Raw genomic sequence first — 57,671 nt, forward strand, 5'->3', positions numbered from 1 at the left:
TTATGAATGCTATTCCTCTTACAGGTATAACACTGCCACTAGTAAGTTATGGAGGAAGCTCTATGCTTATAACTTTCTTTTCATTAGGTATAATTCAAAAGATATCAGAAGAGGGTAGATAGATATGAATGATATATCAAGTAATATAAAAAAAGTTCTTATGGTCTTTTTAATATTTTTTATAGGTATGATATCCTATATAACCTATTTTGAAATAATTACAGGACCTAAAATAGTTAATAATGCTTACAACAGAAGGTTATGGGTTAAAAGAAATGAAGTGTTAAGAGGAACTATCTATGATAGAAATGGCAATGCACTAACTAAAAGTGAAAGAATAGATCAGGAAACACAAAAAAGAGAATATACTGGCGGAGAGATTTTTGCTCATGTATTGGGTTATGTAGATATAAAATATGGTATCACAGGATTAGAGAGAAAATATGATGAGCAACTAATGGCTACAGATATTCAGGACAGTATTAGAAATCTTATAAAAAACAAAGGTAAGAATGAAGAGAAAGTAGGGAATAGTTTAAAAACATCATTAGATCTTGAGGTTCAGAGAAAAGCGTATGATCTACTAGGAGATAATAGAGGCGCAGTAGTTGCATTAAACCCTAAAACTGGAGAGATATTAGCTATGGTTTCTAAACCATCCTTTAATCCTAATAATCTGCAAGAAATTTGGAAGTCTATTAATCAAGATAAAAATACACCTTTAATAAATAGAGCATCAGCAGGATTATATCCTCCAGGATCTACATTTAAAACAGTAACTGCTGTAAGTGCTTTAGAAAATATGCCATCAGTGAAAAATAGAACTTTTAATGATAACGGGAGTCTATACATAAGTAATGACTATTCTCTTAATAATTTTTCCGGTGAAGTACTTGGTAGTATAAACTTCCAACAAGCTTATACACATTCAAGTAATGTAGTATTTGGAACATTAGGTTTAGAGCTTGGAAATGATAAGTTAAAAGCCACAGCAGAGAAGTTTTATTTCAACAAAGAAATCCCGGCGGATGGAATTCCAGTAGAACCAAGTAGATTCCCTATATTGAAGAAATATGAAAAAGGGAGTATTGCACAAAGTGCTATAGGCCAAAGTAGCGACCTTGCTAGTCCTCTACAGATGGCAATGGTTACAAGTACTATAGCAAATGATGGAGTTATGATGAAACCCCATCTAGTAAATGAGGTTTTAACTAGTAAAGGTAGTTCCGTAAAAAGTATAGTACCAGAATCTTTAGGTCAAGTTATTTCAGCAGATACTGCACAAACTATGAAGGATTTTATGAGATCTGTTGTTAGTGAGGGAACAGGTGTGAATGCTGCTATTGAAGGTATTGAAGTTGGTGGTAAAACGGGAACCGCAGATCATCAAGTAGATGGAAAAGATGCACCACCTCACTCATGGTTTATAGGATTTGCACCATATGATAATCCACAGGTTGCAGTAGCTATAATTGTAGAAGATGGAGGACAGGGTGGTAAGGCTGCAGCAAGAATAGCATCTGAAGTAATGAGAACAGCACTTAGAAAGTAGAAAGTGGGATTAAAATGAAGATAGAGGATATTAGTAAATTAACTAATGGAAAAATCATAGAAGTTTATGGAATGGTAAGTGATAAAAGAATAGGACGAAAAAAGGATGGGAATCCCTACATTATGGTAATAATGCAGGATAATACAGGATCTATAGCGTTTCCAGTATGGGATAACTATGACAACTTAATTGATATGATAAATGAAAACTCTATTATACATGTTAAAGGTATTGCTGGAACTTTTAATGGAAATATACAAATTAAAAATCCTGTTATAAATCTAGTTGAGGATACTATGGATTACTCAGAATTTGTACCTGCATATGATATTCCTACAAATCTTATAGATTATTTTAATAATACTATTAATAATTTAGAGGAAAAGTATAAGAAAATAGCTATTGCAGCAACGGGAGCAATGGGATATAACATGGATAGATGGCAGTCGTTTATCAACTGTGTTGCAGCAGAAAAATTTCATGGAAATAAGCGCGGGGGACTATTTCTTCATACTGTAGGTGTTATGAAAACTATGGAGTGTATTCTAAGCAACTATATAGATAATCCTTTTTATATGAATGCGGCACATGTAATTAACAAGGATAGACTTATTCTTAAAGCTATTATACATGATATCATGAAAATTAAAGAATATGATTATGAGGGAATAATAAGAAGAAAGTCTATTAAATTAGATCATATAATAATGGGAGCTTCCTATATAGAAAAAATAAACGCAGAGGTTGGAAACATACTTTCAGAAGAAGAACTAGATGATATATGCTATTCGATCCTTTCTCATCACGGAGAATTTGGTAAATTTGAGCCAAAGGGAGTGGAAGATATATTACTTAATACAGCAGATGTTATTGACAGTCAAATTGTAAATGCTGTAGAAAATAAAATTTAACCTGACTAACTTGGCGTAAGTCTCCCACTTTATAGGAAACTCCTCTTCCTAACGTCAGAGGAGTAAGCGATTCATACAAAATCATAGATTTTGATTCTCTGCTTAAGTGGGAGTTCAACGCCAAGTAAGCCATGCATTCGCAGCTCTAAAATTCAGATGGGGTAAAAGAATCCCCATCTGAATTAAGACCTTGCTTCAAAAAATTTATAGGGAAATTTCATAAAATAAAGCCATACATGAAGCAACTTAATATGTATGGTTTTGTTTGCATTTACAAACATTTCTATTTTAAGTCTAACATTATTTAATTCTTGTATATTTCACACTTTTCCCGGGAAATTTTGTTGTAAAAAGTAAAACTATTGAAGAATAAAGTGATATAATATACTCAACAATGGTATCATTTATAGTTAACATAGTAATAATATGTTTAAATTTAAAATTAAATGATAAAAAGAGGAAAAATATGAAAGGTAAAACACATGCTGGAGTTGGAATATTTACATTTTTATCAGTTTATAATAGTTTGCCGGGAAAGTTTAATTATATTGGCATAGTTATAGTGGTTTTAGCGTCAATATTACCTGATATTGATCATCCTAAGAGTGTTATAAATAAATATATACTTCCTTTTAAAAATAAGGCTACTAAGATTACTTTATATATATGCGTGGGCATAATAATTCTATGGTATGATTATTTATATGCTAAAGAACCTATATTTAAGGCTTTAGGCGTATCTTTTATAGTAATAGCTGTATCCTCCCATAGAAATGGGCTAACCCATAGCCTTTCTGGAATGATTATATTTTCTTTCATTGCTGGATATATAGGGAATATGTATAACATACATTACTTAATATACTATTTCATGATAGGTTATGGTATGCATCTATTGTGCGATATGGCAACTAATAGGGGTGTACCACTATTTTATCCCTTTAAAAATAAGAAGTTTAAGTTACCTATCACCTATAAAACTAATTCTAAAATTGGTGACACTATAGAAGAATTACTTATGATAGGTGGTCTTCTATTTACAATATACAAACTTCCAATTATCTTTTATAAATAAGTTTGAGGAGTGATTTTGTGTTTGATTTTGAATATCAACTAAAGGTTTTGCCTGACAAACCAGGGGTATATTTAATGAAAAACGCTTTAGGTGAAGTAATATATGTAGGAAAAGCTAAGGTGTTAAAAAATAGGGTAAGACAATATTTTCAAAACTCAAAAAATCATTCAGATAAAGTAAAGGCAATGGTAAAGCACATTGCTGAGTTTGAATATATAGTTACAGATTCTGAAATGGAGGCACTTATATTAGAGTGCAATTTAATAAAAAAGTATAGACCAAGATATAACATATTGCTTAAAGATGACAAGCATTATCCCTTTATAAAAGTAACCATCAATGAGGATTTTCCAAGGGTATTTATGACTAGGATTTTGGCGAAAGATGGCTCCAAGTATTTTGGGCCATATACAGATGTAAATGCTATATATGAGACTATAGAGCTTATAAAAAGTATATTTCCTATCAGAACATGTAAAAGACTTATCAAACAGAATGGAGAAAAGGTAAGACCTTGTCTGAACTATCATATAGGATTATGTAATGCTCCCTGTGGTGGCTATATAAGTAAGGAGGAATATGGAAACGTAATTAAAGATATAACTGATTTGTTGGCGGGAAAAGACAAAGATATACTAAAGAAATTAAAAGAACAAATGGAGGAAGCTGCAGAAAACTTAGAGTTTGAAAAAGCAGCAGCTTTAAGGGATAAGATTACAGCATTACAGAAAGTCACTGAAAAGCAAAAAATAGTAACAGGAAATTTTGCAGATGAAGATTTCATAAATACATATAGTGATGAAAAAGATACTTGTATTCAGGTATTCTTTCTAAGAGCTGGGAAGATAACAGGAAGGGAACATTTTACTGTAGAAAATACAGAAGACACGGATAAAAAAGAAATAGTAACAAATTTTGTAAAAGAGTTTTACGGTGGTACTGCATACGTACCTAAGACCATATATGTACCGGATATTGAAGATATTGAGCTCTTAGAGCAATGGCTTGGAATGAAGAGAGGATCAAAGGTAATAATTAGGATACCACAAAAAGGTGAGAAAAAGGAAACTCTAAGTCTTGTTGAAAAAAATGCTAAGATGACACTAGAGCATTTTAAATTGAAATTTATTCAGGATAAAAAAGTTTATAAGTCATCTTTACAAGAACTTTGTAATATACTTAATCTAGAGGATATTCCTCATAGAATAGAAGCATATGATATATCTAATATACAAGGAGTAGATTCTGTAGGTACTATGGTAGTTTTTGAAGAGGGAAGAGCTAAAAATAGTGATTATAGAAGATTTAAAATAAATACAGTAAAAGGTGCTAATGACTATGATAGCATGAAAGAAATCTTAACTAGGAGATTTCAACATGGTCTTGATGAATTAAAAGGAATACAAGAAAGAAAAATAGAACTAAGTGCAGGAAAATTTTCTGTTTTTCCAGATCTAATTCTTATGGATGGAGGAAAAGGTCAAGTTAATGTTGCACTTGGAGTACTTAAGGAACTTGATATAAATATACCTGTTTGTGGAATGGTTAAGGATGATAAACATAATACAAGAGGTTTGATATATAACAATGAAGAACTTTTCATAAATAAACATTCAGATGTTATGCGTTTAGTTACAAGGATACAAGATGAAGTACATAGGTTTGCTATAACTTATCACAGAACTCTAAGAAATAAGAGGGTACTTCATTCAATATTAGAGGATATACCGAGTATAGGAGATAAGAGAAGAAAAGAACTTTTAAAGAAATTTGGGAGCATAGAAAATATAAAAAAAGCAAGTTTTACAGAGCTTGTTGATACACCTTCTATTGACAAGAAGGCAGCGGAAAGCATTATAGAGTATTTTGGAAACAATAAAGATGAATAAATTCGCTCTTAATAGGGAGGTTTTTGCATGAAATATGTACTAGACACACATACACATACAATATATAGTGGTCACGCATACACAACTTGGCTTGAGAATATAAAGGAAGCAGCAAATATAGGAATAAAGGTTTTGGCAACTACAGATCATGGTCCTAGTATGCCTGGGGGGCCTCACTTATTTTACTTCAATAATTTAAGAGTATTACCAAGAAAGCTCTATGGAGTTTTACATCTTAAGGGATGTGAAGCAAATATTATTGATATCAATGGAAGACTAGATATACCAGAGATGACTCAAAAAAAGTTGGATATAATTATAGCAAGTTTACATGATGTATGTATGAAGTCTGGTAGTAGAGACGAGAATACACAGACATTATTAAATGTTATGGATAATAGAAATATTGATATCATTGGACATTCAGGTAATCCAGCATTCCCTATATGGGAAGAAGCGGTTGTAAAAAAGGCTAAAGAAGAGGATATACTTATAGAAATAAATAATGGATCTTTTGGATCTAGAAGTGGAAGCGAAGAAAACTGTACTAAAATAGCAGAGTTATGTAAAAAGTATGAGGTGAATATTGTACTTGGCAGTGATGCGCATACATGTTTCCAAATAGGGAGATTTCCTAAAGCTGAAGAAATACTTAAGGCTGTAAATATACCCGATGAACTTATAATGAATACAGATGAATTTAAAATTGTAAAATATTTAAAAAAGAAAGGAAAGTTAAGTGATATAAATCTTGATTAAGAATTGTACATACATTATACTAGATTATAACACATAATTTTAATTTCAAGGAGAATTGGCCATGAATAAATTTAGAGAGTTCAGTACAAAATTGACTGAGATATTAGATTCGAAAGATATAGAAATAGATGAACCAATGAAAAACCATACGTCCTTTAAAGTTGGAGGACCTGTAGATATACTAGTAAATCCAGAAAATCACAAACAAGTATTAGATATAATAAATTTATGTAAGAAAGATAATGTGCCATATTATATAATAGGCAACGGCACTAACTTACTAGTTAAAGATGGAGGAATAAGAGGGGTAGTAATTAAGCTATGTAAGCTTAATGAAATAACTTTAGATCAAGATAAACTAATTGCTAAGAGTGGAGCATTACTAAAGGATGTATCAGATATTGCATTGAAACAAGGTTTAGCAGGATTTGAGTTTGCCTGTGGTATCCCAGGATCCATTGGTGGAGCAGTTGCTATGAATGCAGGAGCTTATAATGGAGAAATTTCTAATGTAATAGAGAGTGCTAAAGTAATAGATAATGAGGGAAATATAAAAACACTTAACAAAGATGAACTAGAATTGGGATATAGAATGAGTTCTATATTAAAGCATGGGTATACAGTAATTGAAGTTACCTTTAAACTTCACAAAGGTGAACAGGAAAAAATAAAAGACAGAATAGAAGATTTAAGCAAGAGAAGAAGTGATAAACAACCATTGGAATACCCTTCGGCAGGAAGTACTTTTAAAAGACCAGAAGGCTATTTTGCTGCGAAGCTTATAGAAGACAGCGGCTTAAAGGGTATGAGAGTTGGGGATGCTCAAGTATCAGAAAAACACTCAGGATTTATAATAAACAAGGGGAATGCTACAGCAAAGGATATTTTAGGTTTGATAAAACTTGTGCAAAATACAGTGAAAGATAAATTTAATGTAGATTTGTTTACTGAAGTTAGAATTATAGGTGAAGATTAAATAAATTTCGTCATAGAGACATAAAATAAAATGGAGAATTTAACACTTAAATTGTGTTAAATTCTCCATTTTATCTTGTATTCCTTCTTATAAATTGTTGTGTTATAATTATGAAGTGGAAACTTGAATCAGATGAGGGTATTAGAACGAGGATTCATAGGATAAAAGTAAATCTACATAATAGTATATATAGATTTCATGAAAAATTTTTAGGTAAATAGTTAACAATATAACTATAATTACTAACAGGAGGGTTGGCTATGAGATTTGTTATAGTAACAGGTCTGTCCGGTGCAGGTAAAACTCAAGCTATAAGAAACTTAGAGGACTTAGGATATTTTTGTGTGGATAACCTTCCTCCAACATTAATACCTAAGTTTGCAGAGGCTTGTTACAATACTGATGGCAGAATAGATAAAATTGCTTTGGTGATAGATATAAGAGGCGGAAAGTTTTTTGATGATTTATTTGTAAGCTTGAAACATTTGAAAGAAACAGGATATAAATACGAAATTCTATTTCTTGAGGCATCTGATGAAGTGCTAATAAAAAGATTTAAAGAGTCTAGAAGGAAACATCCCTTAGCTCCAGATGGAAGATTGTTGAATGGAATACTAATGGAGAGAAATAGGTTAAGAGAAGTAAAAGATAGAGCAGATAACATAATAGATACATCAAAACTTGCAACTAGAGAATTAAGAGAAGAAATAACTAAAATATATTCAGAGGAAGGTCAGGTAGAGACTCAGTTAATTATAACTGTACTTTCTTTTGGTTTTAAATATGGGATACCTGTAGATTCTGATTTGGCATTTGATGTAAGATTTTTGCCTAATCCTTACTATATTCCAGAGTTGAAAAAGTATTCAGGTAATGATAAGCCCGTAAGTGATTATGTTATGAGTTTTAAAGAAACTCAAGATTTTATAGATAAATTGGAAGATATGTTGCAATTCTTAATTCCAAATTACTTAAAGGAAGGTAAAAGACAATTAATTGTATCAATAGGATGTACAGGAGGAAGACATCGCTCTGTTACTATTGCAAATGCCATTTATAACAAACTTAAAGATTCTGGGCATAAAATTAACATAGATCATAGAGATATTGAAGAAGATGTTAATAAAGGTGGTAAGAAGCTATGAAAATAGTTGATTGGCTTAGGCCTGGTATAAAGGTTAAGAGATGGCTTATGATGGGTGCTATGGGTATATTGTTTATATTGTTTGGTGTATTAGAATTTGTAAGAAATAGGCTTTATAGTACGTATTATATTGCTTTTTATGTATTTCTTGTTACTTCAGGTATTTTTGTTTTATATGTATCTATAACTCAAGGTATGAGATCCATAATATCCTTAATAAATAAAGGATATTTAAACGTATCTCTAGACTCTAGAAAACTTGAAAACCTTATATATGAAAAAAGATTGCTTGTAAAGGGACCTAAGATAGTAGTAATTGGTGGGGGAACAGGTCTGTCTACAATGCTTAGAGGTTTAAAGTACTATACATCTAATATAACAGCTATTGTAACAGTGGCAGATGACGGAGGAGGCTCTGGTGACTTAAGAGAAGATTTAGGAATGCTGCCGCCAGGAGATATAAGAAATTGTATTCTTGCTTTAGCAGATACTGAGCCTCTTATGGAGGAACTCCTCCAATATAGATTCAAAGATGGAAGACTTAAAAACCAAAGCTTTGGAAATTTATTTTTAGCAGCTATGGATGGTATATCAAATAATTTCGAAGAAGCAGTTCATAAAATGAGCTCGGTTCTTGCTGTAACAGGCAAAGTTATGCCTGTTACTTTAGATAATGTAATTTTAAAAGCCAAGCTAAAAAACGGAGCAATTGTAGAAGGTGAGTCTAATATTCCAGAAGAAGCACTTAAACAAAATAGCTGTATTGATAAGGTATTTATTGAGCCTAAAAATGCAAGAGCACTTAAGGAAGCTGTAGAAGCTATAATGGAGGCTGAAGCGATAATTTTAGGACCTGGAAGTCTTTATACCAGTGTTATACCTAATCTTTTAGTTAAGGACATAGCTAATGCTTTGCAACAGACACAGGCTGTAAAATTGTATGTATCCAACATAATGACACAACCGGGAGAGACAGATGGTTTTGCTGTGGAAGATCATATTAAAACAATTTTTAAACACGCTGGTAACAATATAATTGATTATGTTATTATAAACGTGGGTAAAATTGATGGAGAGCTAGAGGGAAAATACAAAGAAGAAGAGGCACATTTGGTTACTATAGATGAAGAAGAAGTAAGAAATCTTAATGTGAATGTAATAGAAGGGGATTTCATAAAGATTAAGAATGGTTTAATAAGACATAATTCTGAAAAATTAGCATCGATTTTAATAGAGACTATCATGGATAAAAAATTGCTATATGATAGAAAGAAAATTATTGAATACTTCTACTTATCAGAAAGGTTAAAACAAAATAAGAACAAGTAGGGAGCGAGCATATGTCATTTTCGTTGAAGGTTAAGAATGAAGTTTGCAGATATACTGAAATAAGTAAAGATGAGGCAATAGCAGAATTGTCTGCTATAATGAAAGTTAGTGGCACATTGTCACTTGGGGGGAATAAGCAATTTAGTTTCAAGGTTACAACGGAAAACCCTGCTATTGCTAGATTTATATTTAAAATATTAAAAGAAATATTTAATATTCATACAAAGATAATGGTAAAAAAGAGCAATTCCCTCAAGAAGAATAATGTGTATATGATTTTAATTACAGATGAAATGGGTGTTAGGGGATTACTTAAAGAGGTTGGGTTGCTAAAGGCAAACGAAAATGTATTTGCGCTAGACTATAGTATACCCAGAAATATAGTAAAAACAGAGGAATGTAAAAGAGCTTATATTAAAGGGGCGTTTTTAGGAGGGGGAAGTGTCAGTAATCCTGAAAAGACATATCACCTTGAATTTGTAACTCATGATAATGAGTATGCGGAGGATTTAAGTAAGCTTATAAATGAGTATGGTCTAAATTCAAAGGTTATACAAAGGAAAAGTAGTTTTATAGTTTATATTAAAGAAGGCGAACAAATAGTTGACTTACTCAATATAATAGGGGCTCACGCCTCCCTATTAGAGCTAGAAAACGTAAGAATAATGAAAGAAATGAGAAACAATGTAAACAGACTTGTCAACTGTGAAACTGCTAATTTAAGTAAAACTGTTAATGCTGCAGTTAGACAAGTGGAAAGCATAAAGCTTATTCAAAATGAAATTGGTCTTGCTAGACTTCCTAAAAATTTAAGGGAAATTGCAGAGCTTAGGTTGAACTATCCTGACGAATCTTTGAAGGAATTAGGGGAAATGCTTAGTCCACCAGTAGGAAAATCTGGAGTTAATCATAGATTAAGAAGGATAGAAAAGATAGCGGATGAACTTAGAAAAGAAGGAAGGTAGAAGAAGCTATGTCAAAGCATGAGGATATAATAAAATATATACTCTCACTTGAAGTTGGAACAAAGATCTCTGTTAGAAGCATAGCCAGTGCATTAGGTGTTAGTGATGGAACAGCTTATAGAGCAATAAAAGATTCAGATGCTCTAGGCATTGTTACAACTATACCTAGGGTTGGCACTGTAAGAATTGAAAAAGTTGAGAAAAAAAATATAGAGGCTTTAACATATGGTGAAGTAATAAATATTGTAGATGGAACATTACTTGGGGGAAAAGATGGAATACACAAAACCTTACATAGGTTTGCTATAGGTGCAATGACAATTGATGCTATGGAAAAATATATTACACCAGATTGTCTTTTAATAGTAGGAAATAGAGAAGAGGCGCAAAGACTTGCTCTTTTAAAAGACTCAGGAGTTCTTATAACTGGTGGTTTTGGATGTAGTGACGAAGTGAAGAAGATCGCTAATGAAAAATGTCTTCCTATAATATCTACGACCTATGATAGTTTTACTGTTGCAAGCATGATAAATAAGGCTATTTCGGAAAATCTTATAAAGAAAGATATAGTTTTAGTTGAAGACATTATGGAGACTAATCCATATTTTTTAGAAATTACAGATACGGTAGCTAAATGGAAAGAAGTGATGATTAGAACTAATCATCAAAGATATCCTGTAGTCGATGAGGAACATAAAGTTGTTGGAATTGTTACTTTAAAAGATTTGTCGGATAAAGAAAAAGATGATGAGACTATAGGCAAAGTAATGCATAAAGAACCTATAACGGTAACTCCCAAAACTACAGTAGCCTATGCGGCTCATATAATGGGTTGGGAAGGTATTGAGATGTTTCCTGTAGTTAAGGGAAAAAAGTTAGTTGGAGTTATAACTAGACGTGACGTGATTAAGGCACTACAACATATGGCAAGACAGCCTCAGGCAGCAGAAACCCTAGAAGATGCAGTTTTGAAAAACTTTGAATTTGAGACAAATGGAGATAAAGTTCACTTTTTTGGGAAAATAACTCCTGAAATGTTAGATTCTATAGGAACAGCGTCTTGGAGCTCTTTGAATATGCTTTTATCTACTATGGGAGTCATGACGTTAAGACAAAAAAATAATATTAATGTACTTGTAGATAGTATTAATACTTACTTTATGAAACCAGTACAAATAGATAGCTTAATAGAGATATATGCAACTATAATAGATATGGGGAGAAATTTCTGTAAAGTAGAAATAGAGATGTTTGATAGTAAAAAGGATATTGTAGCAAAGGCCTTCTTATCTGCAAAGATATTAAGAAGATAAGAAGGAAACACAAGTCTACGATTTATATATTATAAAAAAGGGGAGATATTAATGTTTACACATGTTGTTTTTTTTAAGTTAAAAGATAAAAGTGAGGAAAATATAAATAAGGCGAAAGAGATTCTTTTAAGAACAGAGGGCAGAGTGCCAACACTAAGAAGTATTAAAGTTGGTATTGATGTTGTACATTCAGCTAGATCTTATGACTTAGCTTTAGTTTCAACTTTTGATTCACGTGAAGATATGGATGCATATCAAGTACATCCTGTTCATAAGGATGAGGTACTAGCTCACTTAGGACCTATGCTTGAGTCCTCAGCAGCTGTAGATTTCGAAGATTAAAGTAATTAACAACGAGTTACAATTATATTTGTTGCTCGTTTTTTATTTAGATTTATGCTTATGAAAGAAGGTGAGATAATGAATGGAGAAAAACGACAATGGGTAAGCCTACATCAGCATACAGGATATTCACTTTTAGATTCCTCAGCTAAAATTCCTGAACTTATAGAAAAAGCAAAAGAACTTGGTATGGAGAGTATGGCTATAACTGATCACGGAGTTATGTATGGTTGTGTGGAGTTTTACCAGGAAGCTAAAGAACAAGGAATTAAGCCTATAATAGGTTGTGAAATATATGTTGCAGGGAAATCCATGCATATTAAACAGAACGATAAAGAAAATGAAAACTATCATCTTGTGTTGCTAGTAAAAAATGAAACGGGTTATAATAATTTGATGAAAATAGTTTCTAAAGCTTCAATTGAAGGATTTTATTATAAACCAAGAGTTGACCATGAGTTTCTTAAAGAACACAGCGAAGGATTAATAGCTTTAAGTGCCTGCTTAGGAGGAGAGATTCAGTCAAGTATTGTAAATAATAATCTAGGTAAAGCTAAAGAAATAGCTCTTTTATATAAAGATATATTTAAGGATGGATTCTACCTTGAATTACAATATCATGGCATAGAAGAACAACTTAAAGTAAATGAAGAATTAGTTAGAATGTCAAAGAGTATGGGAATTCCATTAGTAGCTACCAATGACGTTCATTATATAGAAAAGGAAGACTATAAATCCCATGATGTACTGCTCTGTATACAGACAGCAAAAACTGTAGACGAAGAAGATAGGATGAGATATGCTTCCGACCAATTCTATTTAAAATCTCCTGAGGAAATGTATGAATTATTTTCCTATGTACCTGAGGCTCTGGAGAATACAGTGAAAATAGCCGAGCAATGTAACTTTGATTATGATTTTCATAAGTCCAAGTTACCGAAGTTTCCATTGCCAGAAGGAACAGATCCCTATGAATATATGAGAGATATGTGCTATAAAGGATTAAGGGAAAGATATGATACTATAACTGGCGACCTAGAAGAAAGATTAGAATATGAGCTTGGCGTAATAAAGCAAATGGGATACGTTGATTACTTCCTTATAGTATGGGATTTTATGAGATTTTCTGTAGAGAATGCTATAATGACAGGACCAGGAAGGGGATCTGCAGCAGGATCTCTAGTAGCGTATACTTTAGGAATAACAAAAATAGATCCTATTAAATATAATTTGATTTTTGAGAGATTTCTAAATCCAGATCGTATATCTATGCCCGATGTAGATTCGGATTTTTGCTATGAAAGACGAGGAGAAGTAATTGATTATGTCGTAGAAAAATACGGTGTAAACAATGTGTCTCAGATTGTAACTTTTGGAACAATGTCCGCAAGGGCTTGTATTAGAGATGTAGGAAGAGCTATGGCGTACCCTTATATTGAGGTGGATAGAATTGCAAAGATGATTCCTACAGTTCTAGGAATAACTATAAATAAAGCATTAGAGTTAAATCCCGAATTAAAGGAAGCATATGAAAATGAGTCGAGAACTAAGGATTTAATAGATATAGCAATAGCTCTAGAAGGACTGCCAAGACATACATCTACCCATGCTGCAGGAGTTGTTATTGCTTCACAGCCATTGGTGAATTTTGTTCCCCTTCAGAAAAATGAAGGAAACATAGTTACGCAGTTTACTATGGGGACTCTAGAAGAACTTGGACTGCTAAAAATGGATTTTCTGGGGCTAAGAACCCTTACGGTGCTTAGAGATGCTGTAAATATGATAAAAGAAAATAAAAAGGTTAATATAGATTTAGATAACATAGATTATGATGATAAGAATGTCTATAGGATGTTGGGTGAAGGAAAAACTGTTGGGGCATTTCAACTTGAATCTCCAGGAATGACATCCTTCATGAAGGACTTAAAGCCAGATAGTCTAGAAGATATTATAGCTGGAATAAGTCTTTATCGACCAGGTCCTATGGCAGAAATTCCAAGGTATATAGAAAATAAAAGAAATCCTGGGACTGTGGAGTACCTAACCCCTCAGCTAGAGCATATATTAAATGTTACCTATGGAGTAATGGTTTATCAAGAACAGGTAATGCAAATCGTAAGAGATTTGGCTGGATATTCTATGGGAAGAAGTGACTTGGTAAGACGTGCTATGTCTAAGAAGAAGCATAAAGTCATGGAAGAGGAAAGACGAAACTTTATTTATGGAATAGTAGATGAAAGTGGAAACGTAGAAGTTCCAGGTTGTATGAAAAGTGGTATAAGTCCTGAAATAGCCAATAAGATATTTGATCAAATGATGGACTTTGCTAGCTATGCTTTTAATAAAAGTCACGCAGCAGCATATGCAGTAGTTGCATATCAGACGGCATATTTGATGTACTATTATCCTACGGAATTCATAGCAGCTATGCTAAATAGTGTTAAAGGGGATAATGAAAAGGTAGCCTATTATATAAGATTTGCGAATGAAAAAGGAATTCAAATACTACCTCCAGATATAAATAAAAGCTATGCCAAGTTTACTGTTCAGGGAGATTTGATAAGGTTTGGATTGTCTGCAATAAAAAATGTAGGTGAGAATATTATAGATAGTATAGTTAAATCCAGAGATGAGAAAGGTAATTTCTCAGATATATCAGATTTCTGTAATAAAATTGATATTTCCTCCATAAATAAAAGAGTAGTGGAAAGTTTAATAAAAGCAGGGGCGTTTGACTGCTTTGGAGTGTATAGATCTCAAATGCTCTCTGTTTATGAAAAGGTATTAGATAGTATAAGTAGTTCTAGAAAAAAGAACTTAGATGGACAGATAAGTCTTTTTGCTAGCTTTAATGATGAAAATATTAAAATACAGTATCCTAAAATTAAAGAATTTGAAAAAAGGCACATTTTAGCTATGGAGAAGGAAATGACAGGTTTGTACCTTTCAGGGCATCCTTTAGAGGAATATGAGCAAACTTTAAAATCAAGAATCAGTATCAAAATTTCAGACATACTATCAAATGGGGCATTAGAAGAAGAGTTTGTACAAGAGGCTAAAGTAAAAGATGGAGATGTTGTGATAGTTGGGGGAATAATAACTGAAATAACAAAAAAGTTTACGAAGAATAATGATATGATGGCTTTTATAAGATTAGAAGATCTATATGGAGGTATAGAAGTTATAGTGTTCCCTAAAACATTTCAAAAATTTAAAGATATGGTTACCGAAGATGGTTTGATATTAATAAAAGGAAGAGTAAGTTTAAGAGAAGAAGAGCAGCCTAAAATACTATGTGAAACAATTGAACCACTAATTAAAATAGACTCTGAAAATTTATACGTATTGATAGAAAATGAAAAAATTCTAAAGGAAGTTCTTACTGAACTTAAAATGATGTTTTTGCAATTTAAAGGTGATATTCCGGTATATTTATGTACAAGAAGTGAAAGAAAAAAGTTTAGATTAGATAGAGAGTTTTGGATAAAGCATGATGTAGAACTTATATCTAATTTAAAAGGAAAACTTGGAGATGAGAATATTAAGATAATATAAAAATCAAGTATATTTCTCTCAGTAAATAAACAAAATATTAAAGAGGATTTTTTAATCCTCTTTAATCTACTAAGTTTAAAGCATTATTATAGTAAATTAAATAATTTAATCATTTTTATTTAAAATTAATAGTATAACTTGATGAAAAATAAAAAAATATGTGATATAATAAAAGTATGATTGTCCATAAGAATTAAATCAAACATTGTATAACGTTTGTGGGACATAAAATGTCCCGGTGGCCGAAGGAGGTATGGAAATGAGAACAATAGGTGTGTTAACAAGTGGAGGAGATGCCCCTGGAATGAATGCTGCTATAAGAGCAGTTGTAAGGGCAGGACTTGCAAAAGGCTTCAATGTAATGGGAGTACGCAGAGGATATAGCGGGCTGATAAGTGGTGAAATTATACCACTAGATAGACATAGTGTGGCAGACATTATACAAAGAGGTGGAACCATATTAAGAACTGCTCGTTGTGAAGAGTTTAAGACAGAAGAAGGAAGAAAAAGAGGCGCTAATATACTAAGAACCTTTGGAATAGATGGACTTGTAGTTATAGGTGGAGATGGTTCTTTTAAAGGAGCTCAATTACTATCAAAATTAGGAATATCAACAGTAGGATTACCAGGAACTATAGATAATGATTTGCCTTATACAGAATATACTATCGGTTTTGATACTGCAAATAATACAGTATTAGATGCTATAAATAAGTTAAGAGATACATCAACATCCCATGAGAGAGTAAGTATAGTTGAAGTTATGGGAAGAAACTGTGGAGATATAGCACTTTACGCAGGATTAGCAGGTGGGGCAGAAAGTATAATTGTACCAGAAAAGGGTTACGATAAAGATAAATTATGTAGAACTATACTTGAAGGCAAAATGAGAGGAAAAATGCACAATCTAATAATTTTAGCTGAAGGTATAGGTGGAGCTGAGGAATTAGCTCAGCAAGTAGAGGAAATTACAGGAATAGAAACAAGAGCGACTAAACTTGGACACATACAAAGAGGTGGAAGTCCTACTTGTATGGATAGAGTTTGGGCATCAAGAATGGGATATAGAGCCATTGAGTTAATAGAAGAAGGTAAGTCTTCTAGAGTAGTTGGAGTAAGAGATGGAAGAATATTTGACATGGATATTGATGAAGCCCTATCTGTTCCAAGACAGTTTGATGAAAAGCTGTATGAAATAGCTAATGCACTATCATATTAATTAATAAAAATATATTTAAAATTATGTTATGTTAAAATTATGTTATGTTAAGGAGAGTAAGCTATGCAAAAGACTAAAATGATTTTTACCATTGGACCAGCAAGTGATTCAGAGGAAATTTTATCTAAGCTCATTGAAGCTGGAATGAGTTGTTCAAGACATAATTTTTCTCATGGTGATCATGAAGAGCATGGAAAAAGAATCGAGTTAGTAAAAAAATTGAGAGAAAAGTACAATAAGCCAATAGGAATAGTACTTGACACAAAAGGTCCTGAAATAAGAACTGGATATTTTCCAGAAAAAGTTGAGCTAGTTGAAGGCACAAACTTTACTGTAGTTTGTGGAGAAGATGTAGATGGAGATGCTACAAAGTGTAATCTAAGTTACCGTGAACTTTATAAGGATGTTAAACCAGGAAACATGATATTAATGGCAGATGGTTTAATAGGTCTTGAGGTTCAAGAAGTAAAAGGTACTGACATACATTGTATAGTAAAAAATAGCGGTATGATAAGCACTAAAAAGAATGCAAATGTACCAAATGTAAAAACAAATCTTCCTTCCTTCACAGATAAAGATGTTGACGATTTAAGATTTGGTTGTGAAGTAGGTGTTGATTATATAGCAGCATCTTTCATAAGAAAGGCTTCAGACGTATTAGCTATAAGAAAGTTATTAGAACAATTTGGTGGACATGATATACAAATAATTTCCAAAATAGAAAATCAAGAAGGCGTTGACAATATTGATGAGATAATTAAATTCTCAGACGGAATAATGGTTGCTAGAGGAGATATGGGATCAGAGATTCCAATAGAAAGAGTGCCATCAACTCAAAAAATGATAATTGAAAAGTGTAATAAAGCTGGTAAGTTTGTTGTAACAGCTACACAGATGTTAGACTCAATGGAAAGAAATCCAAGACCAACAAGAGCAGAAGCTTCAGACGTAGCTAATGCTATAATGGATGGAACAGATGCTCTAATGTTAAGTGGAGAGTCAGCAAATGGAAAGTGGCCTGTAGAAGCAGCTAAAACAATGTCAAGAATAGCTATAGAAGCTGAATCTACATTAAAATATGAGGAAATCTTAAATAAAAAGAGAGAAGCCCATATTCAAAATGTACCAAATGCAATAAGCCTTGCTACATGTACAACTGCATCAGAATTAAATGCATCAGCAATAATTACAGCTACCCAAAGTGGCCATACGGCAAGAATGGTTTCAAAGTATAGACCAGCATGCCCTGTAATAGCTGTAACTTCAAGTGATAAAGTTTCAAGAAAGTTAGCTCTAAATTGGGGTGTATTCCCAATAACTACAGATAAGGTTCAATCAACAGATGAATTAATTGAAAAATCCGTTGATATATCATTAAAAACTGGATATGTTAAAAAGGGAGATCTAGTTGTAATAGCAGCAGGAATACCAGTAAGCTATTCAGGAACTACAAATATGCTTAAAGTGCATGTTGTTGGAGATATATTAGTTCAAGGTAGAGGTGCTGGTAATAAGCCAGGATATGGTACCGTTAAAATAGCTAATAATGCTAAACATGCAGATGACATTATTGAAAAAGGTGATATTTTAGTAGTAAAACACCTTGATAGAGAATATATCTCAGTATTAGATAGAGTATCTGGGGTTATAGCAGAAGAAGGCGGATTAACGTCTCACCTTGCAATAGAATGTATAACAAATGAAATACCAGTTATCTGTAATGCAGGAGGAGCAACTGAAGTATTAAAAACAGGTGCATTCATAACTATGGACGTTATAAGAGGAATTGTTTATAACGGAAGAGCAAATATAATGTAATATGAAGTGAAACTTGAATCAGACGGTGTTTCAACACCATCTGATTCTTAGTTGAACGAATCCAGGGACGTAGCCGCTCTTTACTTCCACTTTGAGAAAGATGGAAGTATTAGAGCGGGTAGTCATCGGATAAAAGACTGTCACCTAAGTGACAGTCTTTTATTAAGTTAATTGACAATTTTTTATTAGCGGAGTAGAATTTGCAGTATAGAAGTAAGATAGTGTAAAGTGAGATATGAAAAAAGTAGCCTTAAAAAATATGCTCGTAAGAGCTCACAAAAGTTGAAAAATTTTTTCTAAATAAAATTTAGTTGCTGTAATCGCCACCCTTGACTGCATGACAAATAAATGCTCTGAAATTGGCACCGACGGCAAAGAAACTCAAAAACAGATAGATTTCACCGTCTTGTTCACAGCATTTTAGCATTTATTAGTAATACCATCAAGGGCAAGCCCGAAGGGTGGCTAAGTATTTACCTCTGGCTCAAAAATCTAAAAACAAATAGTAGTTAAGCTACTGGTTGTTTCTGCATATTTAGAATAGTTTGTTGACCAAGATAAATAAGAAGTTGCCATTTAGCTGGCATATTACCAGCATTACTTAAGATATCTAACTCGTTTAGTGGCTTCCAGTAGTTATAAGGATGAGGGCGTAGAAAGTTATAATAGGCAACCCAAAGAGAAACGCCATAGAGAGCACCATTTTCACTTCCATAACCACCGGTAACACGGTAAGAAGATTTGAAGGTGCGATTAAGCCGTTCTACTATTTGCTTTACCCAACGGAACTCTTTAGATACAGCATCATCATTAGTAAGTCCTATAACTTGGGTAATGTCAAAATCCCAGCCACTCTGTATTTTACATTGTTGGCTGGCAAGAGGATATGCACTATAACCATCTGCAATGAATCTTAGAGCTTTACCTGGAAAGGTTTTAAACTTTTCAAAAGCCATACGCATAGTTAGAATGCAAGGACCTACAGCACGGGTATCTGATACTTGATAACCTAAGATAGATTTTTTGCAAGCATCCATTATAATCCAAACATAGTGCTTTACACCTTTAACCTTAATATAAGTTTCATCAGCAGAAAGAATGTTAGAAGGTTTATAATCAAAGGTATCCACAAAAGGCTTTATAACTGCGGCAGCAGTCATAGCATAGTTTGCTACCATGGTATGTGAAATCTTTACTCCATGTACTTCTTCCATAGCATGAGCTGTTTGTCTAGTAGATAATTTAAGGTTTACGTGATAAGTAAGGCAAAGACCCATAATGTGGGCATTGAACTTTTTATACTTAAAGTTAATTACCCTAGAAGAAAGTTCATGTAAGTCCATTTTAAAAAAATCTATGGTGAACTCACGATAGATGTAGTGGAGCTTGTATTTATGTTTTTCAGAACTATCTAAGTCCTTTGGCAGTTTAGCAAGATTGCTACGATAGTAAGAGCACTTTTTATTAACACATTTATGTATTCTAAAATGCTTACGGTCTTTCTTAGGAGTTAAAATACATCCACAATAAGGGCAACGCAAAGCAAGAGGCTTATTATAGATATTTGTTTCGTTAAATAGCTCTCCACACACTTTGCATTGATATTGCCCCTTAGAACCATTGTTCTTATAGATATACTGGTGTGGAGCACCGCAACGAGGACATACAGTGGATTCAGGAACAATTGCTTTCGCTGATCTACGATTTACTGGTTTAACAGTTTTACCGTATTTATGCTCATAGTAGGCTAAAAGTAATTGATAATCAACAGGTTCTGGATTGAAAATTTTAGGTAGCTTATCCACTTTAAACTTTTGGTATTCAGGACTATGTGAATCCTCAAAAGCCCACTGCTTTAGGGGAATATGTTTAGCAATAAACAAAAGTAATTGAGAAATTACTTTCAAAAGGTATTTGTTATATAAAAGTAAATAAGTTATAATTGAATCCATACAATGTCCTTTCCTTTGGATGTTATTTTGGAGGTTCGAAGATTCAATTATAACAGAAAAAAGGGGGGCATTGTTTTTTTTATTCAAAAAACTCTGTAACCCTTGATATATAAAGAATAAATTAAAGAAATAGTGTAAAAAACTTTACACTATCAGAAGTAATAAGGGAGATGTTCATATGAATTATAAAGAGCTTGGAAGTACGGGGTTAAAGGTATCAGTTATAGGCTTTGGAGGAATTCCAATACAGAGGATTGATGATAAGGATGCCAAAAAAGTTATTACAAGTGCAGAAGAGAAAGGTATAAACTTCATAGATACTGCAAGAGGCTATTCTATATCAGAGGAATACATAGGAAAAGCCTTAGAGGGAAGAAGAGAAAAATGGATTATTGCAACAAAATCTATGTCTAGAGATAGAGAAAGTATGAAAAAAGATGTAAAGATAAGTTTGAGTAATCTAAAAACAGACTACATTGATTTATATCAATTTCATAATATAAAAACCATGGAGGAATATAATAAGGTATTAAGTGAAGATGGAGCATATAATGCTTTAGTACAATATAAGAATGAAGGTAAAATAAGGCATATAGGAATAACATCTCACAGCCTTGATATATTGAAGATAGCCATTGAAAGTGGCAAGTTTGAAACTATAATGTATCCTTATAATATAGTAGAGAATCAGGCTGAGGAACTATTTAAACGAGCAAAAGAATTAAATATAGGGGTTATTGCAATGAAGCCGATGGCAGGAGGGGCACTTATAGATGGAACTCTTGCGCTAAAATACATATTGCAAAATGAAAATGTGACTTGTGCTATCCCAGGTATGGGTACAATAGAAGAAGTAGAGGAAAACTCAAACTTAGGTTCAAATATGTCTGTATTAAATGAAGAAGAAAAAGCAAAAGTAAAGAAAATTTCTGAGGAGCTTGGCACTGAATTTTGTAGAAGGTGTGGATATTGTGCACCTTGTTCTAAAGGAATTGATATTCCATCAGTTTTCTTATTCCAAGGATATAAAGAAAGATACAATCTTGAACAATGGGCAGAAGAAAGATATGCTGCCATGAAGCACAAAGCAGAAGAGTGTATAGAATGTGGAGTCTGTGAAGAAAGATGTCCTTATAATCTTCCTATAAGAAGTATGTTGAAAAATGCAGAAAAAATATTTGGTAAATAATTAAATTTTTATTGAAAATTATTACTAAAATAATGTATAATTAAAAAATATGCGGATATAATAACAAGATGAGAAAACTAGGAGACAACTGATTCTACTGCTTTAGCACCTTTCTATTAAAGGTGCATTTTTTTGTGGTATAAAATTCCTCAAAACTAATAGACTATAATATAACAATAGAGAGGGAAGGAATTTTTATGAGTAAAAAATTAAGATGTGGTGCTGAACATTGTTATAATAATGTAAATAACTTTTGTATAGCAAATGTTATACATGTGGGAGGTACAGATGCATATACTAGCCCAGAAACAGCATGTAATACTTTTGTAGAAAAAACTGATATAAGAGGAACATCTCATTTCATAAATAGAAACTTATTAGGTGGATTTCGTCAATTATTTAGTCATCAAACAGTAGAGATGGCACCAAGGGTAGACTGTGATGCAGAGAATTGCACATATAATGTTAATAAAATATGCGGTGCCGAGTATGTGGAGATTCATGGTGAAAATGCTACAACTAGTGAAAAAACACAATGTGAAACTTTCAGGTAAAATAAGTGAAGAGATATATAGTAAGTAATGGCGCGCTTTGAAAATATGGATGTTAAGTTGTTTAAGATATCATAAGTTAAGCAGGTTTATCTGCTTATTTTTATTAGTAGACAAAGGAATAAGAAAAATGTAGAATATTTAGGAAAGATTTTATACGGTGGTGAAGGTATGAGCAAGGTTATTCCAGTAGAAAAAAACAAAGAATACATACTAGATATAGATGGAATAGGTTATGAAGGAGAAGGTGTAGGTAAAATACAAGACTTTACAGTTTTTGTTCCAGGAGCATTATTGGGAGAGACTGTTAAGGTAATGATAGTTAAAATTAGCAAGAATTTTGCTTTTGGAAAAATATTGGATGTAATGGAACAATCAGAGCATAGAACGGAGCCAATTTGTAGTATTTACAAAAGGTGCGGAGGATGCCAACTTCAGCACTTTTCTTATGAAGCACAATTAAAGTTTAAAAAGCAAAGAGTAGAAGATTGTATAAAAAGGATAGGAAAGCTTAAAGTAAAAGAATTAGAATCTAAAGATAATGAGAACATAAAAAGTATTAGCGATAATTCTTTTGAGAGTGGAATAATTATACGGGATGTCATAGGCATGGATAATCCATATAGATACAGAAATAAAGTACAGCTTCCAGTAGGAGAAAAGGCTGGGCAAGTTAAAATTGGATTTTATGCTAAGCGAAGTCACGAAATTATACATATGAATGAATGTGCTATACAAGATGAAACTGCAGATAAGGTGGTTAAATTAATACAGGAATGGATTAAGAAATATAATATTAAAACCTATAATGAAGAAGAGCATAGCGGGATTATAAGACACATAATGATAAGAAAAGCCTTTAAAACAGGCGAAACAATGGTTGTAATAGTAACTAGAACTAAAGAATTACCACATAAAAATGAGTTAATAGACTTAATTTACAGAAACATTAGTGAAATAAAAAGTATTATACAAAATGTAAATGATAAAAAAACAAATGTAGTTTTAGGACAGTATTGCAAAACTTTATGGGGAAGCGATATAATAAGTGATTATATCGGCGACTTTAAATTCAACATATCACCGCTATCGTTCTTTCAAGTGAATCCTATACAGACAGAAGTTTTATATAACAAAGCTTTAGAGTATGCAGACTTGAGTGGTAATGAAATTGTATTTGATGCATATTGTGGAACTGGAACTATATCATTATTTTTATCTAGAAAGGCTAAAAAGGTGTATGGCGTAGAGATAGTTCCAGAGGCTATAGAAAATGCAAAGGTGAATGCAACTGAAAATAATGTAAATAATGTAGAATTTATTGCAGGACAATCTGAAAAAGTTATACCTGAACTTATAACAAAAGGTGTAAAAGCAGATGTGGTAGTTGTTGATCCGCCAAGAAAGGGTTGTGACAAGGCTCTTTTAGAAGCAGTTACTAGAATGCAGCCTAAGAGAATAGTATACGTGTCCTGCGATCCAGGAACTTTAGCAAGAGATTTAGCAATTTTAAAGGAATCAGGGTATAATACCTTAGAAATTCAACCTGTTGACATGTTTCCGCAGACTGCTCATGTGGAAAATGTTGCCCTTGTTGTAAGAAATAACGATGGTTAATATAATTGTATCTGTTATAGTATTGACAATTAGATACTTATATTTTATCATATAAAATAAGTCTAAATATTGAAAATACAAAGATGAGGATTAGTAAAAATTAAAGTCTTTTTTTAGAGAAGGAATGTAAGGTGAGAGATTCCTAAAAGACCATTTTGAACCTACCTCTGAGTTCTGTACTGAAATAATAGTAGGATACAGCGGTTAATTACCGTTAATAATTAAGAGTGAATATGCTTGTTACAAGTGTATTAATCAGGGTGGTACCGCCGATTAAGCCTCGGTCCCTTATTGGGATTTTGGGCTTTTTTTTATTGTTAAAATTTTTTACTTGTCAAAAATATTAAGTATTAAATATATTAAGTAAGTAGGAGGATTATGAAATGGAAAAGGATAAAAAGTTAGTAGAACAGATAACACCTATGGATAAAGATTTTGCTCAATGGTATACAGATATTGTGAAAAAAGCAGAGCTAATTGATTACTCAAGTGTAAGAGGTTGTATGATAATACGTCCTTATGCTTATGCAATGTGGGAAAATATTCAAAAGGATTTAGATGGAAGGTTTAAAGAACTAGGACATGAGAATGTTTATATGCCAATGTTTATACCAGAAAGTCTTCTTCAAAAAGAAAAAGATCACGTTGAAGGATTTGCTCCAGAAGTTGCGTGGGTAACGCAGGGAGGTAATGATGAGTTAGCAGAAAGATTATGCGTACGTCCAACATCTGAGACCCTATTCTGCGAACATTATGCTAAAACAGTTCAATCTCACAAGGATTTGCCAAAGTTATACAATCAATGGTGTTCTGTTGTAAGATGGGAAAAAACTACACGTCCTTTCTTAAGAACTACAGAGTTCTTATGGCAAGAAGGTCATACAATACATGCAACTAAGGAAGAAGCAGAAGCAGAAACAATACAGATGTTAAATGTGTATGCAGATCATGCAGAACAAATGCTTGCTATTCCGGTTATAAAAGGTCAGAAGACTGAAAAAGAAAAGTTTGCAGGTGCAGAGGCAACATATACAATAGAAGCTTTAATGCACGATGGTAAGGCTCTTCAAGCTGGAACTTCTCACTATTTTGGAACTAACTTTGCTGAAGCTTTTGGAATACAATTCAGTGATAAAGATGGTAAAGTTAAACATGTTCATCAAACTTCATGGGGATTTACTACTCGTTCAATTGGTGCAATGATAATGGTTCATGGTGATGATAATGGACTTAAAGTTCCACCAAGAATAGCACCTATTCAAGTAGTAATTATTCCAATAGCTCAACACAAAGCAGGCGTTTTAGAGAAAGCTGCAGAATTAAAGACAAGAATAGGGAAAGTAGCTAGAGTTAAAGTTGATGATAGTGATAAGATGCCAGGCTGGAAGTTCAGCGAATATGAAATGAAAGGAGTTCCTATTCGTTTAGAGGTAGGCCCTAAGGATATTGAGAAGAATCAGGTAGTACTTGCAAGAAGAGACAACGGAGAAAAAATTGTAGTTCCAATGGATGAGATAGAAGCTAAAATACCAGCGCTTCTAGATGAAATACATAATGCAATGTTTGAAGCCGCTAAAGCAGTAAGAGAACAAAAAACTAGTGTAGCAATAAATATGGAACAATTTAAAGATATAGTAGAAAATAAGACAGGATTTGTTAAGGCTATGTGGTGTGGAGACAGAGCATGTGAGGATAAAATTAAAGAAGATACAGGAGCAACTTCTAGATGTATGCCTTTTGATCAGGAAAACTTATCTGACACTTGCGTATGTTGTGGAAAGAAAGCTACGAAGCTTGTTTATTGGGGAAGAGCATACTAAAATTTTAAAATACATGATGATTTAGAATGAGAATTTATAAAGTAATTCTCATTCTTTATTTTATGTATGTGGTATTATAGAGATAAAGAATGAGTATTAGTGCTGAAAAATTTCATGTGTTTAATAAGTCATTGGATAAAAAATTTATTATGAAGGAATATATAATATATTTTTTTATTTATATAAATACTAATGATTATGAATTTGTAAAAAGGAGAAAATCTATGTATGAGGATATAATTATCAAAAAAGCAGAAGAGATCAAGGATAAGCTTATAGAGATAAGAAGAGATATCCATGCACATCCTGAGATTGGACTGCATGAGACAAGAACAGCTAAAATAATAGCAACAAAGTTAGAGCAATGTGGAATTGAAGTGGAAAGAAATGTTGGGGGCACAGGTGTTGTTGGTGTATTAAGAGGAGCCCATACCGGTAAGACAGTGCTTTTAAGAGCTGATATGGATTGTCTAAAAATTAAGGAGGAAAATGATATAGAATATAAATCTGAATATCCAGATTTAATGCATGCATGTGGCCATGATGCGCATATAGCATGGCTAATTGGGGCGGCTATGATTTTATCTGATTTAAAGGACAAAATTCATGGTAATGTGAAATTTTTGTTTCAGCCTGCTGAAGAAAAAGAGGGAGGAGCAGAAAGGACTATAAATAGTGGAGTTTTAGAAAATCCTCATGTGGATGCCATAATAGGAGCTCATGTTTGGCCTAATATAGAAGCTGGTAAAGTTGGTATAAAAGCAGGACCTTTAATGGCAGCATCAGATAATTTTAAAATAACCATACACGGAAAAGGTGGCCATGGTGGGCAGCCACACAGATGTATAGATCCGATTGCAGTAGCTTGCGAAATATATATGGCGCTTCAAACTGTAATAAGCAGGAAAGTAGATCCTCTTGAGCCAGCAGTAATTACCGTAGGAAGGTTTAATGCAGGCTCTTCCCATAATGTTATACCAGATACAGCGGAACTGGAAGGAACAATAAGAACTCTTACTTATGAGGTTAGGGAAAAGATTCCTAGTATAATGGAATCAATTATTAAAGGAATAAGCGAAGCTAACGGAGCAAAGTATGAATTTAGATTTTTACCATATCATGCTCCAGTTATAAATGACTATGAAATGACTTCTACGGTAGGTAAAGCTGCTAGCAAAATAATAGGCCATAAAAATGTTGTCATAGTTGATAAACCTACTATGATAGGTGAAGATTTCTCTAGTTTTGAAGAAAAGATACCAGGAACATTTTTTTGGGTAGGAACTTATAATTTGAAAAAAGGCATAGTTAAGCCATTACACAATCCGGAATTTAATTTAGATGAAGAAATAATATATAAGGCAGCAGCCATATTTTCAGAGTGCGCTTTACTGTATTTGAATGAATAACAAAATGTGTATGAATTACAAATTACTTTTTAATTATTTGTAAACACTATAGGTAAAATAGCATTTATTGTTATAATATAATTATAATTAATAAGCATAAGTGTGGAGGCTTAGTATAGAATGTTTAATAACAAATTCGACAGTAATAAGTTTAAATACGGAATCTATTATGCCATAGCTGTAGCTGTTATTGTTTTCATTCTAAATGATTACGTAACAAACTTAAAATCAGAGCATATAAAGTATAGCGACTTTGTAAGTTATATTAATCAAAATAAGATTCAAGAGGTTCAAATATCTAAAGATAGGTTAGTAGCTATTCCTAAAAGTAATGAGGGAGAAAGTAACAAAGTATTATATACTGAAAGAGTAGATGATCCGGATTTAATTAAAAAGTTAGACACTGCAAAAATTAAATATGGTGGAGTGCCACAGGAGGATAGTCCTATAAGGAGCTTTTTTATAAATTGGGTATTACCACTTATAATCTTTACGTTTTTAGGCAGAGTGTTATTTGGACGTATTGATAAAAAAATGGGTAGTGGAGTTATGTCTTTTGGAAAGAATACTGCCAAAATATATGCAGAAAATGAAACTGGAGTTACCTTTGCAGATGTAGCCGGTCAGGAGGAAGCTAAAGAATCTTTAGTTGAAATTGTTGACTTTCTTCACAATCCTAAGCGGTATACAGATATAGGGGCAAAGCTTCCTAAAGGTGCTCTTTTGGTAGGGCCTCCCGGAACAGGAAAAACATTACTTGCAAAAGCAGTGGCAGGAGAAGCAGGAGTGGCGTTTTTTTCAATATCTGGTTCTGCCTTTGTTGAAATGTTTGTAGGTATGGGTGCATCTAGAGTGAGAGATCTGTTTAAGCAGGCTCAAGAAAAGGCACCTTGCATAGTTTTCATAGATGAGATTGATGCTATTGGTAAGAGCAGAGAAGGAAATATTTCTGGAAATGATGAAAGGGAACAAACTCTTAATCAGTTGCTTGCAGAAATGGATGGATTCGATTCTTCTAAAGGGGTTGTAATTTTAGCTGCAACCAATAGGCCAGAGGTATTAGATAAGGCCCTTTTAAGACCTGGTAGATTTGATAGAAGAGTGATAGTTGATAGACCTGATTTAAAAGGTAGAGAAGAAATACTAAAAGTACATGCTAAAGGTGTAAAAATATCACAAGAAGCAGATTTGAATGCGATTGCAAAAGGAACTCCAGGAGCTGTGGGTGCAGATTTAGCAAATATAATAAATGAAGCGGCTTTAAGAGCTGTAAAAAATAGCAGAAAAGAGGTTGTTCAAGAGGATTTAGAGGATGCAGTGGAAGTAATTATTGCAGGAAAAGAGAAAAAAGATAGAATCTTATCTGACAAGGAAAAGAGAGCAGTAGCCTTCCATGAAGTTGGCCATGCGCTTGTAGCAGCCTTATTAGAAAATACTGATCCTGTGCATAAAATTACTATAGTTCCTAGAACCATGGGAGCATTAGGATACACTATGCAGCTTCCATCAGAAGAAAAGTATCTTATAACAAAAGAAGAAATGATGGAACAAATATGTGTGATGTTGGGAGGCCGTGCAGCAGAAGAGATAGAGTTCAATACTATGTCAACTGGGGCTGCTAATGACATAGAAAGAGCAACTCAGACAGCAAGAAGTATGGTTTCCATGTATGGAATGAGTGAGAGATTTGATATGATGGGACTAGAATCCATTCAAAATAGGTACTTAGATGGAAGACCAGTTCAGAATTGCAGTGCAGAAACTGCTGCAATTATTGATGAGGAAACATTAAAGATAATAAAAGAAGCTCATGAGAAATCAAAGAAAATACTTAAAGATAATAGATACTTATTGACTAAGATATCGGAAAGACTTTTAGAGAAAGAAACTCTTATGGGTGATGAATTTATTCACATGGTAAAGAGCAATGATGAAAGTAAGGGACAAAATAAAGAGGATGAATCTTTAGATACTGGCTCTCATAATGGATAATGAATTGGAGTGGAGATTTAAGTTATGGAGAACAATGATATAGAAAAGGAACTAAAGAAAGAAATAGAGTTTAGTTTAGAAAATGAAAGATTAGAAGAAGTGACTGAAGAAATAAGAAATCAAACTTTAAGTTTGATAGATAAGCGAAAAGAAGTTGCAGAGTATATAGTAAATTTAAGAAAAAAAAATATCGAAGAGTATAGAGATGATGAAGATAAGATAATTGAATATTTTGATCATGAAATATTTGCAAAGGAAGAATATTTTAAAGCTCTAGACAGAAAATTAAAAGAACTTACTATTCTAAAGAGTTCTCCTTATTTTGGAAGGATAAATTTTGAAGATGAAATTGATGATGAATCTATATATATAGGAAGATTTGGAATTACTAAAGAAGATGATTATGAGCCTATTATTGTTGATTGGAGATCACCGATATCTTCATTATTTTATGCTGGTAAGCTTGGAAAAACAACTTATACTGCTCCATTAGGAGAAATAGAGGTTGATGTATTATCTAAAAGACAATACATTATAAAAAAAGCAAAGCTATTAGGAATGTTTGATTCAGCTATAGATGTTAAAGATGAAATTCTGCAAATGGTTCTAAGTAAGAGTGCTGGAGATAAACTAAAAGACATAGTAATGACAATACAAGCAGAGCAAGATAACTTAATTAGGCAGTCAAGAAACCAAGCTATAGTAGTAGATGGGGTAGCAGGTAGTGGAAAAACTACTATAGCCCTACACAGGGTAGCGTATCTTTTATACAATTATAGAAATGTGCTTCAAGATAAAGTTCTAATACTTGGGCCTAATAGTATATTTATAGATTATATATCTACTGTATTGCCTAGTCTTGGAGAAATTGGAGTGAGACAAACCACTTTTAGAGAGTTTGCGTTAGATATTGTTGGATTGGACAATATAATGAGTTTTAAGGATTATATGGAAGAAGTTCTAAGTGAAAACAGGGAATTTAACAATGATATAATATACAAAAGTTCTATGGAGTATATTAAAGATTTAGATGAACTTATAAATAAGCTGGAGAATGAGTGTTTTACTATTAGCGATATTAAAATATATGATAAAGTTATATTAGATAATGATGAAATAAACAAAATGTTTAAAGATTATTTTTATAATATGCCTTTATTTAGAAGAAGCAAAAAGATAAAAAGAATAATATATTCTAAGCTTAAGGATGAAAGAGATAGTATAATAAGAGAAATACAAAAAGAATATGAGGATTCATTGAAATCTTTATCAGAATCCGAATTAAGAGTTCAACAAAATCACTTGGAATTTATGAGAAGAACTAAAATAAGAGAAACAATCCTAGAGGTAATGAGGGTTAAAAGAGAACTGAAATGGCTTAATAATCCTAATATAATTGAAATATACAATGAATTTAATAAAGGGAAAGTTTTAACCTATGATGATTTGGCTCCTATTATATATTTAAAGATAAAATTAGAAGGATTAAAATACGATAGTGAAATAAAGCATATAGTTATAGATGAAGCACAAGATTATTCGGCAGTTCAGTTTGTTGTAATAAAAGAACTTACAAGTTGTAAATCTTTTACTATAGTTGGTGATAGTAATCAAAGAATAGTTCCTATAGAAGGGAAACTTCCAATGACCAATTTAGAGAATATATTGGTAGATTTAGATGTACATCATTTTAAGCTTTCAAAAAGCTATAGGTCTACAAAAGAGATTATGGATTATGCAAATAAGTATTTAAAATGCAATAAAACCATCCCATTAGTTAGAAATGGTATGGAAGTTATAGAAAAAAAGGTTGATAACGTAAATAATCTTGTAGACAAAGTCATTAATAATATTATAAAATTAAAAGAGAAGAATTATGAAAGTATAGCTGTAGTATGTAGAGATTTAAAACAGACTGAAACTTTAGGTAGTCTAATAAAGAATAAGCTGCATATAAAGGTTCTGGATAAAGAAGATATAATATACTCTAGTGGAGAAGTTATACTTCCGAGTTATTTTGCAAAAGGATTGGAATTTGATAGTGTTATATTGATAGATAGTGATACAACACTAGAAGACCAATATGATAAAGCTAATAAATTAAAATATGTAATGGCAACAAGAGCTTTACATGAGTTATATGTATACAAGACTTCCTCGATTTAATAAGAGAGCTTTCAATTTTTGGAAGCTCTCTTATTTATTTCAGAAAAATCTGTTTATTTGCCATGAATTTAAATATTTCTCTAGTTAAACATTTACAAATGATATAAAATGATAATATAGGATTATTATATGTAAGAAAGGAATCGTGGATCGCTATGAATAATATTTTAGATTTAATAAGAAAAGCAGAGCAAACTCATATTTTAGATAAAAATGAAATTGTAAGGCTTCTAGAAGATAATAGTTGTAATGAGGAACTATTTAATGCTGCAGATAGTATTAGGAAAAAGTATGTGGGAGATGAAGTGCATTTAAGAGGGCTTATAGAATTTTCTAATATATGTAAGAGAAATTGCTTGTATTGCGGTCTTAGATCCTCTAATAGCAATGTAAGAAGATATAGATTGACTCCAGATGAAATAATAGATCTAGCTAAAAAAGCAGTAGATTACGGATATAAAACCATAGTAATGCAATCAGGGGAAGATGAATATTACACCTTAGATATGATGAAATACATAATATATAATATAAAAAAACTAGACGTGGCGCTTACTCTAAGCATAGGAGAAAAAACTATTGAGGAATATAAAGAATATAAGGATGCTGGAGCTGATAGATACTTAATTAGAATAGAAACTACAGATAAAAAGCTATATGAAGATATGGACCCAGGTATGAGTCATGAGGAAAGAATGAGATGTCTTAGTGATTTAAGAAGCTTAGGATATGAAGTAGGAACAGGTTGTTTAGTAGGTCTTCCGGGACAAACTATAGAATCTTTAGCAAACGATATTCTATTTTTTAAGGAAATAGAAGCAGATATGATTGGTATAGGGCCTTTTATACCTAATGAAGATACTCCATTAAAAGATGCTAAAGGTGGAGATTTTACACTCAGTTTAAAGGTAATGGCGATAACTAGGCTATTAATGCCAGATATTAATATACCTGCTACTACGGCTATGGAGAGTTTAAATAAAAATGGAAGAATAATTGCGCTGAAAAGTGGGGCTAACGTAGTTATGCCAAATGTAACTGAAGGTGAATATAGAAAATTATATGCCCTTTATCCAGGAAAAATCTGTACAGGGGACACACCGGCTCATTGTAGAGGATGCATAACAGGAAAAATAAAATCTATAGGTAGAGTAGTATCTGAAGCAAAGGGCTTTAGAGTTAAGGTGAATATGTAGATATTTAATTATTAGTATTATAGGCTCCCGCTTTATAGGCGGGAGTATTTAAGTTAGGTCTATTATTTTTTACTATTTATATACTCTTTTTCATATTCAGAAAGTCTGTTTAATAAAATACCATAAGTTTTATTAATATCTTCAAAATGCATATTTTCTATATAATATTTTTCAAGGTTGTCATGAAGTTTTTTTGCAGAACCTATAATAGATAAGCCTTTATTTAACAGATTATAGAAGATTTCTTTATCTTGATCTATTTCAGCCTTATCTATAAGAGAGTAGTTTACAAAGTTCTCCATAAATATTTGAATGCCATTAAATTTTCTGTTATTTATTTCGTTTGAAGAAATTAATGCTGTTTTAAGCTCAGGAATTATTATGTGCTCGATTCTTTCAGGAATAAGGGGATCGTGATAGATCTCAACAAAAAATCCCCTCTTTAAGGCTTCATGTAAAATAAAGTTTAAAACTTGGGTCTTGCCAGTACCAGGACCGCCATTTAATACGTACATCTTTTCACATTCTTCACATAGATTATCTATAAAGGTTACGATACCGTTAGGTGTAAAAGCAGTTGCAAAAAGATGCCTTTCTTTACCTAAGGTAGTAATATCGTATTTAGATAAAATTTTATTTTTTAAATCTTCCTCTAGAGCAGCTAATTTAGAATGATCTAGGGACTTTTTATTATAAGTACTCCAATCAGTATGAATAAGTTTTGCAGCACCTATAAATTTGTATGCTCTCTCAAAAGTATTTTTAATTTCTTTATTTGTTTCAATTAACTCAGTTCTATATTTTTCAAATCCTCTTTCATTCCAATGCTGACCCATGTTTAATATTTCATCCACTGCACCTGGGTTTAAAGGGTCCACTACATGAGTAGAGGTACACTAAATGCAAACATATTTATTATATTCAAGTCCAATCTTATTGTGAGGGCCAATAAGTCAGATTTAAAATATAAAATTAATTTTTATTATGCATAATTATTGAATATTTATTAATGCTATTCCGGTACATTTTGCTTAATAAATAAAAAATGACAGTATATTATCATAATTATGTTAAGAAATAACGGAAATGCTAACATTCAATCGTCAGAAATCAAAAAAAAATAAAGACAAGTATATAATTCCTGTGTTATAATTGTATCCGTGCTGAATTTATATGACGAAAATTTATTATATTTTATAAAAAATGCTGTTAAAAATGCAATTTCACTAAACATTATTGACATTTTTAGAGATTATTAGATCATTTTATAGAATTAATGCAGTAAATTTTAAATAAAAATAAATTGTGAAAATCGTTTAAATTTGAAATTATTAATACATTAAAGCAATTTGGTAATATGTCAAGAACAAAATGAAAAGAAAATCAAATGATTTCTTTAAAAATGGGTAACCTTAATAAACATACAGTCCAATGAGAAAGTATGTTCGTATAATTTATATAGATTAATCTACTCTATTTGAAGAGTAGAGCTGATTTTTAGCCAGCAATCCAAAAATCATACGAATAAGTTTACGAGATGTTAGCGCGAGTGCTCGTTTGTGCTGATGTGTAGTTACTTCAGCAAATTTCTTCTGATAGAACTCTTGATATTCAGGAATATGGCAAACAACACTTCCTGCAGCTTCTATGAGATAATAGCGTAAATAACGGTTACCAGCTTTGTTCATAGGTGTATTTTCAGCTTTAAAACCTCCAGATTGATTTTCTTTCCACACGATGCCAGCGTATTTAGCAATAGCATCATTACTAGGAAATGCATGCACACTTCCTAATTCAGCAAGAATGCCACTGGAGTAAACAGGGCCAAAACCAGGAATAGACATTAATATTTTGTATTCCACAGGATTCATTCCCATAACAGCTTTTTCAATGGCTTTGTTAATACCTTTAAGTTCTTTATCAAAAGCCTGAATACAGTTGAAAGAACAAGCAATAGAGGTTGTTAATGGCTCATACAAACATTTATCAAGACGGTATGAATTACGTGCAGCTTGCTGCAAAATTTCAGCAGTCATCTGAGGATTAGAAATCCTTTTCCGACTTTTTCTATTGACGAAGTCAACAAGTTCTTCAATTGATGTATTTGCAATATCTTCGGAAGATAGAAATTCAGTAAGTATTGAAGATGCGGTAGCACCGTATTTATTAGAAAAAGGATGATCTTCTCCCTGTAATAATGCAAATTCGCTGAACTTAAGAAATACATTGGATAACATGTAAGTTTTTTCTCTAGTTAAGCATTCAACAATATGAAGTCTGTGCCTTGTAAGTCTTTGCAGAGCAAGATATTGAGAACCACGCCAAGGTTCAATATGAATTCTGCCAACTCTTGCAAAGTCAGCAATAACAAAAGAGTCAATGCCATCATTTTTATCAAGAGAATTAAAGGATTCTTTGTAGTTAGCAACTTCCTTAGGATTCAAGCAGTAAACATAAGGTTTGTAAGTCATAAGTTTTTCACTAGCAGATAAAAAATTGGCTATATGTACTCCATAAAAGGAAGTAGATTCTAAGCCGATTATAACAGCTTTAAAAGTATTGTTTTCTAAAACCTTAACAAGCATGGATTCAAGTTGCTCTGCACCAAATTGCGTATTAGGAACAGGTTTCATCTTAATCAAGAATTCCTGTTCAAAATTAATAGCAGAGACAACATTTTGTCTCGCACCAATATCGATACCAACAAATAGAGTTGATAAGTAATCTAATTTCTTCATGAAATCACCACCTTTCAAAAATAATGAGGAAATTAGAAAGGATTATCCTAATCCAAAGTACTAACTGCAACCTCGCGTAATTAGCATTCATCCAGACGCAAAACCTTGCTGGTGGCTGCGAAAGGAGATGCAACATTTGTGTAAGCAGAATATGATACTTTGGTCAGGCTGCAAGCTTTACAGGCAATAACACAATGTGTTTTGCAGGAGGAATACAGCAGTAACCTTCGCTAAAGTTCCGTTATGACTATTTTAGCATTAGAAAATCCTTTAATAAATAGTAGGTTAAAACAGTATAGATCGGAAAGTATAAGAATCAGCAATACTGAATTGGGAGAATCCCCACTAGAAAAATTGAGATGCTTTCTTAATCTATACAAAATATAAAAAATAAATAAGTTTATAGGCAGTAAATAACTGCTATAAACTTATTATACGAGGAGGATGTAAAGTGAAAAAACTAAAGCTTGGATTAGCAGTCCAAATTGTCATTGGACTTATACTTGGGGTTATAGTAGGGGCTGTTTTTTATGGTAATCCTGCAGTTGAAACCTATTTAAAACCATTTGGAGATATCTTTATTCGTTTAATTAAAATGATAGTAGTGCCAATTGTCTTTGCATCACTTGTAGTTGGAATTGCAGGGGGAGGAGACAGCAAACAAGTTGGTAGACTTGGTGTGAAAACTCTTGTTTACTTTGAAGTAATAACAACTATTGCGATAGTTCTTGGAATAGTCATTGCAAATGTATTCCATCCAGGAACAGGTATAGATATGAGCTCTCTTGCGAAGACCAATATAAAGAGTTATGTAGATACAGCTGAGACAGTGGGACATCATGGTTTTGCAGAAACATTTGTAAATATTGTTCCAACAAATATAGTAGATGCTCTTGCTAAGGGAAATATGCTTTCTATCATATTTTTCTCTGTTATGTTTGGATTAGGAGTTTCTGCAATTGGGGAGAAGGCAAAACCAGTTCTGCAATTTTGCCAAGCAACTGCAGATGTAATGTTCTGGGTAACAAATCAAATTATGAAGGTTGCTCCAATAGGAGTATTTTCATTAATTGGTATAACTGTTTCTAAGTTTGGAGTTAAGTCACTGATTCCACTTGCTAAACTTGCTATTACTACTTATGGTTCTATGTTTTTCTTCGTTCTCGTTGTACTTGGTATAGTAGCAAAAGTGGTAGGAACAAGCATTATAACAATTATAAAGATTTTAAAAGATGAGCTTATCCTTGCATATAGTACTGCAAGTTCTGAGACTGTTTTACCTAAAATTATGGAGAAGATGGAGAAGTTCGGATGTCCTAAGTCCATTGCAACTTTTGTTGTCCCAACAGGATATTCCTTTAATCTAGATGGATCAACTTTATACCAGGCCATAGCTGCAATCTTTATTGCGCAGATGTATGGTATCCACTTGTCAATCTTTGCTCAAATCAACTTAGTACTTGTGTTAATGCTTACATCTAAAGGTATTGCAGGAGTACCGGGCGTATCCTTCGTTGTACTACTAGCTACTTTAGGTTCTGTAGGGATTCCAGTAGAAGGATTGGCATTCATTGCCGGAATTGATCGTATTCTTGATATGGCAAGAACTGCTGTAAATGTTTGTGGTAACTCATTAGCTGTTGTTGTCATATCAAAATGGGAAGGTCAGTATGATTCTCATAAAGGACAAAAATATGTTTCTGCAATGGCAGAAGCTGCTGCAGATAGTACTGTAGCATAATATTAATTAAAAGAAGAATTAGAGCAGTTTCTAAGTATAGAAGCTGTTCTTTTTTTGTTTAGAAAAGTGTTTAGAGTAACGGTAATTTAAAAAGCTACTTATATTAACGTAGACTAATATACTATAGAACAAATTAAATTCATATAAATAAATAGATATAAATATTATGGTGGTGATCAATATTAGTAAGAATAATAAAAAGTCACCTACAGATAAAGGAAACATAAATAATAAACTAACTATACCTATAATTGAAGAGGTCTTTAAGAATAGCAATATAAAAGATAGAAAATTAATACTAGAAACAATTCTATTAAGGATAATTAGAAAGTCTGAATTTAATGGTAGAAGTTCAGACCAATTCCTTTGATATTTCTATTTGATTTACCAATAGTTAAATTAGGTAAATCAGATAGTTATACTTCTTAAGCAAGTATGGAGGGAGTATAACCGTGGATAGAGTAGCTATATATTGTAGATTATCAGATGAAGATAAAAATAAGAAAAATAATACTGATGATAGCGAAAGTATTATCAATCAGAAAAATATGTTAATTAAATATGCTAAGGATAAAGGATGGCCTATATACAAGGTATATAGTGATGATGATTACTCAGGACTAGATTCGGATAGACCAGAATTTAACGAGATGATTGCTGCTGCTGAAGCAGGAAAATTTGATATAATTCTATGTAAAACTCAATCAAGATTTACAAGAGATATGGAGCTTGTGGAAAAGTATTTACACAATAAATTCATTGAATGGAACATTAGATTTATTACAGCTGTTGATGGTGTAGATACTTCGGAAAAACATAATAAAAAATCTAGACAGATTAATGGACTAGTTAATGAATGGTATTGTGAAGATATAAGTGATTCTATAAGAGCTGTGTTTAAATCAAAGCAGAGCAGTGGCAAGTTTATAGGTTCCTTTGCTTGTTATGGTTATATGAAGGATGAAAATGATAAGAATAAGTTAATTATTGATGAGGAAGCAGCAGCAGTTGTAAGGTTCATCTTCAATATGTATTTGCAAGGAAATGGTGTACAGCATATAGTATATATACTTAATGAAAGAGCGATTCCAAATCCAACAAAATATAAACATTTAAAAGGCTTTAAATACGTAAATTCTCAAGCTAAGGATAATAGAGGCCTATGGAATAAAACCACTGTAAAGAGAATATTGAAGAATATTATGTATATAGGACATATGGTTCAACATAAAAGACAGAAGGTAAGTTATAAATCTAAGAAGATAAAATCATTGGCATCAGAAGACTGGATTATAGTTAAGAATACTCATCCTTCAATAGTTGATATTGAGACTTTTAATAAGGTTCAACAAAGGTTAAAGTCTAACATAAGGAGTACTGGAACAGGTGAAGCTCATTTATTTTCTTCTAAGGTCAGGTGCATAGATTGTAATAGCACTATGCAAAAAACTAGCAACGGTAGAGGATACCAATACCTAAGGTGTAAGTCCTATTCTATCTCAGCTAAAGGTAAAAAGCTGTGCAATAGTCACAGTATTAATTTAAGTTTTTTAGAAGAGATTATTTTTAACAAGATCAAAGAGTACTTTAGAAACTTATGTAATACGGAGAACCTGGCCAATGAATTGATGCTTGAGAAAGGTATTAATGATAAGCTTACGACTTTGGAAAGTGAGCTTATTAGAATAAATAAAGAGATAAATAAAAGAACAGAAGCGTTGAAAAGCTTATATCTTGAAAAGATAAGTGGTGAAATAAACGCAGAACAATACAATGAGTTTGCAAGCAGCTTTGAAAAAGATAAAAAGAAGTTTCTTCTAAAAAAATCTGAAATAGAAAATATGATAGAAGAAATTAAAGAGAATAGTGATGATGTTGAAAGATACATTAAGTTAATAGAGAAATATAGAAGTTTTGAAAAGCTTACACATGCTGTGATTGATGAATTAATTGATTATATAGAGATTGGAGAAAAGCATAAAGGAACAGGTGAGCAAAAGATTAAAATTCATTGGAATTTTTAGGTTGATGTGTGTTTAGAAGACCGCTACATGTGGGGCAGTACCATCCAATATGGCTATATTTAGTCCCTTAATAACTAAGCCATCTAAAGAGTTGTTATCAGAAGAACAATGATGATATTCGATATCATATCCTTTATCATTAAAAAATGTTCCTATGCTTTTCATTAGAGTTGACTTTCCAGTACCAGGACCTCCTTTTATACAGATTTTTCTTCTAGCGGTATCCTGACTTATAATGTAATCATAAAAGGAATGAAAGCCATGTGAAGTGTTACCACCTGGAAAGAAATGTCTAATGTTACCTTTCATAAAACACACTCCTACTTATTACAATCATTATATAGTATGCAATAGTATGGTACTTTGTATATATATATTTAAAAAATATTTCAATAATAAGAGTAATTGACCTCTAGTTTACCTTTTTTAATATAAAAAAGAATAAGTTTTGGTATAATTATTAATATTAAGATATATATTAAGCAAAACTAATTTCCAATTTTTATTTTGGGAGGGGCAAAAATGAATGATGAACTTAAAAAAGTGCAGGAACTTATAGATTTTATTTACGAAAGTCCTACAGCATTTCATGTTGTGGATAGGGTTAAGAGAATGCTTTTAAATTGTGGTTTTATAGAGCTTAGGGAAGAAGATAGTTGGAATTTGAAAAAATCAGGTAAATATTTTGTTGTAAAAAATCAATCAGCAATGATAGCCTTTGTAGTTGGGAATGGTGAATTAGAAGAAGAAGGCTTTAGAATAATAGGAGCCCATACAGATTCACCAGGCTTTAGAGTCAAACCAAATTCTGATATAGAGGTAGAAGGCAGCTATATAAAGCTAAATACAGAGGTCTATGGAGGTCCCATTATTAACACATGGTTAGATAGACCTCTATCCTTAGCAGGAAGAGTAGCACTAAAAAGTAACAATCCATTTTACCCTGAAGTAAGGCTTTTAAATATAGAAAAACCAATTCTAGTGATACCTAATTTAGCTATACATATGAATAGAAACGTAAACTCTGGTGTAGAGCTAAATAGGCAAAAAGATATACTTCCATTACTTTCTTTAGTTAATGAACAGTTTGAAAAAGGAGAATATCTTTTAAAAATTATTTCTAAAGAACTTAGTGTAAATGAGGGGGATATATTGGATTTTGAGTTATTTCTTTATGAGTTTGAAAAAGGAAAAATTATTGGACTTAATGATGAGTTTATATCCTGCGGCAGATTAGATGATTTATCCATGGTTCATTCAGGAATAAAGGCGTTAATAGAAGCTCCAGTGGGGAAGGCTACAAATATTATGGTGTGCTTTGATAATGAGGAAGTTGGAAGTACTACAAAACAAGGTGCCGATTCACCATTTCTGTCTGGAACATTAGAGAGAATAGGTATAAGCATAGGTAAGGAGAGAGAAGATTATTATAGAGCACTTGCAAAATCTTTTATGATATCTAGTGATTTAGGTCATGGTCTACATCCAAACTATGTTGAAAAGTCTGATCCTACAAATAGGCCTATAGTTAATAAAGGGCCAATTATAAAGATCAGCGCAAATCAAAGCTATACATCAGATAGTGTATCAAGTGCTGTGTATAGAAGTATATGTGAAAGAGCTGGAGTACCAGTTCAGATATTTGTTAATCGTTCAGATGAGAAAGGCGGTTCAACCATAGGGCCTATATCTTCAAGTCATATAAATATATCTTCAGTAGATATGGGAATTGCCGTATTTTCAATGCATTCTATAAGAGAACTAGGTGGAGTAAAAGACTATATATATACAATAGAGTCTTTTAAAGAATTTTATAGCATATAAGGCATCTTTAATTTGTTATTTTCCTTCAGATGACTAAGAACAATTTTCTTGTTTTGCATATAATAAAAAAGAATAATGATTAGACTAGACATTTTGGGGAGGAATAACCGGCATGAAAACAGTTGGTACTATGGAAATTAAAGATGATATACTTTATATTGGTGGAGTAAGTACAGTAGATTTAGCAAAAGAGTATTCCACTCCTCTGTATGTTATTGATGAAGAGTTAACGAGAAGTCAATGTAGAAGATATTATGATGCTTTTAAAGTTGAAGAGAAAGGAAATAAAGTAGCTTATGCAGGTAAAGCCTTTTTAACATTAGCTATGTGTCAAATTGTAAGAGATGAAGGGTTACACCTTGATGTAGTTTCAGGTGGGGAACTCTATACTGCATGGAAAAGTAAATTTCCTATGGAGGAAGTTTATTTTCATGGTAACAATAAAACACTAGAAGAAATAGAGATGGGACTTAATCTAGGAGTGGGAAAGTTTGTTGTAGATAACATGTATGAGGTTGAAAGAATAAATAAAATAGCACAGAAAAAAAATAAAATACAAAAAATTCTTTTAAGATTAACTCCTGGAATAGAAGCCCACACCCATGAATATATAAAAACTGGGCAGATAGATTCAAAGTTTGGGTTTACAGTATTAGACAACAAAATAATAGATGTTGTAAAGAAAGTGATGAAATTTTCTAATATTGAATTTGTTGGATTACACTGTCATATAGGGTCTCAAATATTTGATACCAAACCCTATGAAGAAGAAGTTGAGATCATGTTATCTATAATAAATGATATTAAGACAGAAACGGGATATGAAGTTAAGGAATTAGATCTTGGTGGAGGTTTCGGTATATATTACAAAGAAGGTGATTCGCCTAAAAGAATAGAGGAATTTTGCGATGTAATATTAAATAAGGCAGAAACTGCTGCAGAAAAGCTTAATCTAAAACTTCCTTGTCTTGTTATAGAACCAGGAAGGTCTATTATAGGAAATGCAGGAACTACACTTTATACAGTTGGTTCTATAAAGGATATACCTAATATAAGAAAATATGTATCAGTAGATGGCGGTATGTCAGACAATATAAGACCTGCATTGTATAATGCTGAATATGAATGCATTATAGCCAATAAAGCAGAAAGTAGTTTAAGAGAAACTGTTACAGTGGCAGGTAAGTGCTGTGAATCAGGAGACATTCTATTAAGTAATGTTAAAATTCCGAAAGTAGAAAGTGGGGACATATTAGCTGTACTTACTACAGGTGCCTATGGATACTCTATGGCAAACAACTATAATAAGGTACCAAAACCACCAGTAGTTATTATTAATAATGGTAATACGAAATTAATTTGTAAAAGGCAAACCTTTGAGCAAGTTATAGAAAATGAAATAATGTTATAATATAGCATGTAAATAAAAAATGCATTGAGGAACTATATAGTTTTCTCAGTGCATTTTTTATTTATTACTAATTCATATTTTATGGTTTCTTGGGAATAATAATCAAAGCACAAATTCTTTTTAAAAGAAAGGATGAATTTTTATGCCTTACTATATTATGGTTTCGATGGTGTTAGTATTAATAATATTTTTTCTTATGTTTTCCAACAAAGCAGATGCTGATGAAGAAAATATAATGGATGATGTACCTATTTTAAATGTAAGCAGAGATGAATTAGAAAAACATGCTCTAGAGATATCTAATTATGAGGCTGTTACTAAAAGAGGTAACTGTAGAAGAATGTTAGTGAGAAGTCTAGATACTAGTTACAGAAAAATATTAAAAGGTCATGATTATGTAGAAAGAGAAGTCAGAAACAAAAAAGAATTACTTCAAGCGTCAGAATGGTTATTGGATAATCTTTATATAATTCAAAGGGAATATAAAGATATAAAAAGTAATATGCCAGAGACGTATTATAAGAATCTTCCTGTAATGAGAAAAGGTATTTTAAAGGGGTATCCTAGAATTTACTATATTGCTGTAGAATTGGTGTCCCATACAGATGGAAGAGTAGATGAAGAACTCTTAGCAACTTTCATAAATGCTTATCAAAAAAATAAAATATTGACTAGTGGTGAATTATGGGCATTCCCAATAATGATAAGAATAGCACTAATTCAGAATATAAGTAAAATTACAGAAAGAATTGTATTAGTGCAAAAGGCAAGAAGAAAAGGAGATGAAATTGCAGAAAGAATTATAGATGCCTTTAACAATGAAAAAGTTACAGAAGAAATTAATAAACTTTCAGAAGAAAAAATAATATTTTCGACCACCTGTGTTGAAAGACTGTTAAAGGTATTAAGAGATAATGGAGTAGAAAACCCAATTGTATATAAGTGGATAGATAACCTGTTGGATAAACAAGAAACTAATACAGAGACATTAATAAATATAGAACATCACAAACAGTCCTCTTATCAAATATCCATAGGAAATTCTATAACAGGAATCAGAGAAATTGCAGCAGCAAACTGGAAAGAAAACTTTGAAAAGTTAAGTTATGTTGAAAAAGTTTTAAGGCAGGACCCATCACATATATACGAAAATATGGATTTTAAGTCTAGGGATTATTATAGACATAGATTGGAAAAGTTATCTAAGTACGTAAATGCCCCAGAAGCATTTATAGCAAAAAAAGCTATCGAATGTGCGGAGGAAGCGTTAGAAAGTAAAGAGTCACAGGAATTTGAGAAGCATGTTGGTTACTACATAATTGATGATGGGGTAGAGTGCTTAAAAAGTAAGATTGATTTTAAGCAAAAAGGATTTCCAGGTATAACTAGTGCATTTATAAAGGGAAATGTTAGCTTATATACAGGAACTATAGTTTTAGGAACTATAATTTTAACAAGCTTAATAATAGGAACTAGTTTAATTAATGACAATAACCCGGTATTGTGGAAATACGTAGTTATAGCAATATCACTTATAATTCCCTGTAGTGAAATTATTATTTCTATATTTAATTGGAGCATTAATAGACTAATCGATCCAAGATTTATACCTAAAATAGAGTTTAAACGTGGAATAACCGAGGAATTCAGTACTGTAGTAGTAATTCCTACCTTGTTGAATAATGTGGAAAGAGTTAAAAGCTTAGTTGACGATATGGAAGTTTACTACTTAGCTAATAAGGAAAACAATACATATTTTGCTCTACTAGGAGATTTTAAGGATAGTAACCAGGAACATGAAGATAACGATAAATTAATAATTAAAACTGCTTTGAAACTAATAGAAGACTTAAATAAAAAATATTGTAAAGATACAAAAGAAATTTTTTATTTTTTTTGCAGGCATAGAAAGTTTAATGAAAAAGAAGGTATTTGGCTTGGTTGGGAAAGAAAGAGAGGAAAACTTGAAGAATTTAATACTTTGTTAAGAGGATCTAAAAATACTAGTTATGATGTAATAAGTGGTGATATAAAAAATTTATATACTGTTAAGTATGTAATAACCCTTGATGCAGATACTCAGTTGCCAATGGGCAGTGCTAGGAAACTAATAGGTGCGATGGCGCACGTATTAAATAGACCTTATGTAGATAGTAAAAGAAAAATAGTACTGAGAGGACACGGATTAATGCAGCCTAGAGTGAGTGTAGGGAATTTAAGTGCCAATAAGACTATGTTTTCTAAGATTTTCTCCGGCGAAACAGGTCTGGATATGTATACTACCTCTATATCTGATGTATATGAGGATTTATTTGATGAAGGCATTTTTACGGGAAAAGGCATATATGATGTAGATGTTTTTAATAGCATGCTTAAAGACGAAATCCCAGAAAATGCAGTTCTAAGTCATGATTTACTTGAAGGTTCTTATGTAAGAGCAGCATTGATTACTGATGTAGAGTTTATTGATGGATATCCTGCTTATTATAACTCAAGTGCTAAAAGATTACATAGATGGGTAAGAGGAGATTGGCAGTTGCTGCCTTGGTTACTAAAAAAGACACCTCTAAATACGTTATCTAAGTGGAAGATATTCGACAATTTAAGAAGAAGTCTTTTAGCGCCATCAATTATCATACTTACAATAGTATCTTTAGGTATATTTTTTAAGCCGGATAAGTGGCTTGTAATTACATTTATTTCATTGCTGTGTCCGATACTTTTTGATGTATCAGAGGCGGTAGTATCACCTATTAAGGGAATAAGTTTATCTGGCAAGATTAATAGTGGTAAAAACATAATTGAACAGTTTTTTTTAATATTTTGTTTTTTACCCTATCAATCATACTTAATGCTAGATGCTATAATTAGAACTTTGTATAGATTAATTATAACTAAGAGAAATTTACTTCAATGGCAAACAGCAGAAGATGTAGAAGCAAGTTCAGGCAGAGGACTAAAGGATTTTATACAATTAATGTGGGTAGGTAGTGCAATAAGTATCTTTATAGGAATTTTATCATTTGATAATTCCCTTGAAACAGGGTTGCTTATGATTCCTTCTTGTGTAATATGGTTCTTTAGTCCCTGGATAGCATATAGTATAAGCAAAGAATCAGTAAGCATAAAAGAGGATTTAACTGAAGAGCAACAAGAATTACTTGGAAGATTAAGTAGAAGAACATGGGCATACTTTGAGGATTTTGTAGGTCCCAAAGATAATTGGCTTGCACCAGATAACTATCAGGAAGACCCTCCAAAGGGGATAGCAACAAGAACCTCACCAACTAATATGGGTATGGGATTAACATCTAACTTAGTTGCCTTCGATCTTGGATACATAGGAATATTAGAATTGGAAGAAAGAATAGATAAGATAGTTACTAATATGGAACTGCTAGAAAAATATAAAGGACATTTCTATAACTGGTATGATACAAGAGCCTCAAAACCTCTTTATCCTAGGTATATATCTACAGTAGATAGCGGAAATCTAATTGGATACATGTGGCTTGTAAATGAATCCTTAGAAGAATATAAAAGGATTCCTGTAATCAGAAAAGAATTGGTTTCAGGAATAATGTATACTTTGAAGCTTGCTAATTATGAGATTGAAAAAGTATTCGATATAAAGAATTTTTATGCAGATATATATGATGAATTAAGTAGAGAGGAACTCAGTGTAATATCTTGGAAGATGAAATTACAGGGACTTTGGAGAAAGTGCATAGAAATAGAAAAGAAGGAAGGGGGAAAGGATCTATATTGGAATCACAAGGCAAAACATGCCATAGGTAAATATTTAAGTGAAATTCAAAGGCTGTTTCCTTGGGTTGACCTAATAAATGAAAAATTAGATAAATCTAGTAGTTTAGCAGAAAAACTAAAAAGGTTAGCTGATCAAACTGCATTGAAGGATTTGCCAGAAGAAATAGATAACTTGCAAATTGAAGATTACTTAGCGAAATCCAAAGAAAATAAAGGTTTTATACAAGAGATAAAGCAGTTGCTATTAAGTAGTAAGAATGAAGCAGTAAGTTTAATTCAAAATATAGAAAAAATAATAAAAAGAATAAACGATATTGCTGAAAATACCAATTTCAGAATGCTTTATAATGAAAAAAGACAGCTATTCTCTATAGGATATGATGTAGAAAGAGATAGTGTAGGAAATAGTTATTATGATTTATTGGCGTCAGAAGCAAGGCAAGCAAGTTTTATAGCAATAGCTAAAGGAGATATAGAACAAATTCACTGGTTCAAACTAGGTAGAGCTATGACCGTGGCTGGCAGAAGTAAAGGGTTAGTATCATGGACAGGAACGATGTTTGAATATCTTATGCCTCTCATAATTATGAGAAATTACCCCAATACATTGCTAGATGAAACCTACAAAGCCATTGTGGAGGGACAGAAAAGTTATGGAAGACTAAGAGGAGTTCCTTGGGGAATATCTGAATCTGCATTTTACCATTTTGATATAGATTTAAACTATCAATATAAGGCTTTTGGAGTCCCAGGCATAGGGCTAAAAAGGGGGCTAGCAAATGAATTGGTAATTGCACCTTATGCTACCGTAATGGCATTACAGGTTGACTTAAGGGGAGCTCTCGACAATATAAAAAACCTTATGAAAATTGGCATGGAAGGAAGGTATGGCTTTTATGAAGCTATAGACTATACCAAAGAGAGAATTCCGTCAGATAATAAGGGAGCCCTGGTAAAATGCTTTATGGTTCATCATGAAGGTATGAGTTTGATGGCTCTGGATAACATTTTAAAAGGCAATATACTTCAAGAGAGATTTCATAAAATTCCTAGAGTAAAAGCTGCGGAACTACTTCTTCAAGAAAAGGTTGCGAAGGTAATCGTATATGATAGAGAGCAGCATTACGATAATCGAGAAGTTGTAGCAGAAAAACAAAATTTAATAGGTAGAAGATATAGCACAGCAAAAACTGAGATGCCAGAGACTCATTTAATGTCAAACGGAAGCTACTCTTTAATGATAACTAATAGCGGTGGTGGATATGCTAAAAAAGATAATATGACGGTTTATAGGTGGAGAGAAGATGTGACAACGGATAACACTGGCATGTTCTTTTATATAAAGAATTTAAATTCAAATGAATTTTGGAGTGCAACCTATGAGCCTTGTAAGGAAGAAAGTGATGAGTATCAAGTTACATTTCAGTTAGATAAGGCTGAGTTTGAAAGAAAAGATGGAAATATAAGAACTCAAACAGAGATTACTGTTTCTAGTGAAGACAATGCAGAAATAAGGAGGTTATCTATAACAAACCATAGTGACCATACAAGAGATATAGAGATTACAAGCTATTGTGAAGTTACACTTGCACCTTATAATGCAGATTTAGTTCACCCTAGTTTTAGTAATTTATTTATTAAAACTGAGTTTATAGATAATCCAGGTTGTATTATTGCTAATAGAAGACCTAGGTCAAAAGGTTCTAAAATACCTTGGATTATGCAAACAATTGCTTTAGAGGGTAAAGCTATAGGGACAGTTCAGTATGAAACAAGTAGAGCTAATTTTATTGGTAGAGGAAGAGATTTGTCAAATCCTCAGGCGATGGATAATGATAAGCAGTTAAACATGACTATAGGAGCAGTGCTAGACCCTATAATTAGCATGAGAGTTAGAGTAAGTATAGATAAGGGAGAAACCTGTAGATTAGCATATACAACAGCAGTAGGTGATTCTAATGAGCAGGTAATTCAACTAGCTAAAAAATATAGCGATATTAATAATATAAATAGGGTATTTGAACTTGCGTGGAGCTCAATACAAGTAGAAATGAATTATTTGGGCATAAAATCATCACAGGCTAATATATATCAATCTATAGCATCAAAAATTCTGTTTGTAAATACTCTGTTTAAAGATAGAACTGATTACATTAAGAATATAAGAAAAGGGCAATCCTCATTATGGTCCTATGGAATATCAGGAGACTTTCCAATAGTTTTACTTATTATAAGGGATGAAAGTCACACGGATTTAGTAAGGCAACTTTTGAAGGCGCATGAGTACTGGAGTATAAAGGGACTAAAAGTAGATTTAGTTATATTAAATTTACAGGGGACTTCTTATATTCAGCTTTTACAAGATGCAGTAAGAGATTTAATAAGTTCAAGTCATGCTAGAGATAAACAAAACAAAGCAGGAGGAGTGTTTCTTCATAATACATCAACTATTAAAGAGGAAGATGTAGATTTACTTATAGCTATATCAAGATTAGTGATAGACGGAGAAAAAGGATCATTGATATCACAAATCAAAGATACTAATGAAGAGATAGATGAGGAAGCTCAGGCTAATAATAATTTAGAGAAAGATGAAACTTTAGCAGTACATCCAAATGAAAGACTTTCAAGCAGCTATAAGTTTAAGGTTCCTGAATTATCTTATTTCAATGGTATCGGAGGATTTAATAATGAGAATAATGCATATATTATTGTGTTAAAGGATTATGAAAACACCCCTGCACCTTGGATAAATGTAGTTTCAAATAATCGCTTTGGTTTTCATGTTTCTGAAAGTGGAGTTGCTTATACATGGCATAAAAATAGTAGAGAAAATAAATTAACTACATGGTCAAATGATCCTGTTATGGATAATGAGGCTGAGGAAATTTATATAAGAGATGAAATAACAGGAGCGATTTGGAGTATATCTCCTAAACCTATAAGAGATAGTGGAGAGTATATAATTGAGCATGGTTTTGGATATTCAACCTTCAAACACGAAGCCCAGGGTGTAATAGGTGAAATGACCATGTTTGTAGATATGAATGAAAGTGTTAAGTTATGTAGAATAAAACTAAAGAATAATACAGATGAAAAAAGGGTGTTATCTGTTAGTTATTATACAAAACTTGTACTTGGAGTAACGCATGAACAAACTGCTCAATATATATATACAGACTTTAATGAGGAAAATAAATATATATATGCCAGAAATCCATATAGTGAGCACTTTGGTAACTTAATATGCTACATGAAAATGTTTGGTGGCAATGAACTTTCATATACAGGAGATAGAAAGGAGTTTATTGGTAGAGGAGGAGATTACCACAAGCCTAAAGCTTTAAAGTTTAAAAAAATGCGTAATACAGTAGGTGCCGGGTTTGATCCTTGTTTTGCACAGAATACCAAATTAACTTTAAGTAGGGGAGAAGAAAAAGAGATTTTAGTATTACTTGGTCAAGATGAAAGCTTTGATTCTATAGAAAAAGTTATAAGTAAATATGGAGACCCACAGAAAGCTAATGAAGAACTAGACAATACAAAAGCTTACTGGAGGAATTTACTTGGAACTATACAGGTAGAGACACCGGATAAGTCCATGGATTTAATGATAAATGGATGGTTAATGTATCAAGTTATATCCTGTAGATTCTGGGCAAGGACAGCATTTTATCAATCAGGGGGAGCTTATGGATTCAGAGATCAGCTTCAAGATGTAATGGCTATAGGTTATTTAGACCCTAAAATTACAAGAGAATATATAATTTATAGTGCAAGTAAGCAATACTTAGAGGGCGATGTACAGCATTGGTGGCATCCAGTTGTAGAAAGCGGAATTAGAACAAGGTTCTCTGATGATTTATTGTGGTTACCGTATGTAACTATAGACTATATACAAAATACTGGAGATTACAGTATTTTAGATGAAGAAGCTGGGTATTTGGAAGATGAACCTTTAAAAGAAGGTGAAGATGAAAGATATAATATTTCTAGAATATCTGATAGAAAAGGAACCATTTATGAACACTGTATAAAAGCAATAGAGATATCATTACGATTTGGAGAACACAATATTCCTCTTATGGGTTCAGGGGACTGGAATGACGGTATGAGTACTGTAGGAAACAAAGGAAAAGGAGAAAGTGTATGGCTTGGATGGTTCTTGTACAGTATCCTAGATAAGTTTGTAGCTTTATGTAATGCCAAAGGTGATACTGAAAAAGTTAAAAAGTATAATGAAGTAAAAGAATTTATTAGGGATAACCTAGAAAAGAATGCATGGGATGGAGGATGGTACAGAAGAGCATATTTCGATGATGGAACACCTCTAGGTTCTATGCAAAATGATGAGTGCCAAATTGATTCTTTATCACAATCTTGGTCAGTTATATCTGGAGCTGGAAAAGAATCTAGAGTTAAAGAAGCTATGGAAGCGCTTAAAAGAAATCTCATAAAAGAGGATAAAGGCATAGTAATGCTGCTTACACCTGCTTTTGATAAATCTACTAAATTAGAACCTGGATATATTAAAGGATATGTTCCAGGTGTAAGAGAAAATGGAGGGCAGTATACTCATGCATCAATATGGGTGGTATTAGCTCTAGCGAAAATGGGCGATAATAACAAAGCTTGGAGTATATTCAATATGATAAACCCAATAAATCACGCTAAGTCATATTTAAATTGCCAAGTCTACAAAGTTGAGCCATATGTTATGACGGCAGATGTTTATGCTGTAGAACCTCACACAGGCAGAGGAGGGTGGAGCTGGTACACCGGTGCTGCTGGATGGATGTATAGAACGGGTATAGAAGGTATACTTGGCTTTAGATTTGAAGGAAGTAATGGGTTTACAGTAAATCCATGTGTGCCAGATGAATGGAAAGATTACAATATATTCTATAATAGAGGAGATTGCAAGTACAAGATTCATGTCTTAAGAGGTGAAGATAAAGGTATTTGGTTAGACGGTAGCAAAGTTGAAAATAGGATAGTACCTTTCAAAGAAGCTGGAGAATATGAAGTTAAAGTGATAATTTAACTGGTGGTATATTGGCAAAGTCTATAAAAAATAATAAAATTATAAAAATAAAAGAAGGAATTTTGAACTTTGGCTAGAATTATTATTAATAGAAATAAAGTATTAGGAGGTATCTATTATGACTGAAGTTAAACAAATATATAAATGTGAGATTTGTGGAAATATCGTAGAAGTAGTTCATAGAGGTGGAGGGACTTTAACTTGTTGTGGAAAGCCAATGAGGCTCTTTACAGATAATACTGTAGATGCTGCGGTTGAGAAACACTTGCCTGTAATAGAAAGTATAACTGATGGAGTAATTGTAAGAGTTGGAGAAGTAGAACACCCTATGTTAGAGGAGCATTATATTGAGTGGATAGAGATACACACTGCAAACAAAGTATATAAAAAGTATTTAAAACCAGGTGAAAAACCAGAAGCAATATTTAAGGTAGATGAAGAAGTTTTATTTGCAAGAGAATATTGTAATATACACGGATTATGGAAAAAATAATATAAATTTTGGATGTCATGGAAGTATTCCATGACATTTTACTTTAATAAGTAAAAGTTTTCTGCTATTATAAAGTTATTTAGGTATGTCAAAAATAAAATTAGAGGTGTATAAAATGGAGAACAATAAGAAAATAATATTTAGTGGAATCCAACCATCAGGGGATTTGACAATTGGAAACTATTTGGGGGCGCTAAAGAATTGGGTTAAATTACAGGATCAGTATGACTGTTATTACTGTGTAGTAGACCTACATGCTATAACAGTAAGACAGGAGCCAAAGGATTTAAGAAAAAGAACACTTGAAGTGTTAGCGATATATTTAGCTGCAGGACTTGATCCGGAAAAAAATACCATATTCATTCAATCACATGTTTCAACACATTCAGAAGCAGCTTGGCTTTTAAATTGCTATACTTACACTGGTGAACTTAGCAGAATGACACAATTTAAAGATAAATCCAAGAGATATGGGGAAGCCACTGTTAGTGTAGGATTATTAGACTATCCTGTATTGATGGCCGCAGATATACTATTATATAATGCTGATTTAGTTCCTGTAGGAAAGGATCAAACTCAACATTTAGAAATTACAAGAGATATTGCTCAAAGATTTAATAACTTATATAGTCCTACATTTACAATTCCAGAAGGGTATATTCCAGAAGCGGGAGCAAAAATTATGGATTTGCAGGAGCCTACGAAAAAAATGTCGAAGTCTTCTGATAATCCAAATAGCTATATATTAATTATGGATTCGCCAGATGTTATAAGAAAGAAAATTAGTAGGGCTGTTACTGATACTTTAGGTATAGTTAAGTATACTGATGAGCAACCAGGAATAAAAAACTTAATTACAATAGTAAGCTCTATAACTGCAATGAATCCAGAAGAAATTGAGAAAAAATATGAAGGTCAAGGATATGCTCAATTTAAATCAGATGTAGCTGATATTATAATAAATGAATTAGAACCTATACAAAAGAAAGTTAACGAATTCTTATCAGATAAGACTTATTTAGAAAGTGTATATAAGAAGGGCGCTGAAAAGGCATATTACATTTCTAATAAGGTTCTTAGAAAGATGCAGAAGAAAATAGGTTTTATACCAAAACAGTAACTGATATAAAAAATAGGCTAGTTACCATATGGCAACTAGCTTGTTTTTTCATCTTTTAATATGAATTTATTTATTACATGGGCAACCCCATGTTCATCATTTGTCTTTGTGACATAGTTAGCTACTTTTTTTAGTTCAGGGAAGGCATTACCCATAGCTACTCCAAGACCAGCATATTGGATCATGTGAATGTCATTTCCTGCATCACCCATGCAAATTACTTCTTCTTGTTTTATTCCTAAGCTCTTAGCCAAAAGTTCTACTCCAAAACCTTTATTAACTTTTTTATTTATAAATTCAAGGAAAAATGGAGCACTTCTAACAACAGTATATTTATCGTAAACTTCTTTAGGGAGTTTTTCTATAACTTTAGATAAAATAAACTCTTTATCAATGAACATTATTTTAACTATAGTTGTAGAGTTGTCCACTTTATCGAAATCAACTATTTCTAGTGGTATATTGTTAATGTTGGACTCTAATTCACTATATTCATTAATCTTAGGGGTTATACAAGCTGTTGGAGTTAGAGCGTGGATATTTACAGATAATTTTTTACTTAGATCATATAAATATTTAAGATCATTTAGATCCAATAAGTTTTCAGCAATTATTTCTCCAGTTTTAGTATTTTGAACTACAGCACCATTAAATGCAACGGCATAGTCATCTTCTGTTAATAAGTTTAACTCTTCTAGGTATCGGCTAATTCCTTTTGTAGGTCTTCCAGTAGCTAATACTACTTTTACGCCTTTTTCTCTTGCCCGCTCTATAGCTTTAAAGTTTTCAGTAGATATCTTCTTGTTCTCATTTAACAAAGTTCCATCCATATCTAGTGCTACTAATTTATACATTGATAACCTCCTAAATTGTGTTTTGATATTGATACAATAATTATACATAGTAATAACAATAAAAGAAATGGTTCAGTTTTTTGATTATAGACTGTTGAAGTTAACTGTATAGATAATTAAACGTTTACTGTGATATAGTAATAATCTTTGATAAATTTAAGTTAGTTACTGAGTACTAGAATAAGTTCAGTTGACATCAGTACATAATAAAGTTAAAATCATTGATGAAAGCAAAAAGAGAAGAGGAGAGAAAAGCTGTGGCGGACTTAATAAATGAGATTGAAAAAAGAAGAACCTTTGCAATAATATCTCACCCTGATGCTGGAAAAACAACATTGACTGAAAAGCTGTTGTTATATGGAGGCGCAATAAGACTTGCAGGTTCTGTTAAGGCTAGAAAAGCTTCAAAGCATGCAGTATCTGACTGGATGGAAATAGAGAAGCAAAGAGGTATTTCGGTTACATCTTCAGTTATGCAGTTTAATTATGATGGATACTGCATAAACATATTAGATACACCTGGACACCAAGATTTCAGTGAGGATACATATAGAACCTTAATGGCAGCTGATAGTGCTGTTATGGTAATCGATGGTGCAAAAGGTGTGGAAGAGCAAACAAAAAAGCTTTTCCATGTTTGTTCTCTAAAGGGTATACCTATTTTTACATTTATAAATAAAATGGATAGAGAAGCTAAAGATCCATTTGAACTAATAGAAGATATAGAAAATGTTTTAGGCATAAAGTCATATCCAATAAATTGGCCAATAGGCTCAGGTGCAGATTTTAGGGGTGTTTATGATAGAAGTCAAAAGTTAGTTGAAGTTTTTAATGGCGGAAATCATGGCCAAACTGAAGTAGAGTCTATAGAAGGTAATATAGATGACCAAATATTTAATAGTCTATTAGGAGATGCCTTACATAGCAAGTTAAAGGATGATATAGAATTACTTGATGTAGCAGGGGATGAATTTGACTTAAATAAAGTAAGTAATGGTTCCCTTACCCCTGTGTTTTTTGGAAGTGCTTTGACTAACTTTGGAGTAGAGCCCTTCTTAAAGGAGTTCTTAAACTTAACTACTGCACCATTACCACGAGAATCAGATCAAGGTAAAATTGATGTGTTTAGTGAAGATTTTTCAGCTTTTATATTTAAAATTCAAGCTAATATGAATCCTGCACATAGAGATAGAATTGCATTTATGAGAATTTGCTCTGGTAAATTCAAAAAGGGTATGGAAGTTTTCCATGTTCAAGGTGGAAATAAAATTAAGCTTGCACAACCACAGCAATTTTTAGCACAAGATAGAGAAATAATTGAAGAAGCATATGCAGGAGATATCATCGGGGTATTTGATCCAGGTATCTTTAATATAGGAGACACTTTATGCTCAACTACCAATAAATTTAAGTTTGAAGGAATACCTATATTTGCACCAGAACATTTTGCAAGAGTTAAAACCATGGATACTATGAAAAGAAAACAGTTTATAAAAGGTATAACTCAAATTTCACAAGAAGGTGCTATCCAAGTATTTAAGCAATTAAATATAGGAATAGAAGAAATAATTGTAGGTGTTGTTGGAGTATTACAGTTTGAAGTATTGGAATATAGACTCAAAAGCGAATATAATGTAGATATAAAAATGGATAGGCTTCCGTACAGATATATAAGATGGATTGAAAATTCAGATATAGATGTAAATAAGCTTACATTAACAAGCGATACTAGACTTGTTAAAGATCTGAAGGAAAGAGATATTGTAATATTCCAAAGTGAGTGGGCAATAAGTTGGGCATTAGAACATAATAAAGGACTTGTATTATCTGATATTGGTAAGTCAGAATAAGTAAATATGTATTTCATAATTTAGATATAGCTTTAAAAAATATACATAAAAGGTTTAGGCTTTTATCAATCCGAGGATAAAAGTCTAAACCTTTTTATATATTACTGTATTAAATTTACATAGTAATTGTCGATGTAAGTTGACTTTATATTGTTATAGTAGTAAGAATTAAGAGGTTTCAATAGCAATATTTTACCTTTGTCTAGTACAAAATCTACTAGTTTAACAGTTCCGTAGGCAAGTAATAAACCACCAAAAACATCTATTACCCAGTGTATTTCTAGATACATTGTAGAGAATATTACACTTAAGCAAAAGAATCCCCAAACATATTTGAAAGGTTTGCTTTTTTCTCTTATAACTAATAGGAACATTGCAAAGGCTATAGAAGTATGCATAGATGGGAAACAATTCAATGTAACCCCTGCAGCAGCCTGTGGACTTAAGTTTCTTGCCAGTCCATCGGGATGTCCCAACACATACCAAACCTCTTGTAAATGAAACATAAGATAAAAAGGAGTAATTAAAAATACTTGTACAATATGCCCGGATAAACCGTATCTAAGCATCTTTTTAAAATCCTTAGAAATGGCAGCTCTATAAAGTGGCAGTAACACTGGTAATACAAATCCATTATTATAAACCATTCTTAAAAACCAAGTAAGGGTTTCAGGTTTATAGATTCTTGCAAAAGCTGCATCGTTAAAAGGAATTTGTTGAAACATAGGATTTAAATCTACTACGATGTCTTTGCTCATTTGCCAACTTAACATCTTTCCCCAAAATGTATATCCATGAACACTTATATAGGATACAAACATTAAAAAAGGAATAGCTAAAGATAAGAATGGAAGCCACTTTACATCCTTTCTAATATCTGAATAAGCTGTGAAGCAGGCAAAAGCTAACATAAATGTGTAAGCTTTATAATCAACGCCTGAGTCTGAGTGAAGAGCGATTATAATAGCTTTTCGTAAAAAATATAAGCCTATCAAAATAAAGAAATATTTATTTAATAAGTCATAGGCTTTAGCAAAGAAGTTTTTTGCTACGTCGATGGCTCTTTTTTCTATAAAATTAGACATAAATTGATCCCCTCCCAACACAAAATAAATTATATCATAGAGTGTAAGGGGAAGTATATAAGTAAATATAGTTATTGTTAGTGGTTAATTCGATTTATTTTTATATAAATAATATAAGGAGCTTAGAAAAAATTCTAAACTCCTTATATTATTTATCCGATGACTACCCGCTCTAATACTCCCATCTTCTTCAAAGTGTATGTCTCGAGCGGGTACGTCCCTGGATTCGTTCAACTAAGAATCAGATAGGGTTGAAACCCCACCTGATTCAATTTTTCACTTCATTACATATTTTTTTTTCTACCAAATAATGCATCAACTATGAAGACTACTGCTGCTACAATAAGAAGAAGGTTGATGAAACTACCTCCAATTCTAAATATTAATCCTATAAGCCAAAATAATAATACAAAACCACCAAGCCATCTTAGAAATGACATAAATATTACCTCCTAAAAAATTTATATATTTTTAGTGATAATGTTATTATTATCATTATTGCTAAAAATTATTAATAAAAATTTATTTTTAACATTGATATATATTGTATCGTTACACTTTGAAATTTTAGCAATTATTAATATAATAAGTGTTAAATGTGATTGTATTAATAAAAGGAGTGTGTGGATCGAAGATGGAACAAAAAAAGATAACTCTTAGCAATGTTAAAACACAAGATATGGTACAGGTAGCTCTTATGGCCGCATTAACCTATATATCAACAGCGGCAATTAATGTACCTATGGGGTCTATTTTAAAAGGAGTAGTTCACCTTGGAGATACTATGATTTTTTTAGCTGCAGTATTATTAGGTAGAAAAAAAGCATTTTTATCTGCAGCTATAGGAATGTGTATGTTCGACTTATTTTCGCCATATATAATTTGGGCTCCATTTACATTCTTTATAAAGGGAATTATGGCATACATTGCAGGAACTATAGCTTATAGGAAAGATTATGACGGCAATAATCTGTGGAATA

The 57,671-nt window shown here is 32.2% G+C and carries 39 protein-coding genes, 1 pseudogene and 1 other annotated feature (2 of these 41 running past the window's edge); of the genes and pseudogenes, 33 read left to right on the forward strand and 7 right to left on the reverse strand.

Features of this window, described 5'->3' with window-relative positions:
• The 15 genes from CLMAG_RS01520 to pyk form a co-directional block, all read left to right on the forward strand.
• A protein-coding gene (locus CLMAG_RS01520) for an FtsW/RodA/SpoVE family cell cycle protein (RefSeq protein ID WP_066616932.1) crosses the window boundary here: on the forward strand, window positions 1-122 show its end. Its footprint begins 1,081 nt before the window's first position; only the last 122 of its 1,203 coding nucleotides appear in the window; the start codon falls outside the window, past its left edge; the stop codon is at window positions 120-122.
• Between the two features lie 2 nt (window positions 123-124).
• A complete protein-coding gene (locus tag CLMAG_RS01525; RefSeq protein WP_066616935.1) occupies window positions 125-1,552 on the forward strand; it encodes a peptidoglycan D,D-transpeptidase FtsI family protein in 1,428 nt (475 codons plus the stop codon).
• Window positions 1,553-1,566: 14 nt separating this feature from the next.
• Window positions 1,567-2,463 (forward strand): OB-fold nucleic acid binding domain-containing protein, encoded by an 897-nt coding sequence (locus CLMAG_RS01530; protein WP_066616937.1) that lies wholly within the window; start codon window positions 1,567-1,569, stop codon window positions 2,461-2,463.
• Between the two features lie 466 nt (window positions 2,464-2,929).
• Entirely contained in the window at window positions 2,930-3,538 is a 609-nt protein-coding gene (locus CLMAG_RS01535; RefSeq protein WP_066616940.1) for a metal-dependent hydrolase, read from the forward strand.
• 17 nt (window positions 3,539-3,555) lie between these two features.
• On the forward strand, window positions 3,556-5,427 hold the full coding sequence (uvrC, locus tag CLMAG_RS01540) for an excinuclease ABC subunit UvrC (RefSeq protein ID WP_066616943.1): 1,872 nt from the start codon (window positions 3,556-3,558) through the stop codon (window positions 5,425-5,427).
• A gap of 27 nt (window positions 5,428-5,454) precedes the next feature.
• Window positions 5,455-6,186 carry a phosphatase gene (locus CLMAG_RS01545; RefSeq protein ID WP_066616946.1) on the forward strand — a complete coding sequence of 244 codons (732 nt, stop codon included), beginning with the start codon at window positions 5,455-5,457 and terminating at the stop codon, window positions 6,184-6,186.
• Window positions 6,187-6,247: 61 nt separating this feature from the next.
• Window positions 6,248-7,162, forward strand: coding sequence for a UDP-N-acetylmuramate dehydrogenase (gene murB, locus CLMAG_RS01550; protein WP_066616947.1), 915 nt, complete (start codon window positions 6,248-6,250; stop codon window positions 7,160-7,162).
• A gap of 260 nt (window positions 7,163-7,422) precedes the next feature.
• Window positions 7,423-8,307 (forward strand): RNase adapter RapZ, encoded by an 885-nt coding sequence (rapZ, locus tag CLMAG_RS01555; protein ID WP_066616950.1) that lies wholly within the window; start codon window positions 7,423-7,425, stop codon window positions 8,305-8,307.
• Entirely contained in the window at window positions 8,304-9,635 is a 1,332-nt protein-coding gene (locus CLMAG_RS01560) for a gluconeogenesis factor YvcK family protein (protein WP_066616953.1), read from the forward strand. Before rapZ ends, CLMAG_RS01560 begins: the two co-directional genes overlap by 4 nt.
• An 11-nt stretch (window positions 9,636-9,646) precedes the next feature.
• Window positions 9,647-10,600: a DNA-binding protein WhiA gene (gene whiA, locus CLMAG_RS01565; RefSeq protein WP_066616955.1), complete on the forward strand. Its 954-nt coding sequence runs from the start codon at window positions 9,647-9,649 to the stop codon at window positions 10,598-10,600.
• Window positions 10,601-10,608: 8 nt separating this feature from the next.
• Window positions 10,609-11,913, forward strand: a complete 1,305-nt coding sequence (locus CLMAG_RS01570) for a DRTGG domain-containing protein (RefSeq protein ID WP_066616962.1) — start codon at window positions 10,609-10,611, stop codon at window positions 11,911-11,913.
• A gap of 51 nt (window positions 11,914-11,964) precedes the next feature.
• Window positions 11,965-12,255 (forward strand): Dabb family protein, encoded by a 291-nt coding sequence (locus CLMAG_RS01575; protein WP_066616964.1) that lies wholly within the window; start codon window positions 11,965-11,967, stop codon window positions 12,253-12,255.
• 60 nt (window positions 12,256-12,315) lie between these two features.
• A complete protein-coding gene (locus CLMAG_RS01580; protein ID WP_423231055.1) occupies window positions 12,316-15,810 on the forward strand; it encodes a DNA polymerase III subunit alpha in 3,495 nt (1,164 codons plus the stop codon).
• Between the two features lie 259 nt (window positions 15,811-16,069).
• Entirely contained in the window at window positions 16,070-17,029 is a 960-nt protein-coding gene (gene pfkA / locus CLMAG_RS01585) for a 6-phosphofructokinase (RefSeq protein ID WP_066616976.1), read from the forward strand.
• 63 nt (window positions 17,030-17,092) lie between these two features.
• Complete coding sequence (pyk, locus tag CLMAG_RS01590; RefSeq protein ID WP_066616979.1) at window positions 17,093-18,847, forward strand: pyruvate kinase; 1,755 nt, start codon at window positions 17,093-17,095, stop codon at window positions 18,845-18,847.
• A gap of 509 nt (window positions 18,848-19,356) precedes the next feature.
• Here the strand turns inward: pyk and CLMAG_RS01595 are convergent.
• Window positions 19,357-20,799, reverse strand: coding sequence for a DDE-type integrase/transposase/recombinase (locus CLMAG_RS01595; protein WP_066616982.1), 1,443 nt, complete (start codon window positions 20,797-20,799; stop codon window positions 19,357-19,359).
• Between the two features lie 178 nt (window positions 20,800-20,977).
• On the opposite strand from CLMAG_RS01595, the gene CLMAG_RS01600 reads away from it, so the two are divergent.
• From CLMAG_RS01600 to hydE, 8 genes are all read left to right on the forward strand, one after another.
• A complete protein-coding gene (locus tag CLMAG_RS01600; protein ID WP_066616987.1) occupies window positions 20,978-21,988 on the forward strand; it encodes an aldo/keto reductase in 1,011 nt (336 codons plus the stop codon).
• A 197-nt stretch (window positions 21,989-22,185) separates the two neighbouring features.
• The gene (locus CLMAG_RS01605; protein WP_066616990.1) at window positions 22,186-22,542 is read left to right on the forward strand and encodes a DUF1540 domain-containing protein; all 357 of its coding nucleotides are present in this window, start codon (window positions 22,186-22,188) and stop codon (window positions 22,540-22,542) included.
• A gap of 168 nt (window positions 22,543-22,710) precedes the next feature.
• Window positions 22,711-24,156: a 23S rRNA (uracil(1939)-C(5))-methyltransferase RlmD gene (gene rlmD / locus CLMAG_RS01610; protein ID WP_066616992.1), complete on the forward strand. Its 1,446-nt coding sequence runs from the start codon at window positions 22,711-22,713 to the stop codon at window positions 24,154-24,156.
• A gap of 71 nt (window positions 24,157-24,227) precedes the next feature.
• Window positions 24,228-24,448: a binding site (T-box leader), on the forward strand.
• Window positions 24,449-24,539: 91 nt separating this feature from the next.
• On the forward strand, window positions 24,540-25,976 hold the full coding sequence (gene proS, locus CLMAG_RS01615) for a proline--tRNA ligase (protein WP_066616995.1): 1,437 nt from the start codon (window positions 24,540-24,542) through the stop codon (window positions 25,974-25,976).
• 89 nt (window positions 25,977-26,065) lie between these two features.
• Window positions 26,066-27,385, forward strand: coding sequence for a M20 metallopeptidase family protein (locus tag CLMAG_RS01620; protein ID WP_242872910.1), 1,320 nt, complete (start codon window positions 26,066-26,068; stop codon window positions 27,383-27,385).
• 120 nt (window positions 27,386-27,505) lie between these two features.
• On the forward strand, window positions 27,506-29,377 hold the full coding sequence (gene ftsH / locus CLMAG_RS01625) for an ATP-dependent zinc metalloprotease FtsH (protein WP_066616997.1): 1,872 nt from the start codon (window positions 27,506-27,508) through the stop codon (window positions 29,375-29,377).
• A 24-nt stretch (window positions 29,378-29,401) separates the two neighbouring features.
• Window positions 29,402-31,543, forward strand: coding sequence for a HelD family protein (locus CLMAG_RS01630; protein WP_066616999.1), 2,142 nt, complete (start codon window positions 29,402-29,404; stop codon window positions 31,541-31,543).
• 155 nt (window positions 31,544-31,698) lie between these two features.
• Complete coding sequence (gene hydE, locus CLMAG_RS01635) at window positions 31,699-32,739, forward strand: [FeFe] hydrogenase H-cluster radical SAM maturase HydE (RefSeq protein WP_066617002.1); 1,041 nt, start codon at window positions 31,699-31,701, stop codon at window positions 32,737-32,739.
• 62 nt (window positions 32,740-32,801) lie between these two features.
• On the opposite strand, the gene CLMAG_RS01640 is transcribed toward hydE, so the two are convergent.
• Window positions 32,802-33,593 carry an ATPase gene (locus CLMAG_RS01640; RefSeq protein WP_153040981.1) on the reverse strand — a complete coding sequence of 264 codons (792 nt, stop codon included), beginning with the start codon at window positions 33,591-33,593 and terminating at the stop codon, window positions 32,802-32,804.
• Between the two features lie 609 nt (window positions 33,594-34,202).
• On the reverse strand, window positions 34,203-35,477 hold the full coding sequence (locus CLMAG_RS01645) for an IS110 family RNA-guided transposase (protein ID WP_066616512.1): 1,275 nt from the start codon (window positions 35,475-35,477) through the stop codon (window positions 34,203-34,205).
• A 451-nt stretch (window positions 35,478-35,928) separates the two neighbouring features.
• Here CLMAG_RS01645 and CLMAG_RS01650 point away from each other — a divergent pair, with 451 nt between their 5' ends.
• From CLMAG_RS01650 to CLMAG_RS01660, 3 genes are all read left to right on the forward strand, one after another.
• Window positions 35,929-37,218, forward strand: coding sequence for a cation:dicarboxylate symporter family transporter (locus CLMAG_RS01650; protein WP_066617011.1), 1,290 nt, complete (start codon window positions 35,929-35,931; stop codon window positions 37,216-37,218).
• 166 nt (window positions 37,219-37,384) lie between these two features.
• On the forward strand, window positions 37,385-37,588 hold the full coding sequence (locus tag CLMAG_RS01655) for a hypothetical protein (protein ID WP_066617013.1): 204 nt from the start codon (window positions 37,385-37,387) through the stop codon (window positions 37,586-37,588).
• Between the two features lie 82 nt (window positions 37,589-37,670).
• Entirely contained in the window at window positions 37,671-39,242 is a 1,572-nt protein-coding gene (locus tag CLMAG_RS01660) for a recombinase family protein (protein ID WP_066617015.1), read from the forward strand.
• 24 nt (window positions 39,243-39,266) lie between these two features.
• Here the strand turns inward: CLMAG_RS01660 and CLMAG_RS01665 are convergent.
• Window positions 39,267-39,551: pseudogene (locus CLMAG_RS01665) on the reverse strand (P-loop domain-containing protein); the annotation flags it as partial.
• 213 nt (window positions 39,552-39,764) lie between these two features.
• Between CLMAG_RS01665 and CLMAG_RS01670 the strand changes: the two are divergent.
• The 5 genes from CLMAG_RS01670 to trpS all read left to right on the forward strand — a co-directional run bounded on the left by CLMAG_RS01670 (window position 39,765) and on the right by trpS (window position 52,902).
• On the forward strand, window positions 39,765-41,066 hold the full coding sequence (locus CLMAG_RS01670; RefSeq protein ID WP_066617020.1) for a M18 family aminopeptidase: 1,302 nt from the start codon (window positions 39,765-39,767) through the stop codon (window positions 41,064-41,066).
• A gap of 112 nt (window positions 41,067-41,178) precedes the next feature.
• Window positions 41,179-42,477, forward strand: coding sequence for a diaminopimelate decarboxylase (gene lysA / locus CLMAG_RS01675; RefSeq protein WP_066617022.1), 1,299 nt, complete (start codon window positions 41,179-41,181; stop codon window positions 42,475-42,477).
• A 142-nt stretch (window positions 42,478-42,619) separates the two neighbouring features.
• On the forward strand, window positions 42,620-51,289 hold the full coding sequence (locus CLMAG_RS01680) for a glycoside hydrolase family 94 protein (RefSeq protein WP_066617025.1): 8,670 nt from the start codon (window positions 42,620-42,622) through the stop codon (window positions 51,287-51,289).
• A 118-nt stretch (window positions 51,290-51,407) separates the two neighbouring features.
• Window positions 51,408-51,782 (forward strand): desulfoferrodoxin, encoded by a 375-nt coding sequence (locus CLMAG_RS01685; protein ID WP_066617027.1) that lies wholly within the window; start codon window positions 51,408-51,410, stop codon window positions 51,780-51,782.
• A gap of 115 nt (window positions 51,783-51,897) precedes the next feature.
• Complete coding sequence (trpS, locus tag CLMAG_RS01690) at window positions 51,898-52,902, forward strand: tryptophan--tRNA ligase (RefSeq protein WP_066617031.1); 1,005 nt, start codon at window positions 51,898-51,900, stop codon at window positions 52,900-52,902.
• A 35-nt stretch (window positions 52,903-52,937) separates the two neighbouring features.
• Here trpS and yidA read toward each other — a convergent pair whose 3' ends face one another.
• Complete coding sequence (yidA, locus tag CLMAG_RS01695; RefSeq protein ID WP_066617033.1) at window positions 52,938-53,756, reverse strand: sugar-phosphatase; 819 nt, start codon at window positions 53,754-53,756, stop codon at window positions 52,938-52,940.
• Window positions 53,757-54,013: 257 nt separating this feature from the next.
• Here yidA and CLMAG_RS01700 point away from each other — a divergent pair, with 257 nt between their 5' ends.
• A complete protein-coding gene (locus CLMAG_RS01700; protein ID WP_066617035.1) occupies window positions 54,014-55,606 on the forward strand; it encodes a peptide chain release factor 3 in 1,593 nt (530 codons plus the stop codon).
• Window positions 55,607-55,707: 101 nt separating this feature from the next.
• On the opposite strand, the gene CLMAG_RS01705 is transcribed toward CLMAG_RS01700, so the two are convergent.
• Both CLMAG_RS01705 and CLMAG_RS32875 read right to left on the reverse strand, forming a co-directional pair.
• Window positions 55,708-56,709, reverse strand: a complete 1,002-nt coding sequence (locus tag CLMAG_RS01705) for a phosphatase PAP2 family protein (RefSeq protein ID WP_423231061.1) — start codon at window positions 56,707-56,709, stop codon at window positions 55,708-55,710.
• A 266-nt stretch (window positions 56,710-56,975) separates the two neighbouring features.
• On the reverse strand, window positions 56,976-57,131 hold the full coding sequence (locus tag CLMAG_RS32875; protein ID WP_169809781.1) for a DUF5670 family protein: 156 nt from the start codon (window positions 57,129-57,131) through the stop codon (window positions 56,976-56,978).
• 194 nt (window positions 57,132-57,325) lie between these two features.
• Between CLMAG_RS32875 and CLMAG_RS01710 the strand changes: the two genes are divergently transcribed.
• Window positions 57,326-57,671 carry the 5' portion of an ECF transporter S component gene (locus tag CLMAG_RS01710; RefSeq protein WP_066617043.1) on the forward strand. It continues 221 nt past the right edge of the window, so only the first 346 of its 567 coding nucleotides appear in the window; its start codon is at window positions 57,326-57,328; its stop codon lies off the right edge, out of view.

It is taken from the genome of Clostridium magnum DSM 2767, from assembly GCF_001623875.1.
GTDB lineage: Bacteria > Bacillota > Clostridia > Clostridiales > Clostridiaceae > Clostridium_AM > Clostridium_AM magnum.

What these genes read in the sequence shown, in the direction of transcription:
- CLMAG_RS01525 (WP_066616935.1), top strand. Translation starts at nt 125, where the DNA reads ATGAATGATATATCAAGTAATATAAAAAAAGTTCTTATGGTCTTTTTA.
- CLMAG_RS01530 (WP_066616937.1), top strand. Translation starts at nt 1,567, where the DNA reads ATGAAGATAGAGGATATTAGTAAATTAACTAATGGAAAAATCATAGAA.
- CLMAG_RS01535 (WP_066616940.1), top strand. Translation starts at nt 2,930, where the DNA reads ATGAAAGGTAAAACACATGCTGGAGTTGGAATATTTACATTTTTATCA.
- CLMAG_RS01545 (WP_066616946.1), top strand. Translation starts at nt 5,455, where the DNA reads ATGAAATATGTACTAGACACACATACACATACAATATATAGTGGTCAC.
- murB (WP_066616947.1), top strand. Translation starts at nt 6,248, where the DNA reads ATGAATAAATTTAGAGAGTTCAGTACAAAATTGACTGAGATATTAGAT.
- rapZ (WP_066616950.1), top strand. Translation starts at nt 7,423, where the DNA reads ATGAGATTTGTTATAGTAACAGGTCTGTCCGGTGCAGGTAAAACTCAA.
- CLMAG_RS01560 (WP_066616953.1), top strand. Translation starts at nt 8,304, where the DNA reads ATGAAAATAGTTGATTGGCTTAGGCCTGGTATAAAGGTTAAGAGATGG.
- whiA (WP_066616955.1), top strand. Translation starts at nt 9,647, where the DNA reads ATGTCATTTTCGTTGAAGGTTAAGAATGAAGTTTGCAGATATACTGAA.
- CLMAG_RS01570 (WP_066616962.1), top strand. Translation starts at nt 10,609, where the DNA reads ATGTCAAAGCATGAGGATATAATAAAATATATACTCTCACTTGAAGTT.
- CLMAG_RS01575 (WP_066616964.1), top strand. Translation starts at nt 11,965, where the DNA reads ATGTTTACACATGTTGTTTTTTTTAAGTTAAAAGATAAAAGTGAGGAA.
- CLMAG_RS01580 (WP_423231055.1), top strand. Translation starts at nt 12,316, where the DNA reads ATGAAAGAAGGTGAGATAATGAATGGAGAAAAACGACAATGGGTAAGC.
- pfkA (WP_066616976.1), top strand. Translation starts at nt 16,070, where the DNA reads ATGAGAACAATAGGTGTGTTAACAAGTGGAGGAGATGCCCCTGGAATG.
- pyk (WP_066616979.1), top strand. Translation starts at nt 17,093, where the DNA reads ATGCAAAAGACTAAAATGATTTTTACCATTGGACCAGCAAGTGATTCA.
- CLMAG_RS01595 (WP_066616982.1), bottom strand. Translation starts at nt 20,799, where the DNA reads ATGGATTCAATTATAACTTATTTACTTTTATATAACAAATACCTTTTG.
- CLMAG_RS01600 (WP_066616987.1), top strand. Translation starts at nt 20,978, where the DNA reads ATGAATTATAAAGAGCTTGGAAGTACGGGGTTAAAGGTATCAGTTATA.
- CLMAG_RS01605 (WP_066616990.1), top strand. Translation starts at nt 22,186, where the DNA reads ATGAGTAAAAAATTAAGATGTGGTGCTGAACATTGTTATAATAATGTA.
- rlmD (WP_066616992.1), top strand. Translation starts at nt 22,711, where the DNA reads ATGAGCAAGGTTATTCCAGTAGAAAAAAACAAAGAATACATACTAGAT.
- proS (WP_066616995.1), top strand. Translation starts at nt 24,540, where the DNA reads ATGGAAAAGGATAAAAAGTTAGTAGAACAGATAACACCTATGGATAAA.
- CLMAG_RS01620 (WP_242872910.1), top strand. Translation starts at nt 26,066, where the DNA reads ATGAGTATTAGTGCTGAAAAATTTCATGTGTTTAATAAGTCATTGGAT.
- ftsH (WP_066616997.1), top strand. Translation starts at nt 27,506, where the DNA reads ATGTTTAATAACAAATTCGACAGTAATAAGTTTAAATACGGAATCTAT.
- CLMAG_RS01630 (WP_066616999.1), top strand. Translation starts at nt 29,402, where the DNA reads ATGGAGAACAATGATATAGAAAAGGAACTAAAGAAAGAAATAGAGTTT.
- hydE (WP_066617002.1), top strand. Translation starts at nt 31,699, where the DNA reads ATGAATAATATTTTAGATTTAATAAGAAAAGCAGAGCAAACTCATATT.
- CLMAG_RS01645 (WP_066616512.1), bottom strand. Translation starts at nt 35,477, where the DNA reads ATGAAGAAATTAGATTACTTATCAACTCTATTTGTTGGTATCGATATT.
- CLMAG_RS01655 (WP_066617013.1), top strand. Translation starts at nt 37,385, where the DNA reads ATGGTGGTGATCAATATTAGTAAGAATAATAAAAAGTCACCTACAGAT.
- CLMAG_RS01670 (WP_066617020.1), top strand. Translation starts at nt 39,765, where the DNA reads ATGAATGATGAACTTAAAAAAGTGCAGGAACTTATAGATTTTATTTAC.
- lysA (WP_066617022.1), top strand. Translation starts at nt 41,179, where the DNA reads ATGAAAACAGTTGGTACTATGGAAATTAAAGATGATATACTTTATATT.
- CLMAG_RS01680 (WP_066617025.1), top strand. Translation starts at nt 42,620, where the DNA reads ATGCCTTACTATATTATGGTTTCGATGGTGTTAGTATTAATAATATTT.
- CLMAG_RS01685 (WP_066617027.1), top strand. Translation starts at nt 51,408, where the DNA reads ATGACTGAAGTTAAACAAATATATAAATGTGAGATTTGTGGAAATATC.
- trpS (WP_066617031.1), top strand. Translation starts at nt 51,898, where the DNA reads ATGGAGAACAATAAGAAAATAATATTTAGTGGAATCCAACCATCAGGG.
- yidA (WP_066617033.1), bottom strand. Translation starts at nt 53,756, where the DNA reads ATGTATAAATTAGTAGCACTAGATATGGATGGAACTTTGTTAAATGAG.
- CLMAG_RS32875 (WP_169809781.1), bottom strand. Translation starts at nt 57,131, where the DNA reads ATGTCATTTCTAAGATGGCTTGGTGGTTTTGTATTATTATTTTGGCTT.